Origin of the sequence: Roseateles hydrophilus (assembly GCF_026712245.1) — a bacterium.
GTDB classification, from domain to species: Bacteria; Pseudomonadota; Gammaproteobacteria; order Burkholderiales; family Burkholderiaceae_C; genus Pelomonas; species Pelomonas hydrophilus.
In genome coordinates this window covers 1,590,087-1,645,356 of record NZ_JAPPUY010000001.1, presented here as the reverse complement: position 1 = coordinate 1,645,356, position 55,270 = coordinate 1,590,087, and the positions used below count along the sequence as shown (strand labels likewise).

Sequence of the window (55,270 nt, the reverse complement as noted above, 5' to 3'; positions counted from 1 at the left end):
TGGCATCGACCCGGACAACCCGCTGTACCAGCCGGGTGGTTCGCCGCTGCTGCACGACGACGGCGGCCCGGAGCGCCCTGAGCCCATGAACGCCAGCACGCTGCCGCAAACCGCGCTGCCGAGCGGCGCGGCGATGGCGACCGCTGCAGCGGCCCACCTGGGCACCGATGCGATGGCACGCAGCGGCCCGGATACCGGCCCGGTGAGTGGTTTCGACCTTGCGCTGGATCTGGACCTCGACGCGCCCGAGCCGGTGTCGCCCAACGCGATGGCGGCTACGCAGGCCATGCCGGCGTCGGTGGAACACGCGCCGCTGACCATGGACTTCGACATCTCCAGTCGCGGCACGCGCACCGCGCCGCCGGCGCCGGATCTGAGCTTCGACCTCAGCGGTATGGGTGATCTGTCGGCCACGCCGTCGCCGGCGCCGGTGGTGTCGACGGACATCGACTTCGACCTGGGTGAGCCGACCCAGCCCGGCGGCGCCGAGCCGGATCATCTTGCTGACGCGCTGGATGCGCTGGGCGAGGACGAGGGCGATCCGCTGGTGCGGCAGCTGGAGCTGGCGGATGAATTCCGGCAGATTGGCGATACCGAAGGTGCTCGTGAAGTGCTGCAGGAGCTGATCCAGCGCGCCAGCGGCCCGCTGCGTGAGCGTGCGCAGGCCATGCTGAACGAGCTGCGCTGACGCGAAGCCGCGATACTCCAACGCCCGGCCTGGCCGGGCGTTTTTCATTCGAGGTTTGATGAGAGTTGCTCTTGGGGTGAGCTACCGGGGTGGTGGCTACCACGGCTGGCAAAGCCAGCCGAATGGCCGCACGGTGCAGGACGCGCTTGAAAAAGGCCTGTCCGCGTTCGCGGCCCAGCCCATTCGCACCATCTGCGCCGGGCGCACGGACACCGGCGTGCATGGCATCAACCAGGTCGTGCATTTCGACACCGAGGTCGAGCGCGAGCCGTTCTCGTGGGTGCGCGGCGTCAACCGCTACCTGCCGCCGGACATCGCCATCCAGTGGAGCCGCTTTCCTGGCGATGGCTTTCATGCGCGCAACTCGGCCCGTGGTCGCCGTTACGCCTATCTGCTGCTGGAGTCGGCCGTGCGGCCGGCCATCGAATCGGGGCAGTGCGGCTGGTTCTTCCGGCCGCTGGATCAGGCGGCGCTCGAAGCGGCTGCCGAGCGGCTCATCGGCGAGCACGACTTCTCGTCGTTCCGCTCGGCGGAGTGCCAGGCGGCATCGCCCGTCAAGACGCTGCGCGAGATCAGCGTGAGGCGCCGCGGCGCGTACTGGCGCTTCGAGTTCGAGGCCAGCGCCTTCCTGCACCACATGGTGCGCAACCTGATGGGCTGCCTGCTGGCTGTGGGCAGCGGCACGCGGTCCGTCGACTGGGTGTCCGACGTGCTGGCCGCCCGGGACCGCAAGGTCGCGGCGCCAACGTTCGCGCCCGACGGGCTCTACTTCCTCGGCCCGACCTACGACGCCGAGCTGGACATCCCGCGGCAGGTGGCCGCGCTGGATTGGCTTCCATGAGGGCGGGCCGAGCGCCGGGCCGCCGCCAGCCGGCCCGCATCGCCTCGGGGCATGGGCTGGCTTACTCGACAGCCGAGGGGCAAACATGACACGCATCAAGATCTGTGGCCTGACCCGCGAGGCCGACGTTGAAGCGGCCGTTGCGGCCGGTGCCGACGCCATCGGCTTTGTCTTCTACGCCAAGAGCCCGCGCGCTGTGACGCCGCAGCGGGCGAGGGCGCTGGCTGCTTTGCTGCCGCCGTTCGTGACGCCGGTGGGCTTGTTCGTCAACGCGACCGACGATGAACTGCAGGCCGCCTTGGAGGCGTTGCCGAACATGCTGGTGCAGTTCCACGGCGACGAGACGCCCGCGGACTGTGATCGCGTGAAGCGGCCTTACCTGCGCGCCGCGCGCATGGCGCCGGGCTTCGACTTGGTAGACTTCGGGTCCCAGTTTTCCAGTGCCCAGGCCCTGCTGCTCGACGCCCATGTCGACAGCTACGGCGGCGGCGGCAAGGTCTTCGATTGGTCACTCATTCCACCAAACGCAGCCTCTCACCTCGTTTTGTCTGGTGGGTTGAATGCAGCAAACGTCGGCGATGGCATCGCCCGGGTGCGGCCGTGGGCCGTTGATGTGAGTTCCGGCGTCGAGGTGTCCAAGGGCATCAAGAGCGCCGACCAGATGCATGAGTTCTGCCGCGCCGTGAAGCGCGCGGACGCAGGACTGACCTGAGGACATTCCATGTTTGAGTACGACCAGCCCGATGCCACCGGGCACTTCCGCCATGCCGGCAAGCCCACGTTTGGCGGCAGCTTTGTCTCCGAGACCCTCGTCCACGCGCTGGACCAGTTGAAGGACGCGTACGCGCACTACCGCAACGACCCGGAGTTCATTGCCGAGTTCAAGAAAGAGCTCAAGCACTTCGTCGGCCGGCCCAGCCCCATCTATCACGCCGAGCGCCTGAGCCGCGAGCTGGGTGGCGCGCAGATCTACCTCAAGCGCGAAGACCTGAACCACACCGGCGCGCACAAGATCAACAACGTCATTGGCCAGGCGCTGCTGGCCAAGCGCATGGGCAAGCCGCGCGTCATCGCCGAGACCGGCGCCGGCCAGCACGGCGTGGCCACGGCCACCATCTGCGCTCGGTACGGCCTGGAGTGCGTGGTCTACATGGGCAGCGAGGACGTCAAGCGCCAGTCGCCCAATGTCTATCGCATGAAGCTGCTGGGCGCGACGGTCGTGCCGGTGGAGTCCGGCAGCAAGACGCTGAAGGACGCGCTCAACGAAGCGATGCGTGACTGGGTCACGAATGTGGAGAACACCTTCTACATCATCGGCACCGTGGCCGGCCCGCACCCCTACCCGATGATGGTGCGCGACTTCCAGCGCATCATCGGCGACGAGTGCCTGGAGCAGATGCCCGACATGACCGGCCGCCAGCCGGATGCCGTCATCGCCTGCGTGGGCGGCGGCAGCAATGCCATCGGCATCTTCTACCCCTACATCCCGCACGACGGCACCCGCCTCATCGGCGTGGAGGCGGCCGGGGAGGGCATCGCCAGCGGCCGCCATGCGGCCACGCTGTCTGCCGGCAGCCCCGGCGTGCTGCATGGCAACCGCACCTACCTGCTGCAGGACGAGGACGGCCAGATCACCGAGACGCATTCCATCTCGGCCGGCCTGGACTACCCCGGCGTCGGCCCCGAGCATGCGCACCTGAAGGACATCGGCCGCGCCGAGTACGTCGGCGTCACCGACGCCGAGGCGCTCGCCGCCTTCCATCACCTGTGCCGCACCGAGGGCATCATCCCGGCGCTGGAATCCAGCCACGCCGTGGCGCATGCGATGAAGATCGCACCGACGATGGCCAAGGACCAGATCCTGCTCGTCAACCTCTCGGGCCGGGGCGACAAGGACATCGGCACCGTGGCCGATCTGTCCCAGGCCGATTTCTACTGTCGACCCTCCTGCCGCGGGCAGTCGGTCAAGGGCGGCGAGACCGTCGTCGCACTGCCGGGAGGCCGGGCATGAGTCGCATCACCACCACCTTCGCCGCGCTGAAGGCGCAAGGCCGCAAGGCGCTGATCCCCTTCGTCACCGCGGGTGATCCGCACCCGGCCGCCACCGTCGACCTGCTGCTGGCCATGGCCGAGGCGGGCGCTGACGTCATCGAACTGGGTGTGCCGTTCTCCGACCCGATGGCCGACGGTCCGGTCATCCAACGCGCCGGTGAGCGTGCGCTCAAGCACGGCATCGGCCTGCGCAAGGTGCTGGACTATGTCCGCGCCTTCCGCGCCCGCAACGACGCCACGCCACTCGTGCTGATGGGCTATGCCAACCCTGTGGAGCGCTACGGCCTGGACGCCTTCGTGGCCGATGCTGCCGCAGCGGGCGTGGACGGCGTGCTCATCGTCGACTACCCGCCCGAGGAGTGCGACGAGTTCGCCGCCAAGCTGCGTGCGGCGAACATGGATGCCATCTTCCTGCTCGCGCCCACGTCCACCGAGGCCCGCATGGCCCAGGTGGGTCAGTTGGCCAGCGGCTATGTGTACTACGTGTCGCTGAAGGGCGTGACCGGCGCCGGCCACCTGAACACCGCCGCCGTCGCCGAGGCGGTGCCGCGCATCCGCCGCCATGTCAGCACGCCGGTGGGCGTGGGCTTCGGCATCCGCGACGGCGCGACGGCACGCGCGGTGGCCGACGTTTCGGACGCGGTGGTCATCGGCTCCAAGCTGGTTGAACTGCTCGAACGCCAACCCGCCGATAATGTCGCTCCCACCGGCGCGGCTTTCATCCGCGAGATCCGCGCCGCACTCGACAAGAAGGACTGACCATGAGTTGGCTCGACAAACTGCTCCCGCCCAAGATCCAGCAAGGTGACCCGGCCGATCGCCGCACGGTCCCGGAAGGCCTGTGGATCAAGTGCCCGAGCTGCGAGACGGTGCTCTACAAGACCGACCTGGAGCAGAACATCAACGTCTGCCCCAAGTGCTCGCACCACCACCGCATCGGCGCGCGTCCGCGCCTGGATGCCTTCCTCGACGCGGAAGGCCGCTACGAGATCGGCCAGGAAGTCATTCCGGTCGACGCGCTGAAGTTCAAGGACAGCAAGAAGTACCCCGACCGCCTGAAGGAAGCGCTGGAGAACACCGGCGAGACCGATGCGCTGGTCGTCATGGGTGGTGCCGTCATGAGCGTGCCGGTCGTGGCAGCCTGCTTCGAGTTCGACTTCATGGGCGGCTCCATGGGCTCCGTCGTCGGTGAGCGCTTCGTGCGTGGCGTCGAGACGGCCATCGAGCAGAAGACGCCCTTCATCTGCTTCACCGCCACCGGCGGCGCGCGCATGCAGGAAGGCCTGCTGAGCCTGATGCAGATGGCCAAGACCAACGCGTCGCTGACGCGCCTGGCCAAGGCCAAGCTGCCCTACATCAGCGTGCTGACCGACCCCACCATGGGCGGCGTGTCCGCCTCGTTCGCGTTCGTGGGCGACATCGTGCTGGCCGAACCCAAGGCGCTGATCGGCTTTGCCGGCCCGCGCGTTATCGAGAACACCGTGCGCGAGAAGCTGCCCCCGGGCTTCCAGCGTGCCGAGTTCCTGATGGAGAAGGGCGCTGTCGACCAGATCGTGGATCGCCGCCAGTTGCGCGAGACCATCGCGCGCCAGCTCGCCATGCTGCAGCGCCAGAGCGCGGACGCCGTCGCCTGATCGCCGTTCGCAGACCTCCAAGCCAGGCCCCGCGCCTGGCTTTTGTTTTTCCGTGATTCGCCATGACGCTTGATGACTGGCTCGCCCACTGCGAGCGCCTGCACCCCAAGACCATCGACATGACGCTGGACCGCGTCAAGGCGGTGAAGGAGCGGCTGGGCATCGCCTTCGACTGCCCCACCGTCGTCGTCGCCGGCACCAACGGCAAGGGCTCGACCTGCGCGATGCTGGAGTCCATCGCCTTGCATGCGGGCTACCGTGTGGGCCTCTACATCAAGCCCCACCTCGTGCATTTCCAGGAGCGCTGCCGCGTCGGCGGCGAGCCGGTGAAGGCCGAATCGCTGGAGCCGCACTTCGAGGCCGTCGAGGCCGCGCGCGGCGACATCACGCTGACCTACTTCGAATTCACGACGCTGGCCATCATGCGGCGGCTGCAGCATGAGCCGCTGGATCTGGTCATCCTCGAAGTGGGCCTGGGCGGCCGGCTGGACGCAGTCAACGTCATCGACGCCGACTGCGCCGTCATCACCAGCATCGACCTGGATCACACCGAATTCCTCGGCCCCGACCGCGAGAGCGTGGGCCGCGAGAAGGCCGGCATCATGCGGACCGGTCGCCCGGTCGTTGTCAGCGACCCGATGCCGCCCGCCTCGCTGGCGGCCCGCGCGGCTGAACTGGGGGCAGAGCTGCGCCAGCTGGGCCAGGACTTCACCTTCAGCGGCGACCGCACGCAATGGCAATGGGCAGGTCGCGACAAGCGCTTCTCCGGCATGTCCTACCCGGCGCTGCGCGGCGTGAACCAGTTGCTGAATGCGTCCGGCGTGCTGGCTGCGTTCGAGGCGCTGGCCGACCGCCTGCCCATCAGCGCGCAGGCCGTGCGCACCGGCCTCGCGCTGGTCGAGCTGCCCGGGCGCTTCCAGGTGCTGGCGGGCCAGCCGGCTGTGGTGCTGGACGTGGCCCACAACCCGCACGCGGTCGCCGCGCTGGCACAGAACCTCGACCAGATGGGCTTCTTCCCACGCACGCACGCCGTCTTCGGCGCGATGGCGGACAAGGATCTCGGCGGCATCTTGGCGCGCATCGCGCCGCTGGTGGATGTCTGGCATTTCACGGATCTGCCGCTGCCGCGTGCCGCGAGCGCCGCGCAGCTGGAAACGGCCTTCCTCGCCGCCGGGCTTAAGACGCCGCCCGGCGTCGAGACGTACACGCACGCCGCGCCACTGGAGGCGCTGCAGGCTGCAGCGGCCGGCGCAACCACGACCGATAGAATCCTAGTCTTCGGTTCCTTCTACACCGTGGGTGGCGTGTTGCAGCAGGGCATCCCGCGCGTGACCGCTGGCGCCACGGCGCCGCAGCCTCCCACCCTTCACTGAGCCAAACGCCGCCGATGGGCCTGTTTTCCTTCCTCAAGCGCGATGACGCCGCCTCCACTGCGGCGGCGCCCAAGAAGTCCAAGTCGGGAGCCAAGGCCGGCGCGGCGGACGATGTGCAGGTGCTGCGCGTGCGCGCTCGACGCCGCCTGATCGGTGCGGCGGTGCTGGTGGCTGTCGGCGTGGTCGGCTTCCCGCTGATCTTCGAGACCCAACCGCGCCCGATTCCGGTCGATCTGCCCATCGAGATCCCTCGCAAGGAGGCGGCGCCACCGTTGGCCGTGCCCACGCGCGAGCCGTTGAGCGCGGCCGAACCGGCCGCCGTGGCCGCGTCAAGCCCGATCGTGGCCTTGCCCGTTGAGCCGAGGGGCGAGGAAAAGTCTGTCGACAGGCCCGCTGAGAAGCCGCTGGAGAAGCTCGCCGAGAAGCCGGTCGACAAGCCGCCCGTCGAGAAGCCTGTGGTCAAGGCCGCCGACAAGCCACCCGAGAAGCCGCTCGACAAGCCCAAGGCCGCCAGTGACGGCGCGCGCGCCCAGGCCTTGCTGGACGGCAAGGAGCCGGCGGCTGCGCGCTACATCGTGCAGGTCGGCGCTTACGGTGAGAACAAAGCCGCGCAGGAGGTGCGCGGCAAGGTCGAGAAGCTGGGCCTGAAGACATACGCGCAGGCTGTGGAGACGGCCGACGGCAAGCGCATCCGGGTGCGCCTGGGCCCGTTCGCGAGCCGAGATGAGGCCGAGCGTGCCTCTGCCAAGCTCAAAAGCGCCGGCCTGCCGGGCGCCATCCTGACGCTCTGACGGCACGCCTATGGACGTCGAACTGAGCTGGGTCGATCTCGCGCTGGCGGCATTGCTGCTGCTGTCGATAGGCATCGGCCTGTGGCGCGGTCTGGTGTTCGAGGTGATGTCGCTGGCTGGTTGGGTGGTCGCGTATTTCGCGGCGTCGCCGTTGTCGCCGGTTGTGGCGAGCTTGCTGCCCGAGGGCAAGTTCGGGCCGGCTGTGCTGCATGTCGTGTCCCTGGCGCTGGCGTTCTTCTTCGTGCTCATCGTCTGGAGCCTGGCCACCCGGCTGGTCAAGACGCTCATCCACGCGACGCCGCTCTCGGTGGTGGACCGCCTCGGTGGCGCCGGTTTCGGCGCGTTGCGAGGCGTCTTCATCGCGTTGCTGCTGGTGCTTGTCATCGGCGCCTCGCCGCTGGCTGAAACCAGCACCTGGCAGGCCTCGCGTGCTGCGCCCGTGCTCGCTGGCGTGCTGCGTGAGGCCACGCCCTTGCTGCCCGAACCTGTTGCCCGTTTTGTTTCCCGTTCGATGACTCCGCCTGGGGCGGCATCGACTGACTGATTAAGGACTCCTGCCATGTGCGGCATCGTCGGCACCCTCGCGGCCTCTCCCGTCAACCAGCTGCTCTACGACGCGCTGCTGCTGCTGCAGCACCGTGGACAGGATGCGGCCGGCATCGTCACCATGCAGGGCCACAAGTGCTTCATGCACAAGGCGCGTGGCATGGTGCGGGACGTGTTCCGCACCCGCAACATGCGCGCGCTGCCGGGCAACATCGGCCTGGGCCAGGTGCGCTACCCCACGGCCGGCAACGCCTACAGCGAGGAAGAGGCCCAGCCCTTCTACGTCAACGCGCCGTTCGGCATCGTGCTGGTGCACAACGGCAACCTGACCAACGCCCATGCGCTGAAGGACGAGCTGTTCGACATCGACCGCCGCCACATCAACACCGAGAGCGACACCGAGGTGCTGATCAACGTGCTGGCGCACGAATTGGAGCTGGCTGCGCGCGACCTGCCGCTGACGCCCAAGGAAATCTTCAACGCCGTGCGCGCCGTGCAGAAGCGCATCAAGGGCAGCTACGGCGTCATCGCGCTGATCGCCGGCCAGGGCTTGCTGGCTTTCCGCGACCCGTTCGGCATCCGTCCGCTGTGCTTCGGCCGCGGCGCCAACGGCGACTTCATGGTCGCCAGCGAGAGCGTGGCGCTGGAGGGCACGGGCCACCAGCTGGAGCGCGACCTGGCCCCCGGCGAGGCGCTGTTCATCGACCTCACCGGCAAGCTGCACACCGAGCAGTGCAACGACGCACCGTCGCTGAACCCGTGCATGTTCGAGTTCGTCTACCTGGCACGGCCCGACTCGGTGATGGACGGCATTTCGGTCTACCAGGCACGGCTCAACATGGGCGAGACGCTGGCGCAGCGCGTCATCTCCACGATGCCGCCCAACGAGATCGACGTCGTCATCCCCATCCCGGAGAGCAGCCGCCCGTCGGCTATGCAGCTGGCGCACCGCATCGGCAAGCCCTACCGCGAAGGCTTCGTGAAGAACCGCTACGTCGGCCGCACCTTCATCATGCCGGGGCAGGGCGCGCGCAAGAAGAGCGTGCGGCAGAAGCTCAACGCCATCGGCGTCGAGTTCAAGGGCCGCAACGTGCTGCTGGTGGATGACTCCATCGTGCGCGGCACCACCTCCAAGGAGATCGTGCAGATGGCCCGCGACGCCGGTGCCCGCAAGGTCTACCTGGCCTCTGCCGCGCCGCCGGTGCGCTTCCCCAACGTCTACGGCATCGACATGCCGACGCAGGAGGAACTCATCGCCCATGGCCGAAGCGTCGAGGAGATCCGTGAATACATCGGCGCCGACGCGCTGATCTACCAGGATGTGGACGCGATGAAGCGCGTCGTCGCCGCACTGCGCCCCGGTCTGGCCGGGTTTGAAGCCAGTTGCTTCGACGGTCGCTATGTCACCGGCGATGTGAGCCTGGCTGACTTTGCCGCCATCCGCGAGCAGCGCACCTCGCAGGGCGACGAGGAAGACGCCGCCGCTCGCAGCCGCCTCGCGCTGCAGAGCGGCAGCGAAGGCTGAGCACGCCCCTGAATCCATTGAGTTCCGAATGAGTTCCTTCGACAAGATCCGCACCCGCATCGCGCCGTCGCCGACCGGCTTTCTTCATCTGGGTACCGCCCGCACGGCGCTGTACTCCTGGGCCTATGCCCGCCACCACGGCGGCGAGTTCGTGCTTCGCATCGAAGACACCGACGTTGCCCGTTCCACCCAGGATTCGGTTGACCAGATCATCGCCGCGATGAACTGGCTGGGCCTGAGCTACGACGAGGGCCCGATCTATCAGATGCAGCGTCTGGACCGCTACCAGGCCGTCATCGACCAGCTCATCGCGCAAGGCAAGGCTTACCGTTGCTACGCGACGCCCGAGGAGCTGACCGAGATGCGCGAAGCCCAGAAGGTCCGCGGTGAGAAGACGCTGTACGACCGCCGCTGGCGCCCTGAACCCGGCAAGGTGCTGCCGACGCCGCCGGAGGGCGTGAAGCCGGTCGTCCGCTTCGCCAACCCGGTCGAGGGCGATGTGACCTGGGACGACGTCGTCAAAGGCCCGATCACCATCAACAACCGCGAGATCGATGACCTCATCATCGCCCGCACCGATGGCGTGCCGACCTACAACTTCGCCGTCGTCGTCGACGACTGGGACATGCGCATCAGCCATGTCTTCCGCGGCGACGAGCACGTCAACAACACGCCCTGGCAGATCAACATCTTCAACGCGCTGGGCGCGCCGCTGCCGTCCTTCGGCCACCTGCCCATCATCCTGGGCGATGACGGCTTGAAGCTGTCCAAGCGTCGTGGTGCGGTCAGCGTGATGGACTACGCGGCCAACGGCTATCTGCCCGAGGGCATGCTGAACTACCTGGCACGCCTCGGCTGGAGCCACGGCGATGACGAGCTTTTTTCGGCTGAGCAGATGGTCAGCTGGTTCGATGGCACGCACCTGTCCAAGAGCCCGGCCCAATGGGACCCGGCCAAGCTGGACTGGGTGAACGGCCACTACGTGAAGCAGATCGACGAAGGTCGGTTGGCGGCCCTGGTCGTCGAGCAACTGGCTGCCAAAGGCATTGCCGCCACGGCGGCGCAGGTACAGCCCAAGGTCGGTCTGTTCAAGGATCGGTGCGCAACGGTGGCCGCGCTCTCCGACTGGCTCTCGATGTACTTTGCGCCCGTCGCGCCGTCGGCGGACGAGGTGGCCATGCATGTGACAGAGGCGGTTCGTCCGGCGATCACCGCGCTGTCGTCGCGCCTGGGTGCTGTGACCGAGTGGAACAAGGTCAACATCCAGCAGGCATTGAAGGAAACGCTGTCGGCGGCCGGCTTGAAGATGCCGCAACTGGCGGTGCCGGTGCGTGTCCTGGTCTGCGGGCGTGCGCAGACACCGAGCTTGGATGCGGTGCTCGAACACTTCGATCAGAAAAAAGTTCTCGAACGCTTGCAATCCCTCTGAAATTCGTCATATACTCTTGGTCTCGCTTGAACAGCGCTGTTAACAACAAGTCGGCAACGACGACGTTGGAAACAACGGGGGTATAGCTCAGCTGGGAGAGCGCTTGCATGGCATGCAAGAGGTCAGCGGTTCGATCCCGCTTACCTCCACCAAACGAGCTTGCTCACGAGGTGGCGCGCAGTTCAAGTCATGAAGGATTCGTCCCCTTCGTCTAGAGGCCTAGGACACCACCCTTTCACGGTGATTACAGGGGTTCGAATCCCCTAGGGGACGCCAAGTTTGATGGAGCTTGGGTATTGTCGAAAGACGGTGCCAAATTCATCCCACGCGGAGTGGTAGTTCAGTTGGTTAGAATACCGGCCTGTCACGCCGGGGGTCGCGGGTTCGAGCCCCGTCCACTCCGCCAAGGTTTCTATCGGGTTCGCCCGATCAGCAAGCGGCCAGTTTTGGCCGCTTGTGTTTGAGTCACGCTCCACGGGGGTATAGCTCAGCTGGGAGAGCGCTTGCATGGCATGCAAGAGGTCAGCGGTTCGATCCCGCTTACCTCCACCAAGTCATTTTTGGCTGGTAGCGTGATTTGAATTGAAAGGTTTACGTCCCCTTCGTCTAGAGGCCTAGGACACCACCCTTTCACGGTGATTACAGGGGTTCGAATCCCCTAGGGGACGCCAAATTTAGTCGAAAGACAGAATTTGAATCTCTTGCCGAAAGGCAAGGGCGAGCCTGATGAAGCTTGGATATTGTGGAAAGACAATATCAAATTCATCCCACGCGGAGTGGTAGTTCAGTTGGTTAGAATACCGGCCTGTCACGCCGGGGGTCGCGGGTTCGAGCCCCGTCCACTCCGCCAAAAAATCTAATGCGCCGAAACCAGCATGGTTTCGGCGCATTTTCTTTTTCTGCGTTGAATCAGGACATGCCGCGAGTGGGTGCCGGTGCGGTGCCTGGGTCTTCGCCGCCACCGCCGCCGCCCTGCACTTGGTTGTTGCCAGGGCTTGTGCGTTGCTCGGGTTGTGCTGGGCGTGCGGGTTCATTGGCCGCGCGCTTGCCGCTCACCACCAGTCGAGCGAGTTTGACGACTTCACTGGCTTCGGCCGGCATCCCGCCGGCTAGCAAGCCCAGCGAGACGCTGAGCGCAATCCATCCCTTGCTTGATCGCATTTCCAACTCCGACCTCGCGATTGCGAGGCGTGAACAGCAGTGTTCAACAGGCGTCGCAGCCATTCCAGTCGGATGCGACGAATTGCGTATTTCTGCGCCTGAACTGCATCCATGTGCTTGGAGTAGTTCGGGCAGAAAGCAAAACGGGCCCTGGTGGGCCCGATCAAGCTCTTGGCGGAGAGGGCGGGATTCGAACCCGCGGTGGGCTATTAACCCACACACGCTTTCCAGGCGTGCGACTTAAACCGCTCATCCACCTCTCCTGCAAGCCCGCCATGATAACCCATTCTGGCGGCTTTGCGTGCATGTCGTGATGCGCGCGCGGCGTCGCGGGCTTGCGGGCCGAGATTCGGTGGGCGTTGCGCCGTCGTCTTGACGGTGTTGCCTTGTGGAGGTGGGATTGTTGTAGAGGCAGCTGTTGAGCGTCCGCCCATCGTCGATACACGTCGCGGCCCTACACTTCGCCGCTTCGATTTTTTGATGCCCGCCCACTGGAGCGCCGCGATGATCCGTTTCCACTTCCCCATCGTCATCATTGACGAGGACTACCGTTCAGAGAACACCTCAGGCCTGGGCATTCGCGCGCTGGCCGAGGCCATCCAGAAAGAGGGCATGGAGGTGCTGGGGGTGACGAGCTACGGCGATCTGTCGCAGTTCGCCCAGCAGCAAAGCCGCGCGTCGGCGTTCATCCTGTCCATCGACGACGAAGAGTTCACGCCCGGCCCGGATCTGGACCCGGCTGTGCTGAACCTGCGCAAGTTCATCGGCGAAATCCGCTTCCGCAATCCGGACATTCCGATCTACGTCTACGGCGAAACGCGCACCAGCCAGCACTTGCCCAACGATGTGCTGCGCGAACTGCACGGCTTCATCCACATGTTCGAGGACACCCCGGAGTTCGTGGCCCGCCACATCATCCGCGAGGCCAAGAGCTACCTCGATGGGCTGGCGCCGCCGTTCTTCAAGGCGTTGATGGACTACGCGGCCGACGGCTCGTACTCATGGCACTGCCCGGGCCACTCCGGCGGCGTGGCCTTCCTGAAGAGCCCTGTGGGCCAGATGTTCCACCAGTTCTTCGGCGAGAACATGCTGCGCGCCGACGTCTGCAACGCCGTGGAAGAGCTGGGTCAGTTGCTGGATCACACCGGTCCGGTGGCCGCCTCCGAGAAGAACGCCGCGCGCATCTTCAACGCCGACCATTGCTTCTTCGTCACCAACGGCACGTCCACTTCCAACAAGATGGTGTGGCACCACACCGTGGCGCCGGGCGACGTGGTGGTGATCGACCGCAACTGCCACAAGAGCAACCTGCACGCCATCATCATGTGCGGCGCGATCCCGGTGTTCTTGACGCCCACGCGCAACCACTACGGCATCATCGGCCCCATCCCGGAGAACGAGTTCAGCCCCGAGGCCATCCGCGCCAAGATCGCCGCGAACCCGCTGCTGGCCCACGTGGACCCGGACACGGTGAAGCCGTCCATCGTGACGCTGACGCAGAGCACCTACGACGGCGTGCTCTACAACACCGAAACCATCAAGAAGAAGCTCGACGGCTACATCCCGACGCTGCACTTCGACGAGGCCTGGCTGCCGCACGCGGCGTTCCACGACTTCTATGGCCAGTTCCATGCGATGGGCAAGAACCGCCCGCGCCCCAAGGAGGCCATGGTCTACGCGACGCAGTCCACGCACAAGCTGCTTGCTGGCATCTCGCAGGCCTCGCAGGTGCTGGTGCAGGACTCGCAGTCGGTGAAGCTGGACAAGCACCTCTTCAACGAGGCGTACCTGATGCACACGTCCACGTCGCCGCAGTACTCGATCATCGCGAGCTGCGACGTGGCCGCCGCCATGATGGAGCCCCCGGGTGGCACCGCGCTGGTGGAGGAGAGCATCAAGGAGTCGCTCGACTTCCGCCGCGCCATGCGCAAGGTGGAGGGCGACTACGGCGACGACTGGTGGTTCAAGGTCTGGGGGCCGGACTATCTGCGTTCGGAAGAGGGCAGTGAGCCGGTGTCGAGCGACTGGATGTTGCACGCCAACGAGGACTGGCATGGCTTCGGCGACATGGCCGAGGGCTTCAACATGCTGGACCCGATCAAGTCCACCATCATCACGCCCGGGCTGGACATGGAGGGCCGCTTCGCCGCCACCGGCATCCCGGCCTCCGTCGTCACGAAGTTCCTGGTGGAGCACGGCGTCGTCGTTGAGAAGACCGGGCTTTACTCGTTCTTCATCATGTTCACCATCGGCATCACCAAGGGCCGCTGGAACACGCTGCTGACGGCGCTGCAGCAGTTCAAGGACGACTACGACAAGAACGCGCCGCTGTGGCGCATCCTGCCGGAGTTCTGCGCCAAGTACCCGAAGTACGAGCGCATGGGCTTGCGCGACCTCTGCCAGAGCATCCACCAGGCCTATGCCGAGGGCGACATTGCGCGGCTGACGACGGACATGTATCTGTCCAACCTGCAGCCCGCCATGACGCCGACCGATGCGTATGCACACATCGCGCAGCGCAAGACGGAGCGTGTGACCATCGACGACCTCGAGGGGCGGATCACGACCTCGCTGCTCACGCCTTATCCGCCCGGCATCCCCCTGCTGATCCCGGGTGAGCGCTTCAACAAGAAGATCGTGGACTACCTGAAGTTCACGCGCAGCTTCAACGCCCGCTTCCCCGGCTTTGCTACAGATGTGCATGGCCTGGTTCACGAGGTGGATGAGGAAACCGGCCGCGGCCACTACTACGTGGACTGCGTGAAGCAGTGATGCAGCAGGCGAGGGTGGGGCGGATGCGAACCTGCGCGCAAGCCCGCTTGTCGCCATGAAAAAAGGGCCCCGATGGGGCCCTTTGCTTTGGGTGCCTTGAGCCTGTGTTCGTCACTCGCCGCCGGCCAGTGCCACATGGCTGAAGCCGCCGTCCACGTACATGATCTCGGCGCTGACGCCGCCGGCCAGGTCGGACAGCAGGAACGCCGCGGCGTTGCCCACATCTTCAATGGTCACGTTGCGGCGGATCGGCGCGGCGGATGCAAACTGGTTCAGCAGCTTGCCGAAGTCCTTGATGCCCGATGCGGCCAGCGTCTTGATGGGGCCGGCCGAAATGCCGTTCACGCGCACGCCCTTGGCGCCTAGGTCGTACGCGAGGTAGCGAACGCTGGCTTCCAGCGCGGCCTTGGCCAGGCCCATGGTGTTGTAGTTGGGCACGAAGCGCTCGGCGCCGAGGTAGCTCAGCGTCAGTAGCGAAGCGCCGGCACGCAGGCGCGGGGCGGCCAGCTTGGCCATGGCCGGGAAGCTGTAGGCGGAGATGTCGTGCGCGATGCGAAAGTTCTCGCGCGTCATGCCGTCCAGGAAGTTGCCTGCAATCGCGTCACGCGGCGCGAAGCCGATGGAATGCACGAAGCCGTCGAACTCAGGCCAGACCTCGCCCAGTTGCGAGAACAGGGCCTCCATCTGCTCGTCGCTGGTCACATCGCAGTCGTAGACCAGCTTGGAGCCGAATTCGGCGGCGAATTCGGTGATGCGGTCCTTGAAGCGCTCGCCCTGGTAGCTGAACGCCAGCTCGGCGCCTTCGCGGTGGCAGGCGCGCGCAATGCCGTAGGCGATGGAACGATTGGACAGCACGCCCGTGATCAGCAGCCGCTTGCCGGCGAGAAAGCCCATTCTGGTCTCCTGTGAGGTCTCAAACAGCCCTCGATTCTGGCATGCGCCGATGCGGCGGCTTGCCGGCATGGAGCTTGCACAGTACAATCCGAGCTTCACTGGAAATAACAAACCGCCTCGGACGATATCCCCCGGGGCTGGATCTGGTGAAAGAGGTGGGCGGATTCATCCAGCCCATTTTTTTTGCTTTTCGTTTTTCTTCGCTTCGGATCAGGGCTGCATTTCACGCATGAGTTGGCAAACCGCTGTTGAGACCACCGTCGCCGGCCTCGGCTACGAACTCGTGGACTGCGAACGCAGTGCCGGCGGCTTGCTGCGCGTGACGATCGACAAGCTGGCCGCCCAGGCGGATGCCGGTGAGCTGATCACGGTGGACGATTGCGAGAAGGTGACCCGCCAGTTGCAGTACGTGCTGGAGGTCGAGGCGTTCGATTACAGCCGGCTCGAGGTGTCCTCGCCGGGCTTGGACCGGCCGCTGCGCAATGCCGGGCATTACGCACGTTTTGCGGGTCAGGAAATCGACATCACGCTCAAGGCCCCTTTCCAGGGGCGCAAGAAGTACCGCGGCATCGTGAGTGCTCAGCCCGCTGCTCAGAGCGACCAGGCCTGGCGCTTGGTGTTTGATGTCGACGGTGCCGAGCACGCGCTTGACTTCACGCTCGATGAGGTGCGTGAGGCGCGTCTGGTGCCGATGTTCAGTTTCAAGGGGCGCGGCGGCGAGCCGGCGCCTGACAGAAAGCCCGGCCAGCGGGGCGTCATCAAGCCGAAGAAAGTACCGGCGAAGAAACAAGCGGGCGAGCCCACCGAGGCGGCGCCCGGCCAAGACAAGGTTGACGGAGGTCTCAAGCAATGAACCGCGAAATGTTGATGCTGGTGGATGCGATCTCGCGCGAAAAGAGCGTGGAGCGCGATGTCGTGTTCGGTGCGGTGGAAGCCGCGCTGGCCTCGGCCACCAAGAAGATTTACGGCGGTGAAGCCGACATCCGCGTGAGCGTGGATCGCGATTCGGGCGAGTACGAGACCTTCCGCCGCTGGCATGTCGTGCCCAACGAGGCCGGCCTGCAGAACCCGGACGCTGAGATCCTGCTGTTCGAAGCGCAGGAGCAGATCGCCGACATCGAGGTGGACGACCACATCGAGGAGCCTGTCGAGTCCGTGCCCATCGGCCGCATCGGCGCGCAGGCCGCCAAGCAGGTCATCCTGCAGAAGATCCGCGACGCGGAGCGCGAGCAGCTGCTGAACGACTTCATGTCGCGTGGCGAGAAGATCTTCGTCGGCACCGTCAAGCGTCTGGACAAGGGCGACATCATTGTCGAGAGCGGCCGCGTGGAGGGCCGACTCAAGCGCAGCGAGATGATCTCGAAAGAGAACCTGCGCACCGGTGACCGCGTGCGTGCCGTCATCCTGGGCGTGGACCCGACGCAGCGTGGCCCGCAGATCATGCTGTCGCGCTCGGCGCCCGAGTTCATGAAGGAACTCTTCGCCCAGGAAGTGCCGGAGATCGAGCAAGGCCTGCTGGAGATCAAGAGCTGCGCCCGCGACAGCGGCAGCCGCGCCAAGATCGCCGTCGTCAGCCATGACCGCCGTGTCGACCCCATCGGTACCTGCGTCGGCGTGCGCGGTTCGCGCGTCAACGGCGTCACGACCGAGCTGGCCGGTGAGCGCGTGGACATCGTGCTGTGGAGCGAGGACCCGGCCCAGTTCGTCATCGGTGCCCTGGCCCCGGCCAATGTGCAGTCCATCGTGGTCGATGAAGAGCGTCACGCGATGGACGTGGTCGTGGACGAGGAGAACCTCGCCATCGCCATCGGCCGCGGTGGTCAGAACGTGCGCCTGGCGTCTGAGCTGACGGGCTGGCGCATCAACATCATGTCCGCCGAGGAATCTGCCGCCAAGCAGGAGCAGGAGACCGAAAGCATCCGTGCGCTGTTCGTCGAGAAGCTCGACGTGGACGCGGAAGTCGCCGACATCCTGATCGCCGAAGGCTTCACCAGCCTGGAAGAAGTGGCCTACGTGCCCATGCAGGAAATGCTGGAGATCGAGGCCTTCGACGAAGACACCGTCACCGAGCTGCGCACCCGTGCCAAGGACGCGCTGCTGACGATGGAAATCGCCAAGGAAGAAAAGGTCGAGGAAGTCTCCCAGGACCTGCGCGACCTGGAAGGCGTGTCGCCCGAGTTGCTGGCCAAGTTGGCCGCTGGCGACATCAACACCCGCGACGACCTGGCCGACCTAGCCGTGGACGAGTTGGTCGACCTGTCCGGCATGGACGAGGCCGCTGCGCGCGCGCTGATCATGAAGGCCCGTGAACACTGGTTCAACGCCTGATCAACGACCTACCGCGCCGCACCGAAAGTAATTTGAAGGATCCCCACATGGCCGTGACTACCGTCGCCCAATTCGCTGCCGAGCTGAGCAAGCCGGCGAGCACGCTGCTGGAGCAGCTGCAAGCCGCGGGCGTCAAGAAGTCTTCCGTCGATGACTCGCTGAGCGAGTCCGACAAGGAACGCCTGCTCGACCACCTCCGCAACGCCCACGGCACCGCAGGTGCCGAGCGCAAGAAGATCACGCTGGTCAAGAAGTCGACCACCGAGATCAAGCAGGCCGATGCCTCCGGCAAGGCCCGCACCATCCAGGTCCAGGTCAAGAAGACGCGTACCTTCGTCAAGCGTGACGACGAGGCCACGGCGGGGCCGGACGATGCCGAGCTGCTGCGCCGCGAAGAAGAGGCCCAGGCCCAGGCAGCCGCGCTGCGTGCCCAGGAAGAGGAACTGGCAGCCAAGGTGAAGGCGCGTGAGGAGGCTGAGCGCGCTGCGCGCGAGGCCGCCGAAGCGCGCCGTGCTGCTGAACAAGCAGCTGCCGAGGCTGCTGCTGCGAAGGCTGCCGAGGAAGCTGCGGCGGCTGCGGCAGCTGCCGCTGCAGCCGCTGCGGCCAAGCCGGCCGGCAAGTCTGCCGACGAGCAGGCCGAGGCCCGCCAGCGCAGCGCTGCTGCGGCAGCTGCGGAGGCCGCTGCCATCAACCGAGCGGCCGCTGCCAAGCGCGCACCCAAGGCCGCGCCGGCGCCAGAGCCTGTCGTGGCTGCTGCACCGCCGGCTCCCGAGGCGGTGGCCGCACCGGTGGCGCCAGCCCCGGCTCCGGAAGTCGTCAAGCCCGCGCTGCGTGTGGTGAAGGCTGTCGACGCCGCTGCCGAAGAAAAGCAGAAGCAAGACGATCTCGCCCGCCGCCGCAAGGCCGCTGAGGAAGAGGCCGCCAAGATCCGCGCGATGATGAACGCGCCCAAGAAGGTGCTCATCGCGAAGAAGCCCGAGGAGCCCAAGCCTGCCGAAGGCGCTGGCATCAAGGGCACCATCCACAAGAAGGCAGGCGCTCCGGCACCGGCGACGGCGGCTCCCAGCGCAGGCGCTGGCAAGCCGGGCGACAAGAAGTCGGTCAAGTCCGAGAAGCTGTCGTCCAGCTGGGCAGACGATGCCGCCAAGAAGCGCGGCCTCAAGACCATCGGCGCCGGCCCCGCTGGCGCCGGCCGCCCGGGTGGCGGTGGCAACTGGCGCGCTCCGGCGCGCGGTGGCCGCGGTGGCCGCGGTGGCCGTGAGGACGGTCAGTCCAGCTTCACGCCGCCGGTTGAACAGCAGACCATTGAGGTCCATGTGCCGGAGACCATCTCGGTCGCCGACCTGGCCCACAAGATGTCCGTCAAGGCGGCCGAGGTCATCAAGCAGCTGATGAAGCTGGGCCAGATGGTCACCATCAACCAGCAGCTGGATCAGGAAACGGCCATGATCCTCGTCGAGGAAATGGGCCACAAGGCGTTTGCTGCCAAGCTGGACGATCCGGACGCCTTCCTGGAAGAAGAGGGCAGTGCTGCCGAGCAGCAGCACGAAGCGCTGCCGCGTGCGCCAGTCGTTACCGTCATGGGTCACGTCGACCACGGCAAGACCTCGCTGCTGGACTACATCCGCCGCAGCCGTGTGGCCGCGGGCGAAGCCGGCGGCATCACGCAGCACATCGGTGCGTACCACGTGGAAACCCCGCGCGGCATGATCACCTTCCTGGACACCCCGGGTCACGCGGCCTTCACGGCCATGCGGGCTCGTGGCGCCAAGGCGACCGACATCGTCATCCTGGTCTGTGCGGCCGATGACGGCGTCATGCCCCAGACCAAGGAAGCCATCCACCACGCGAAGGCCGCTGGCGTGCCCATCGTGGTGGCCATGACCAAGATCGACAAGCCCGATGCCAACGCCGAGCGCGTGAAGAGCGAGCTGGTGGCCGAGGAAGTGGTGCCCGAAGAGTTCGGCGGTGATTCGCCGTTCGTGGGCGTGTCGTCCAAGACCGGCCAGGGCATCGACGACCTGCTGGAGCAGGTGCTGCTGCAGGCCGAAGTGCTGGAACTGAAGGCGCCGGTGGAATCCATGGCCAAGGGCCTGGTCATCGAAGCCAAGCTGGACAAGGGCCGCGGCCCGGTGGCCACGGTGCTGGTGCAGAGCGGCACGCTCAAGCGCGGCGACGTCGTGCTGGCCGGTTCCACCTATGGCCGCGTGCGCGCCATGCTGGACGAGGACGGCAAGGCCACCACCGAGGCGGGCCCGTCCATCCCGGTGGAAATCCAGGGTCTGACGGAAGTGCCGCAGGCCGGCGACGAGTTCATGGTGCTGTCCGACGAGCGCCGCGCCCGCGAGGTCGCGACCTTCCGTCAGGGCAAGTACCGCGACGTCAAGCTGGCCAAGCAGCAGGCCGCCAAGCTCGAGAACATGTTCAACGAGATGGGCGAGGGCCAGGCCCAGGTGCTGCCCCTCATCGTCAAGGCCGACGTGCAGGGTTCGCAGGAAGCGCTGGCCGCCTCGCTGCTCAAGCTCAGCAACGCCGAGGTCAAGGTGCAGATCGTCCACGCGGCGGTCGGTGGCATCAGCGAGTCCGACGTCAACCTGGCCATCGCGTCCAAGGCGGTCATCATCGGCTTCAACGTGCGGGCCGATGCAGGTGCGCGCAAGCTGGCCGAAGGCAACGCCGTGGACCTGCGCTACTACAGCATCATCTACGACGCCGTGGACGATGTGACGAAGGCGATGTCCGGCATGCTGGCGCCCGAGCAGCGTGAAGAGGCGCTGGGCACGGCCGAGATCCGCGTCGTGTTCGTCGCGTCCAAGATCGGCACGGTGGCCGGCTCCATGGTCACCAGTGGCCTGGTGCGTCGCAACGCGCGCTTCCGCCTGCTGCGCGACAACACGGTCATCTACACCGGTGAGGTCGAGTCGGTTCGCCGCGAGAAGGACGACGTGCGCGAGGTCAAGGAAGGCTTCGAGTGCGGTATCAAGCTCAAGAACTACAACGACATCAAGGAAGGTGATCAGCTGGAGTTCTTCGAGATCAAGGAAGTGGCCCGCACCCTCTGATCCTCCGTACTGAGGGTGAACCCCGCCCCTCGGGGCGGGGTTCGTTCTTTCAGGAGACCGCACCATGAGACACAAACGCGCCATCCCCAACCGAGCTTTTCGCGTCGCCGACCAGATCCAGCGCGATCTGGCCGAGCTTGTCCGCGAGCTCAAGGACCCGCGCATCGGCATGGCGACCATCAGCGCCGTCGAGGTGACGCCCGACTACGCCCACGCCAAGGTGTTCTTCTCGGTGCTGATCGGCGACCCGAAGGAGACGCAGGAGGCGCTCAACGAGGCCGCCGGTTTCCTGCGCAACGGCCTGTTCAAGCGCTTGCAGATCCACACCGTGCCGACGCTGCACTTCCAGTTCGACCGCACCACCGAGCGTGCGGCCGAGATGAGTGCGCTGATCAGCAAGGCCAACGCGACGCGCGCGGCCGATGACGGCGAGGAAACGAATGACTGAGCCGGGCGTCAACGCCGAGCCCACCGCAGCGGCGCGCCCGCCCCGGGTGCGCGTGCAGCGCCGCCCGCTGCATGGCGTGTTGTTGCTCGACAAGCCGCTGGGCCTGTCGAGCAACGACGCGCTGCAGAAGGCCAAGTGGCTGCTGCGTGCCGAGAAGGCTGGGCACACCGGCACACTGGACCCGCTGGCCACCGGCCTGCTGCCGTTGTGCTTTGGCGGCGCCACCAAGTTCAGCCAGCTCAGCCTGGACGCCGACAAGCGCTACCTCGCCACGCTGGCGCTGGGCGTGCGCACGACCACCGGCGATGCTGAAGGCGAGGTGCTGGAGCGGCAGGACGCCGATCACATCACCCGCGATCAAGTCGAGGCGGCCAGCCGCGCCTTCGTCGGCGAGATCGATCAGATGCCGCCGATGTATTCGGCGCTCAAGCACGAGGGCAAGGCGCTGTACGAGTACGCGCGCCAGGGCATCGAGATCGAACGCAAGAGTCGTCGCGTGACGATTCATGCCATCGACATCGTTGCGATGCACCCTGGCACTGTGACGCTCGACGTTCGCTGCACCAAAGGCACCTACATCCGCACGCTGGCCGAAGACATCGGCGCGGCGCTGGGCGTGGGCGCGTCGCTGGCGGCGCTGCGCCGCACCGGCTCCGGCGGCCTGACGCTCGCGGGCGCCGTGACGCTGGCCCAGATCGAGGCGCTGCCCGACGAGCAACGCGCCGGCCTGCTGACCTCGCCCGACTGCCTGCTGGCCGACGCGCCCGAGCTGCGCCTGGACATGCCTGACGCCGTGCGTTTTCTGTCCGGCCTGCGCCGCCGCGTCGAGGCGCCGGACGCCGAACGCGTGCGCGTCTACGGCCCTGAGCCGCGCGCCTTCCTGGGCAGCGCCCACATCACTGCTGGCGAGCTGATCGCCGACCGCCTGTTGACCCCGCCGGAGGTCCAGGCTTTGCTGGAGAGGCCCGTCGGGGCTTCCGCCTGATCCGGTTTACTTAGAAGCATCACCATGACCACCCCGATCCGCAACATCGCCATCATTGCCCACGTTGACCATGGCAAGACCACCATGGTGGACCAGCTCCTGCGTCAGAGCGGCACCTTCGCCGACCACGAGAAGGTCGTCGACACCGTCATGGACAGCAACGCCATCGAGCGCGAGCGCGGCATCACCATCCTGGCCAAGAACTGCGCGGTCAGCTGGGGCGGCACGCACATCAACATCGTCGACACCCCCGGACACGCGGACTTCGGCGGTGAAGTCGAGCGTGCCCTGTCCATGGTGGACGGCGTGGTGCTGCTGATCGACGCCCAGGAAGGCCCGATGCCGCAGACCCGCTTCGTCACGAAGAAGGCACTGGCCCTGGGCCTGAAGCCCATCGTCGTGGTGAACAAGGTGGACAAGCCGGGCGCCAAGTGCGATGCCGTCATCAATGCAGCCTTCGACCTGTTCGCCAACCTCGGCGCCACCGACGAGCAGCTGGACTTCCCGGTCGTCTACGCCTCCGGCATCAACGGCTGGACCTCGCTGACCGAAGGCGCGCCTGGCGAGCAGTGGGGCCCCGACATGTCGGCCCTGTTCGACACCGTGCTGAAGCACGTGCCCGCCCAGTCGGGTGACGCGTCCGCCCCGTTGCAACTGCAGATCTCGGCGCTGGACTTCTCCACCTTCGTCGGCCGCATCGGCGTCGGCCGCATCAGCCAGGGCACCATCAAGCCCGGCATGCAGGTCACCGTGATGGAAGGCCCCGGCGGCAAGGCCGTCAACGGCCGCATCAACCAGGTGCTGACCTTCCACGGCCTGGACCGCGTGCAGGTCACCGAAGCCGGCCCGGGCAACATCGTGCTGATCAACGGCATCGAGGAGATCGGCATCGGCGTGACCGTGACCGACCCGGCCAACCCCACGCCGCTGCCCATGCTGAAGGTGGACGAGCCGACGCTGACGATGAACTTCTGCGTGAACACCAGCCCGCTGGCTGGCCGCGAAGGCAAGTACGTCACCAGCCGCCAGATCTGGGACCGCCTGCAGAAGGAGCTGCAGCACAACGTGGCGCTGCGCGTGTCCGAGACCGACGAAGACGGCATCTTCGAAGTCTGCGGCCGCGGTGAACTGCACCTGACCATCCTGCTGGAAAACATGCGCCGCGAAGGCTACGAGCTGGCCGTGTCCAAGCCGCGCGTGATGTTCAAGGACATCGACGGCGTGAAGAGCGAGCCGATGGAAATGGTCACGGCTGACGTCGAGGAAACCCACCAGGGCGGCGTCATGCAGGCTCTGGGCCTGCGCAAGGGCGAGATGATCAACATGGAGCCGGACGGCAACGGCCGCGTGCGCCTGGAGTACCGCATCCCCGCGCGTGGCCTGATCGGCTTCGCCAACGAGTTCATGAACCTGACGCGCGGCTCGGGCCTGATCTCGTCGATCTTCGACGGCTACGAAGCCCACAAGGGCGACATCGGCGGCCGCAAGAACGGCGTGCTCATCTCGATGGACGACGGCGAGATCTTCACCTATGCGCTGGGCAAGCTGGACGACCGTGGCCGCATGTTCGTGAAGCCCAACGATCCGGTCTACGAAGGCATGATCGTCGGCATCCACAACCGCGACAACGACCTCGTCGTCAACGCCACGCGCACCAAGCAGCTGACCAACTTCCGCGTGTCCGGCAAGGAAGACGCGATCAAGATCACGCCGCCCATCGACCTGACGCTGGAGTACGGCGTGGACTTCATCGATGACGACGAGCTGGTGGAAATCACGCCGAAGTCGGTGCGCCTGCGCAAGCGCCACCTGTCCGAGAACGAGCGCAAGCGCGCTGCACGCGGCGGTTGATCGTCCCCGTCGGTCCCCCGCATGGCGGGGGCCGCCTCCAAGCTGTCTCCGCGCCCCTTTTCAGGGGCGCTTGTTCATGAGTCACCGGTCTGCCGTCCTGTTGATGCTGCTGGTCACGCTGATGTGGAGTTCGGCGGGCGTTGTCACGCGGCTTCTGGAGGCCGCGCGGGGCTTCGAGATCACGTTCTGGCGCAGCGCCTTCAACGCGCTGGCGCTGCTGCTCATCCTGGGCGTGATGCGCGGCCGGGCGCTGCTGCCTGCGCTGCGGGGTGTGGCGGTGTGGGTGTCGGGCCTGTGCTGGGCCGTCATGTTCACGGCCTTCATGGTGGCGCTGTCGCTGACCACCGTCGCCAACGTGCTGGTGACCATGTCGCTGGGGCCGCTGCTCACCGCGCTGTTTGCGCGCGTCTTCCTGCGCCAACACATCCCGGCGCGTACCTGGGCGGCCATCGTCGTGGCGGGCATCGGCATCGCCTGGATGTTCGGCCACCAGGCCGGCGCCGGAGGCAGCCTCGTGGGCGTGCTGGTGGCGCTGGGCGTGCCACTGGCGGCCGCGGCCAACTGGTGCCTGCTGCAGAAGGTGGGCCAGCGCGGCAGTGGTACCGACATGCTGCCGGCTGTCCTCATCGGCGCCCTCGTGTCCATGGCCGCCACGCTGCCGCTGGCCTGGCCGCTGCAGGCCGGCGCACACGACCTGGGCCTGCTCGCCTTCCTCGGTGTTTTCCAACTCGCCATTCCCTGCCTGCTGGCCGTGCGCCTGGCGCGCGCGCTGCCCGGCCACGAGATCGCACTGCTGGGCCTGGCCGAGACGCTGCTGGGCGTGCTGTGGGCCTGGGCCTTCGCGGGCGAACACCCTGGCCGCGCAGCGCTGATCGGCGGTAGCCTCGTGGTGCTGGCGCTGATCGCCAACGAACTGCTGGCGCCGTCTTCCGAATCCTCTGTCACCAAGACCGCATGAACGACCTCATCCCGCCCCTCGTGTCCGATGGCCAGATCCTGGCCGAGGTCAATGGCTGCCTGGGCCTGATCACGCTCAACCGGCCGCAGGCGCTCAATGCGCTGTCGCTGGGCATGGTGCGCGACATGACGGCGCTGCTCACGCACTGGGCGTCCCGCCCCGAGATCCAGGCCGTCGCCGTGCTGGGCGCCGGCCGCGAGGGCAAGCCGCCGGCCTTCTGCGCCGGGGGCGACATCCGCTTCCTGCACCAGGCTGCGCTCGCCGGTGACGCGGCGCTGGACGCCTTCTTCACCGAGGAATACCGGCTCAATCACCTGATCCACACCTACGCCAAGCCCTACATCGCGCTGATGGACGGCATCGTGATGGGCGGCGGCATGGGCATCAGCCAGGGCGCGCGGCTGCGCGTGCTGTCCGAGGCCTCGCGGCTGGCCATGCCCGAGACCGGCATCGGCCTGTTCCCCGACGTCGGCGGCGGCTGGTTCCTGGCGCAGTGCCCGGGCCATGTCGGCGAATGGCTGGCACTGACGGGTGAGTCCATCACCGCTGGCGATGCCATCGAGTGGGGCTTGGGCGACGTCTTCGTGCGCACCGAGCACTGGCCGGCCCTGGTGGACGACCTTCGCCGCGGCGACCAGCCCAGCGCCGAGCACGTGGTGGCCACCATCATGGAGCGGGTCGAGCTCGCCCCCGAGCCGCGCGCCGCCGCGCCGGGCATCGACGCGCATTTCGGCCAGCCCAGCGTGGCCGCCATCCTCGCCTCGCTGGCCCAGGCCGATGATGACTGGGCCCGCCGCACGCACGACACGCTGCTCAAGCGCTCGCCGCTGATGATGGCCGTCACGTTGGAACTGGTGCGCCGCGGCCGCACCCTGAGCCTGGCCGAGGACCTGCGCCTGGAGCGCGACCTCGTGCACCACTGCTTCCACCTGCGCGGCGCCGCACGCAGCGAGACGGTGGAAGGCATCCGCGCGCTGGCGGTCGACAAGGACCACAGCCCGCGCTGGCAGCCTGCCGATGTGGCCGACGTCGATGCGGCCGAGGTGGCGGCGTTCTTTGCCAGCCCTTGGGCGGTTGGCGAGCATCCGCTGAGCGACCTGTTGTGACGTCGAGCCCGGCGTCCGCCACAAAGGCCTTGAATCCAGCGATTCAGGGCCTTCGTGGCGTCGCCATCCTGCTGGTCTTGTTGAACCACGCAGGGGTGCCTGGCTTTTCAGGAGGCTTCGTCGGCGTCGACATCTTCTTCGCCATTTCCGGCTACCTGATCGGAGGGCTGCTCACGCAGGAAGTCGCGCGTACCGGCACTGTCGACCTCCTGACGTTCTACGCGCGGCGCATGCGCCGTCTTGCACCCGCTGCGTTGGTGCTGCTCCTGTTTGTCATGGCTGCGGGCACCTGGCTGTATTCGCCGCTGGAGCATGGCGAGTTGTATTCGTCCGTCCGCGCTGCAGCCCTGTATCTGGCCAACTTCTGGTTCACCAGTCGGGCGACCGACTACTTTGCGGGGCACGCTGACGCGAATCCGCTGCTGCACCTGTGGTCCCTGGCGGTCGAGGAGCAGTTCTATCTGCTGCTGCCGGCGCTGATCTGGGCACTGGCGCGGAGCCGATGGCACTCGCCGATGGCACACGGCCGACTTGCTGTGTCGCTTGTCGTCGTCACGCTGGCGATGTGTGTCTGGACGACGGCGCGCAACCAGCCGTTGGCGTTCTTTGGCATGCCGTGGCGGATCTGGGAGTTCGCGCTGGGTTGGTTGATCTATTTGTCACGCGATCGCGTGACGACATGGGCTGCAGGCACGTTGTCCGGCGTCGGTTTGCTCGCCTGGGCAGCCCTCGTGCTGGTCGTGCTGCTCTTCAACGATAGGCTTTTGTACCCGGGTGCTTGGGCGCTGCTGCCCGTCCTGGGCAGCTTGGGCCTCCTCGTGGTGGCTGGTGATGCGAGACCGACGCTGGCCACCCGCCTGCTGAGCATCCGCAGCTTGCAGTGGCTGGGTAACTGCTCCTATTCGCTCTACTTGTGGCATTGGCCGCTGTTGCTGTTCGTGTTGCAGTTGTGGCCGCATTCCGGGGGCGCAGGCGTTGCCTTGGCGGTGGCGTTGTCGCTGTGCGTGGGTCATGCAAGCTATCGATGGATCGAACTGCCGGCCCGTCATCGATGGGCTCCGCATGTGGCGCCTGCCCGGGTCATCGTGCTGGGCTTGTCGGCATGCGTGCTGGTGGCGGTACTGGCGAGCTTCATGACCAAGGCGTTTTCGTCGCCCCACACCGCCTTGCTGCAGCAAGCACGCACCGAGCGTGCAATTGCGCAGCAGCAAGGCTGCCACGCCGACTTTCATGCGGTCGATCTGCCAGAGTGCCGTTTCGGCGACCCGCTGGGCCGGCGGCGCGTTGTGTTGTTCGGCGATTCGCACGCGTTGCAATGGTTTCCGGCGTTTGAGCAGATCGCGGCAGGGCGTGGCTGGCAGCTGATTTCTCTGACCAAGTCAGGCTGTTCAGCGCTCGATGTGCCCGTGTGGCTGCATCCATACCGACGCGACTACAGCGAATGCGTGGAGTGGCGGCAGCGCATGCTCGACCGCATCCGCGCGTTGGAACCCGATCTGATCGTGCTGGCCACCGCGACGGGGTTTGAGCATCCCGTGCAGACATGGACCGCCGCGCTGCAAGCCCGTTTGGAGGAGTGGCAAAGCCAGGGAAGGGCGGTGGTCGTGATGCGCGACACACCCAAGGTTGGGTTCGACGTGCCAGGGTGCCTGGCCCGGGCGCACTGGCGCGGTGTGGATGTTGACCAGGCATGCGACTACCCGCCGTCGGACGCGCGCATCTGGCGCCAAGATGTCGCCGATGCGGAAGCAGTCGTCTTGGCTCGCCTTGGCATCCTGCGGCTCGACATGTCGAAGACGGTCTGTGGCGGCGATCCCTGTGTCACGGAGCAGTATGGGCAGGCTGTCTTTTCTGACGACAGTCACCTGACAGTCCGTCACGCCCGCGGGTTGGCCGGCGCAGTGGAAGCCGCGCTGGGTTCGCTCGCTCGCGAACCAGGCGGCCAAGCGCTTCAGCACCTGTTTGAGACTCAACCCTGACCGCGCTGATCAGCGTCCCTGCCTCCCAAGCCTCCCGTTCGCCCGATGTCGTCCCCGATTGCTCACTCCCCCTGGCGCCTGTCCGTCGCCCCCATGATGGACTGGACAGACCGCCATTGCCGTTTCTTCCACCGCCTCATCACGCGTCACGCGCTGCTGTACACCGAGATGGTGACCACGGGCGCGCTCATCCACGGCGACCAGGGGCGGCATCTCGACTTCAATGGCGAGGAGCACCCGGTTGCGCTGCAGCTGGGCGGCAGCGAGCCGGAGGATCTGGCCGCGTGCGCGAAGCTGGCCGAGCGCTGGGGCTATGACGAGGTCAACCTGAACTGCGGCTGCCCCAGCGAGCGGGTGCAGAAGGGCGCGTTCGGGGCCTGCCTGATGAACGAGCCTCAGCTGGTGGCCGATGGCGTGAAGGCCATGCGCGATGCGACGACGCTGCCCGTGACCGTCAAGCACCGCATCGGCATCGACAGGAACGAAAGCTACGACTTCGTGCGCGACTTCGTCGGCACCGTCGCCGCGGCAGGCTGCGAGGTGTTCATCGTGCACGCCCGCAACGCCTGGCTGCAGGGCCTGTCGCCGAAGGAAAACCGCGAGATCCCGCCGCTGCGTTATGAGATCGTTGCCCAGCTCAAGCGCGACTTCCCGCAGCTCACCATCGCCATCAACGGCGGGCTGAAGACGCCTGACGAGATCGCCGCCCAGCTGGCCGTGGTGGATGGCGTCATGGTGGGGCGCGAGGCCTATCACGAGCCCTGGAGCATGGCGCAGTGGGACTCGCGCTTCTTCGGCCAGCCAGACCCGGCAGCCGATCGCGAGCAGGTGGAAGCGCAGTGGCTGGACTATCTGGATCGCCTGCATGCCGCCGCCCGTTCGTGGCCGCACGCGATGCGCCATGCGCTCGGCCTGTGGAACGGCACGCCCGGCGCCCGGCGCTGGCGCCAGGTGTGGAGCGATCACCGCCTCAAGGGCCTGCCGCCGCGCGAGGTGGCCGCGCAGGCCACGGCCGCCCGGCTGGGTGGCCTGCTGGCCGCGCAGGCGGCTTGACGGGTTTGCCTGAACTCGCCGAACTGCCCGCGCGCCCGGCCGATGAGCCGCTGGGCTGCACGCTGTTCGACACCGCGCTGGGCCCCTGCGGCCTGGTGTGGAGCGGGCAGGGCATCGTGGCCTGCCGTCTGCCGCCCGTGACGCTGGCGCAGCTGCAGCAGCGCTTCCCGCTGGCGCAGCCCTGTGCGGCCTGGCCGGCAGCGGTGGCCGAGGCCATCGCCGGGGTGCAGGCCCTGCTGGCCGGCCAGCCGGTGGACCTGGGCCACGTGCGGCTGGACGAGCGCGGCATCCCTGCCTTCCGCCGCCAGGTGCATGCACTGACACGCGCCATCCCGCCCGGCCAGACGCGCACCTACGGCGAGCTGGCCACGGCGCTGGGCCAGCCCGGTGCGGCGCGCGCGGTCGGCCGCGCCGAAGCAGAGAACCCGTTCGCGCCCATCGTGCCCTGCCACCGCGTGATCGGTGCTCCCAAGCCTGCCGCGCTGCGCCCGGCGGCCCGAGGCGGGCCGGGCGATGTACTCACCGGGTTCTCAGCGCCCGGCGGCATCGAGACCAAGCGGCGCCTGCTGCTCATCGAGGCGCGTGCCGCCGGCCAGCTGGCCGGTGATCAGCAGCCCTTGTTCTGACCCCGGCCGTCGCGCCGACAATCACCGCATGTCTTTTGCCACCCTGGGCCTGTCGCCCGCCCTGTTGCGTGCCGTGCGCGAGCAGGGCTACCACGCCCCCACCGCCGTCCAGGCGGCGGCGCTGCCCCCCATCCTGGCCGGTGCCGATGTGCTGGCCCTGGCCCAGACCGGCTCGGGCAAGACGGCCGCTTTCGTGTTGCCGCTGCTGCAGCGCCTGGTGGCGTCGCCACCCCGGCCCGGGCCGCGTGCGCTGGTGCTGGCGCCCACGCGCGAACTGGCCGTGCAGACGGCCGGCCTGCTGCGCGAGCTGGCGGCGCGCCTGCTGCACCGGCCGCGCATCGCGCTGGCATTCGGCGGCGTCTCCATCAACCCGCAGCTGATGGCGCTGCGCGGCGGCTGCGATGTGATGGTGGCCACGCCGGGCCGGCTGCTGGACCTGCTGGACCACAACGGCCTCACGCTGGCCGGCGTGGAATGCCTGGTGCTGGACGAGGCCGACCGTCTGCTCGGCCAGGGCTTCGCCGACGAGCTGCAGCGCGTGCTGGCGCAGCTGCCGGCGCGGCGCCAGGCGCTGCTGTTCTCGGCCACGTTTCCGCCCGCCGTCGAGGCCCTGGCCGGCCAGCTGCTGCGCGAGCCGGTGCGCATCCACATCGAGGAAGCCCCGCTGCAGATCACCCAGCGCGCCGTGCAGCTAGACCGCGCCCAGCGCCTGCCTGCCCTGCGCCAGCTGCTGCGCGACGAGGGCTGGGCCCGCACGCTGGTGTTCGTGGCCAGCCGCTACACGGCGGAGCTGGTGTCCGACAAGCTGTTCGCCCATGGCTTCAAGGCCGGCGTGCTGCATGGCGAGCTCAGCCAGGGCGCGCGGGCCGATGTGCTGGCCGCGCTGAAGGAGGGCAGCGTGACGGTGCTGGTGGCCACCGACGTGGCCGCGCGCGGCCTGCATGTGGACGCGCTGGAGGCCGTCGTCAACTACGAGCTGCCGCGCTCCGCGGCGGATTACACGCACCGCATCGGCCGCACCGGCCGCGCGGGCGCCCAGGGCGTGGCCATCAGCTTCATCTGCGCGGACAGCGCCGAGAACGCCGAGACCCATTTCCGCCTCATCGAGAAGCGCCAGGGCCAGCGCGTGCCGCGTGAACGGATGGCCGGCTTCGAGCCGCAGGCCGTGGCCACCGAGGTGCAGGCCACGGGCGGTATCAAGAGCACCACCCGCAAGAGCAAGAAGGACAAGCTACGCGAGGCCGCCGCCCGCGCTGCAGGGGACACCGATGGGCATTGAGATCGAACGCAAGTTCCTCGTCGCCGGTGACGGCTGGCGCCAGCAGGCGGCGAGCCAGACCCGCTTCAGCCAGGGCTACCTGAGCCGCGACCCGGCCCGCACGGTGCGCGTGCGCGTGGCGGGCGAGCGCGCCTTCCTGACCATCAAGGGCGCCACGACCGGGGCGACGCGCGCCGAGTTCGAGTACGAGGTGCCGGTGGCCGACGCGCAGCAGCTGCTGGCGCTGGCCGACGGGCCCGTCGTCGAGAAGATCCGCCACCTGTGCGCGATCGGCGGCATGACCTGGGAGGTGGATGAGTTCCTCGGCGCCAATGCCGGTTTGGTGCTGGCCGAGATCGAGCTGCAGTCCGAGGCGCAGGCTTTCACGCGGCCCGGCTGGCTGGGCGCAGAGGTCACGGGCGATGCCCGCTATGTCAACGCCAATCTGGCCGTGCAGCCCTTCGGCAGCTGGCCCGCCGCGCCGCGCTGAGCGCGGCCTGCGTGTTCCCCGCAGTTGTCGTGGCTGCCGCCTCGCGGCAGCATCGCCGGATGTTGATCACGCCGCTTGCTTATCGCAGACGCGTCCGTGGGCTGCTGGGCCTGTTGGGCTTGTGGGGCGCCGCGCTGCTGCCGGCCGGCGTGCGCGCATCGGCGCTGGCGCCTCTGCGCGTGGTCAGCGGTGATCTGCCGCCGTTCGCCGTCGATGGCCAGCCCGAGCGCCCCGGCGTGCTGGTCGAACTGGTGGAGCAGGTGCTCCGGCGCTGTGGTCAGCCGGTCAAGGTGGAGTTCTTTCCCTGGGCGCGCGCCCGAGCGACAGCGGCGGCTCTGCCGCGCGTGGCCATCCTGCCGCTCACCCGCACACCGGAGCGCGAGGGGGCTTTCCAGTGGCTGCTCAAGCTCTATGTGCAGCAGTTCGTGTTCATCAACCGCAGCGGGCGCCCGCCGGTGACCAGCCTCGAGCAAGCCCGGCAACTGCGCCTGGTGGTGCTGCGCGGCTCGCCCAACCTCGCACAGCTGCAGCGCCACGGGTTCACGCCCGGCCTGCTGATGCAGGCCAGCAGCGTGGACGACATGCTGCGCATGCTGGAGCGCGACGTCGTGGACGCGCTGTACGGTGGTGACCTGGTCTGCATGGACAAGGTGCGCAGCAGCGGCCGACAAGCTGCTGCGTTCCAGATCGGGTTGGCGCTGGACTCGGGCGATGTGTGGCTGGCCGCCAGCGGCGGCTTCAGCGAGGCCGAGCAGGCAGCGCTGCGGGAGGCCCACCAAGCGCTGCTGCGCGAGGGGGCCGTGGAGCAGTTGTTCCGTCACTACGGCCTGCGGCCGCGCGCGGAAGACCTGCGCTAGGCGCCGCGCCAGCGCCGGCCGCCGTTCACCAGGGCGGGGTCTCGTCGCTGACGGCTTCGGTGGGCTCGGGCAGTGATGCGGGCACCGGGGATGGCGCCGCGCCAGCCGCGAAGTCATGCTCGCCGCCCAGACCTTCGATGAGCGCCGGGATCAGCCCGCTCAGCTCGCCGGTGGCCAGCGCCATGTCGGCGTCGAAGGCCTCGTCGCCGCTGGCCTCCGGGCGGCCCTCGAAGGCCAGGTCCAGGAAGCTGATCTTCTTGATCGCAAAGCCTTCGGTCAGCGTGAAGGCCACGCGTTCCTTGTAGCTCAGCGCCAGGCGCGTGGGCATCTTGCCGCTGGTCAGGTGGGCGCGCACCTCGTCGATGTCGAGAGGATGGCGGGCGTAGCGCACCACGGGCTTCTCGTCGTCACTGCCCTTGAGCTCGCACTCGCGCTCGATGTTGAAGCCCTCGGGCGTCACGCCGTCCAGCAGCCACGCGGCCATGCAGGCGGCCGGGCTCTCGGCGGTCTGCACCAGTTGCAGCGACAGCCCCGGGCTGGCCTGGATCAGCAGCGTGATGACCTCGTCGGCGCGGCTGCTGGAGCCAGCATCCACGAACAGCAGGCCCTGGCCCGGCGCGATCCACACCTGCGTGGCCGAGGTCTTCGTGAACGCGCGCGGCAGCAGCTCGTGCTGGGCTTGTTCCTTCAGGTCCTTCTTGGCCTTCTTGCCGGGCTTGCGGCCGGTGGTTTCCTCGATGTGCTCGGCCAGTTCGTCCACGCGCTCCTGCACGACGGAGGAGGGCAACAGCCGGGCCTCGCGCTTGAGCTTGATGAGCCAGTGGCCGTCGATGACCTCGACGAGCGGCGCGTGCTCGACGCCGCGCGGCGGCGCCCAGCCCACGGCCAGCGGCTGGGTGGGGGCGCAAGCCAGGAAGGGTTCCTTGGCGAGTTGCTCGGCGAGCTGGGCGGCGTCGGTCTGCCAGCCTTCGCCGATGCGGTAGGTGATCAGGTTCTTGAACATGGCGCTTGAGAAACGAGAAGCCCGCCGGTGGCGGGCTTCGTGGAAAGGGCGAGGCATTGTCTCAGGAGTCGCCCTGCTGAAGGCCGGCTACCATCGCGCGGCTTCCTGGCGGGAGCGTCAGCGTCTATCCGGGCGCGAGCAGGAGAGGGCACGATGCTTGAGCTGTTGATGACAGTGTTGCTGGTCGCGATCCTTGGCGTCTGCCTGCGGGTGCTGCACAAGGTGCAGCACATGCACAAGATGACCTATGTGCTGGCGACCGAGTCGTCGGAGACGCATCGCGAAGTCTTGTCGTTGTACGCGCAGCTGCAGAGCCTGGCCGCGTTGGAGCGACGGCTCTCGCTGGCGGATCCGCTGCCACCGCTGCGAGGCTGGGCTGGGTCGCCTGACTTTCTGTTGCAAGTGGCGCTGGAAGTCGGGCGCTCGCGGCCGTACTGTGTGCTGGAGTGCAGCTCCGGCGTGTCGACACTGGTGGTCGCACGCTCGCTGCAGCAGGTGGGCCACGGGCATGTTTACAGCCTGGAGCATGAGCCTCGCTTCGCTGAGCAGACGCGTTCCCTGCTGCGCCAACACGGGCTCACCGACTGGGCCACCGTGATCGATGCACCGCTGGAGGTGGGCGAGGACGGGCGCACGTGGTATCGCGTCTCTGCCTTGCCGCAAACGGTGCGGGACGTGGCGCTGCTGGTGATTGACGGGCCGCCGGCCAGTGTCGGCCCATTGGCTCGTTACCCGGCCTTGCCCCGGCTGCGTGAACGCTTGGCGCCCGGCTTTGCGCTGCTGCTCGACGACGCAGGGCGCGAAGACGAGGGCGAGGTCGTCAGGCGCTGGTGTTCCGAATGGCCTGCGCTGCAGTTGCAGCAGTTGCCGGCCGAGAAAGGGCTGGTGCGCTTGGTGCGTGCGGGCTGACCGCCCTCAGGCTTGCGCCTGCACCTGTCGAAGCAGCCGCTCGAACACCTCGACCGACTGGCCGCCCTGGATGAGATGGCGCTGGTTCACGACGATGGCGGGCACCGAGTGGATGCCCTGGCGCTGCACCTCGGCCTCGGCGGCGGCGACCTCGGCGTCGTAGCGGCGGCTGGCCAGCAGCTCGCGCGCACCGGCTTCGGGCAGGCCGGCGGCCACGGCGACGTCCAGCAGCACGGCCGTGTCCGACACGTCCCGGCCCTCGCTGAAATAGGCCTTGAGCAGCGCGACCTTGAGCGTGCGCTGCGTGGCGCTGCCCAAGGCCTCCTCGGCCCAGTGCAGCAGGCGGTGCGCGTCGCGCGTGTTGACGATGCGGCTGCGCGCCTCCATCGCGAAGTGAAAGCCCAGCTCGGCGCCGCGCTCGCGGATGGCCTGGCGGGTGCCGGCCAGCTGCGCCGGGCTGGCGCCGTACTTCTCGGCCAGGTGTTCCTCGATGTCCTGGCCGTCGGGGCCCATGCCCGGGTTGAGCTCGAAGGGGTGGAAGTGCAGGTCCAGCGTCAGGCCCGGAATGCGGGCGGCAGCCGCCTCCAGCGAGTACAGGCCGATGGCGCACCAGGGGCAGACGACGTCGGAGATGAAATCAATGCGCATGAGCAGGGCGGTCAGCGTGGCGGGCGCCGCATTCTGCGGCCTGCGCGCAAGCCCATACAGTCCTGGGGGCCGGCCCGCCTCGCCTACCGTGCGGGCCTTGCCACGGAGAGCCCTGCATGTCTGACAACGCCGCCACCCCCGCCGCCACCGCCTATGTGCCGCCCCAGGTCTGGACCTGGGCCCAGCCGAGCGGCGGCCAGTTCGCCAACATCAACCGCCCGGTGGCCGGTGCTACGCACGAGCAGGCGTTGCCGGTGGGCCGGCATCCGCTGCAGCTCTATTCGCTGGGCACGCCCAATGGCCAGAAGGTCACGGTGATGCTGGAAGAGCTGCTGGCGCTGGGCCATGCCGGTGCCGAGTACGACGCCTGGCTGATCCGCATCAACGAGGGCCAGCAGTTCGGCAGCGGCTTCGTCGAGGCCAACCCCAATTCCAAGATCCCGGTGCTGGTGGACCGCAGCGCGGGCGCCGAGGCACCGCCGGTGCGGGTGTTCGAGTCCGGGGCCATCCTGGTCTACCTGGCCGAGAAGTTTGGCAACGCGCTGCTGCCTGCCGGCGGCGCGGCGCGGGCCGAGTGCCTGAGCTGGCTGTTCTGGCAGATGGGCAGCGCGCCCTTCCTGGGCGGCGGCTTCGGCCATTTCTATGCCTATGCGCCGACCAAGCAGCAGTACCCCATCGACCGCTACGCGATGGAGGTCAAGCGCCAGCTGGACGTGCTGAACCGTCTGCTGGCCGAGCGCCGCTACCTCGCGGGCGAGGCCTACACGGTGGCCGACATCGCCACCTGGCCCTGGTATGGCGCGCTGGTGAAGGGCCAGCTGTACGGCGCGGGCGAGTTCCTGTCGGTGCACGAGTACCCGCACGTCATCCGCTGGGCCGACGAGATCGCCGCGCGCCCGGCCGTGCAGCGTGGTCGCAAGGTCAACCGCACCTGGGGCGAGCCGCACAACCAGCTGCATGAGCGCCACGACGCCAGCGACTTTGCGCTCCGGACGCAGGACAAGCTGCAGCAAGGCGGTGCAGCGTGATCACGCTGTACGACTGCGCCACCGCGCCCAGCCCGCGCCGGGCGCGCATCCTGCTGGCCGAGAAGGGGGTGCCGCACGCGACGGTGCAGGTCGACCTGCGTAGTGGCGAGCAGCTGGGCGAGGCCTTCCGGCGCATCAACCCGCAGTGCACGGTGCCGGCGCTGGTGACCGAGGAAGGCCCGGTGCTGACGGACAACGCCGCCATCGCGGCCTACCTGGAGGCGCGCTTTCCCGAGCCGGCGTTGCTGGGCCGCACGCCGCTGGAGAAGGCCGAGATCGCCGGCTGGCAGGCCCGCATCGAGCAAGAGGGCCTGATGGCGATTGCCGAGGGCTTTCGCAACGGCAGCCCGGCCATGGCCGGCCGTGCGCTGACCGGGCCGGCCGACTACGCGCAGATCCCGGCGCTGGCCGAGCGCGGCGTGGCCCGCGCACGGGCCTTCTTTGCGGCGCTGGACGCGCATCTGGCCGGGCGCGAGTTCATCGCGACCGAGCGCTTCAGCCTGGCCGACATCACGGCCGTCGTCGTCGTGGACTTCGCGCGCGCCATCCGGCTCAAGCCGACGGAGGAACATGCCGAGCTGCGGCGCTGGCGCGAGGCGATGCAGGCGCGCGGCACCATGGGCTGAGCAGCAGCAGCCGGTCCAGCGCCGCACCCAGCGCCACGCCGGCCGTGTAGGCCAGCAAGTCCGGGGCGTGGAAGGTACTGCCCAGCACCAGATGGCCAGCCGTCGTGTGGCGCAGTGCGTTCAGCCAGCCGGGCTGCCAGAGTTGGCTGAACTCGACCGCAAACGAGGCCGCCAGCGCTGCGGCGGCCACCCGCGCCACGGCCCAGCCCGGCCGGGCCAGCGCGATCAGCAACAGCACCAGCAACGCCCACAGCGCGTCGCCCAGGTAGGGGCCGAGCGCGGCCGGCAGCAGGCCGGGGTGGGCGCGTGATGCGAGGCCGGCCGTGATGACCAGTGGCACCAGCAGGGCGTAGGGCAGTCGTCGCCTGCGCATCAGCGCCTCGCGGCCAGTTCCTGTGCGACAACGGCAGGCAGCAGGTAGGGCCGATCCTGCTCGAAGAAACTGCCGTCGATGTTGGTGTTGGGCAGGTGGATGAGGCGCAGCCGGCGGCTGGCCAGCAGCTTCAGGCTGTCGCCGAAGAAGCGCTGGAACAGCCGGTCCAGCTGGCCGTTTGCATAGGCCTTCTTCAGCCCATAGGCCAGGCGCTCGGCCAGCTGTGGCTGGTGTTTCGCCACGAAGAAGTACATGGGCATGTAGGTGAACACGGCGAAGTCGTCGACGACGAACAGGCCGGGGTGGCTGGCGGTGTGGGCCTGCAGCTCGGGCCCGACCTCGTAGATGCTGCGCATCAGCAACTGGAAGCGCCCGGCGTGCAGCATGGGGATCAGCGTCGCGTGCGCGCCGCCGTAGACGATCTTGAAGCCGCCCTGCTGCAGCAGCGTGGCGGTGGACCAGCCGGGCCCCTGGCCGATGCTCAGCGCGCGCAGGTCGTCGGCGGTGCGCACGGCCGCGTAGGCCTGGCGTTCACTCTCGCGGCCCATGAAGAAGCGGAAGCTGGCCAGCCCCCGCATGATGGGCACGCGCACCGGCAGCGCGCCATCCAGCCAGTCCCGCGTGGGCATGGCCACGGCCACCGACAGGTGGCCCTGCTGCAGCTCGGCAAGCTGGCGGCGGATGACGGTGTCCTCGCGCTGCTGCACCAGCTGGTAGGGGCCGTAGCGGTCGCTGGAGAGGCGCAGCGCCAGTGCCAGTAGCTGGTCGGCATAGGCGCGGTGCGGCGCCTCGCGCTCCATGTAGGGCAGCGTGACGACCAGCGGCGCCGGGGGCGCTGCCTGCGCCGCGATCGCAGCACCCGGCAGCGCGGCCAGCAGCGCCAGCCCGCCTGCCCATGCGCGCCGCCCGCGTTGCATCGATCAGGGGAGGCGGCGGTCGCTGGGGCGGGCCAGGTAGAACCACTCGGTGCCCGGCTGCGATTTGACGTTGGGGAACACGATGCGCCCCGCGCCCGGCGCCAGCACCGCCTCGCCGCTGGCGCGCGTGCCGATCAGCTGGCCAGCTTCGATGGCATCGAAGCTGGCCCACTCGCGGGCGAACTGGTCACCCATGTCCTCACGGTCGATGACGTCGTGCAGCTGCAGCACCTCGGGCGGCTGTGCGGGGCGGTGGGGTTCGACCGCGCTGGCGTCCAGCATGCCCAGGAACACCAGCGTGCGCAGGATGGCCAGGCGCGCCACCTCGGGGCCGTTCGGGTCCAGGTGCTGGCCGCATTCCAGCGTGATGGCCCAGCCGCCGGTGGAGCGCATGTATTCCGTGGTGCCAATGCCGTAATGCGGGTCGGAGATCAGCAACGCGCGGCGCGAGCCATCGTGGCTGCGCTGCTGGCGCCGCGCGATGCCGAGGGCGTAGGTCGACAGCCAGCCCTCGACGATGCGCGTCACGCCCAGCGCGGCGGCCAGCGCCGACTCGGTGGCTTCCTGCGCGAAGGGCTCCAGCTCGCCGCTGTTGTTGCGCGGGCCGATCATTGCGAAGGCCGGGCCGTTGCCCTGGAAGCTGTGCAAGTCCAGGATGCCGTCGTGCTGCGCGATCAGCGGGCACAGCACGCGGGCGATGCGGTCCTCGAAGTCCTGCGCGACGACCGGCGGGCGCAGGTTGCGGTTGAGGTTGCGGTCGCCCTCGCGGCGGTTCAGCTGGTGGGCCAGCGGGTTGACGATGGGCACCAGCGTCAGCGTGCCGCGCCGCAGCGTCAGCTCGCCCGCATCCAGCTGCCGCATGATCTCGGCCATCGCACGGGTGCCGTGGATCTCGTTGCCGTGCACGGCGCTGGTGACCAGCAGGCGCGGGCCGGGCTGCAGGCCGGCGTATTGATGGATGCGGAGGTGGGTGGGCGTGCTGGACATGGCAGTCGGGGCGTGAGCGGTGAGGAGCCGGGGCGGCATCCGGGAACGCCCGCCATCCTACCGAGGCGCCGCGCCTTCAGCCTTCGCAGGCCACGTGGCCAGCAGCACGCCCAGCAAGGCCAGGCCGTAGGCCAGCGCCTGCCGTGCCGACAGCGCCTCGCCCAGTGCCAGCCCCACCAGCGCCGTGCTGACCGGCAGGAACACGGTGAACACGCCGGCCTTGGCGGCAGGCAGGCCGCGCAGCCCGGCCATCCACAGCCACACCGTGAACACGCTGGCCGTGGCCGAGTAGTAGCCCAGCAGCCCCCAGTCCTGCAGGCGCGGCGCGCTGAAGTCGAAGCTCAGCGCCTGCCAGAGCGCCAGCGGCGTGACCAGCACCAGCCCCCACAGGTTGATCAGCGCGCTGATGCGCTTGGCGCTCAAGCCGGCGGTGAGTTGCTTGCCAATGACCACGTAACTGGCCTCGCACAGCACGGCGGCGATCAGCAGCAGCGCACCGAGCGCGCTGGTCTCGGCGCCGCCGTGCTTGCCGGTGGCCACCAGCGCGATGCCGCCCACGGCGCAGGCAATGCCGGCCAGCGTGCGCGGGCTGAGCTGCTCGCGCAGGAACACGCGGCTGAGCAGCGCGACCGCTGCCGGGATGCCCGCCATGACGACGCCAGCCACCACGGCCGAGCTGTGCCGCAGGCCGAACAGCATGCAGATGGAGAACAGGAAGTTGCCGAGGAAGGATTCGAGGAACAGCAGCACGCGCGAGCGCGCGTCCAGCGGCGCCTCGTCGGCCGGCTTGCGCAGCCAGGGCAGCATCAGCACCGCCGCAAAGCCGAAGCGCAGCCCCGCCAGCAGGAAGATGGGAAAGGCCGCGACCAGCAGCTTGGACAGCCCCACATAGCTGCCGACCAGGCTCATGCTGGTGGCCAGCAGCAGGTAGGAGCGCCAGGGAATTGTGTGCATGGTCTTGAAGTGTTGCGGGCCGAGCGCCGGGCCGCCCCAAGCCGGCTCGCCGGGCGATATGCGAGCGGCTCAATGCCGCGAGCATCGCCGTCCCTCGGGGGACCGACTGGACTCGTGCGCGTTCAGCAACACGAGGCTGGGCGAGGGGTCAATCCATAGTCAAAGCGATGAACTGCGTGAACTGGGCGGCGTTGAAGTTGTTGTCCGACAGCAGGATCAGCGTGCGCTTGCCCTGGTGCAGCGGGCCGAAGGTGATGCCCTCGATGTTGTCCAGCGCCAGCGTGCTGCCGTCGTCATGGCTCAGCGTGGACAGGTCCAGCAGCAGCGTGCGGCTGACGGGCACCACGTCACGGCCCTGGATGCTGGGCCAGCCCGACACGTCGGTGGCGCCGCGCGTGTCGACGCGGTAGAGGCGGATGGTGTTGCTGGTGGTCTTGCCGTTGAGCGCCGCGACGCCGGGCGTCTGGGCGCCCACCGCGTAGGCCCGTTCGATGACGATGAACTCGGTGGCCGACAGCGCCAGCATCTCCGGCACGCCGTTGGTGGCGAAGTCGCCAGCGCGGGTCGGCGCGAAGGGCACCGGGCCGACGTCGTACACGTACTCGGCACCCGGCTTGCCGCTGTCGATGTCGAAGGACAGCATGCGCGCCCGGCTGCCATGGTTCACGGTGGCGGGCAGGCTGTCCTGGGCGAGGCCGTTCTCGCTCATGGTCCACAGCGTGCGGCCATCGGGCGTCAAGGCCACGCTCTCGAAGGCGAGGTTGTTGTGCACGCCCGTGTCGCCCTCGGCCAGGCCGCCCACGCTGCCGGTCGGGTTGAAGTAGGCCGGCACCGCGAACTCGCCGGCCGGGCGCCCGTCCAGATGGGCGCGGCGCAGCGTCGGGTTCTGCATGCCGGCGTTGCTGCGCTGGCCTTCGTTGGCCCAGTAGAGCAGCTGGCGCTTGGCGTCCAGGCGCAGGCTTTCCGGGTCGACCGCGTTGTGGGCAAAGGGCTGGCCGTTGTTGTCCTGCAGCGTGGTCATGGCGATCCAGCGCACACCGGCATGGCCGGGGTCGGCGCTGCGGCGGAACTGGGTCAGGTCGAGGGCGAATTCGTAGAAGCGGGCCGGCGCGTGTGCGCTGCGGTCGTCGCTGATGGCCAGGTAGTGGCCGCTGGCGGGCACGCGGTCGATGCTGGACAGGCCGCCCAGCGGCACGCCACGGAATTGCGCCGACGAGGGCACGATCTGCTGGCCGAGGTAGCTGAGCTTCTGGGCCTGGGCGGGCAGGGCGCCCAGCAGGGCGAAAGCAAGGGGAAGGGCGTGACGGAGCAGGGACATTGAGAGGGACAAATTCCAGGCGGGCCGAAGCATAAGCGTGCCGCGGCGCGGCGCCTGGTTCGGCCCCCGCTCAGGCGGCGCGGCGCAGGGCGCCTCGCAGGGTGTCGATGATGCGCTCGATGTGGCTGCTCTCGATGATGAGCGGTGGCGACAGCGCGATGGTGTCACCCGTCGTGCGGATCAGCAGGCCCTGGTCCCAGCAGTCCAGGAAGATGTTGAAGGCGCGCTTGGCGGGCTGGCCGTCCAGGGGCTTCAACTCGATGCCGCCGACCAGGCCGATGTTGCGCACGTCGATGACGTTGGGCTCGTCGCGCAGCGAATGCAGCGCGGCGGCGAACTCGTCCTGCATGCGCGCAGCACGGGTCAGCAGATCGCCATCGGCGTAGGTGTCCAGCGTCGCGATGCCGGCCGCACAGGCCAGCGGGTGGGCCGAGTAGGTGTAGCCGTGGAAGAACTCGATCAGGTGCTCGGGCCCGGTCATGAAGGCGTCGTGGATCTTCTGCTGCGCGAACACCGCGCCCATGGGCACGCAGCCGTTGGTGATGCCCTTGGCCACTGTCATCAGGTCCGGCGTGACGCCGAAGGTCTGGGCGCCGAAGGGGTTGCCGGTGCGGCCGAAGCCGGTGATGACCTCGTCGAAGATCAGCAGGATGCCGTGCTTGTCGCAGGTGTCGCGCAGGCGTTGCAGGTAGCCGGCCGGCGGGATCAGCACGCCGGTGGAGCCGGCCACCGGCTCGACGATGACGGCCGCGATGGTGGACGCGTCGTGCAGTTGCACCAGGCGCTCCAGGTCGTCGGCGAACTCCGCGCCGTGCGGCGGGATGCCCACCGAGAACGCGTTGCGGGCCGGGTCGTGCGTGTGGCGGATGTGGTCCACGCCGGCCAGCAGGCTGCCGAACATCTTGCGGTTGGCCACCATGCCGCCCACCGAGATGCCGCCGAAGTTGACGCCGTGGTAGCCGCGCTCGCGGCCGATCAGCCGGGTGCGGCTGGCCTCGCCGCGCACGCGGTGGTAGGCGATGGCCATCTTCAGCGCTGTCTCGACGGACTCGGAGCCGGAGTTGGTGAAGAACACGCGGTTCAGCCCGGCCGGCGTCAGCGCAGCCAGCCGCTCGGCCAGCTCGAAGGCTTTGGGGTGGCCCATCTGGAAGGGCGGTGCGAAGTCCAGCTCGGCGGCCTGCTGCTGGATGGCCTGCACGATGCGCGGGCGGTTGTGGCCGGCATTGACGCACCACAGGCCGGCGATGCCGTCCAGCACCTCGCGGCCCTTGTCGTCGCGGAAGAACATGCCGTCGGCCTGCGTCAGCAGGCGGGGCGCCTGCTTGAACTGCCGGTTGGCCGTGAACGGCATCCAGTAGGCATCCAGCTTGGAAACGTCAGCGCTCATGCGGGGCTCCTGTGCAGCGCGGGGTGGACGGGATCGAGGCCGGACGAGTCTAAGAGCTAATTTGACGGGGCCGTCAGAATTTGCCGACGTCTCAGGGTTCCCACCAGCGGCAGCAGCTGCACCAGCAGGATGCAGGCCAGCATCAGGCCGCAGCCCAGCAGGCCGGCAGCGCCCAGGCGCTCGCCCAGCAGCACGAAGCCGAAGGCGGCGGCGAACAGCGTTTCGGACGACAGGATGATGGCGGCGTCGGCCGCATGGGCGTAGCGCTGCGCGACGACCTGCGCGGTGAAGGCCACGCCCACGGACAGCACGCCCGTGTACAGGATGGGCCCGGTGGCGGCCAGCACACCGTCCCAGCGCAGCGGCTCCATCACGGCCGCCGCGCCCAGCGACAGCAGGCCGCAGACGGCGAACTGCCCGCTGGCCACGAGGAAGGGCGCGCCCATGCGATCCGCCCAGCGGCCCACCATCAGCACATGCACGGCCCACGGGATAGCCGACGCGATCACCCACAGATCCCCCAGGCCGATGCTCAGCGTGTGCGCGCCCGACAGCAGGAAGGCGCCCGCCAGGCAGCCGAACGCGGCCGGCCACACCGACCAGTGCGCCACCTGGCGCAGCAGCAGCCAGGCCAGCACCGGCACCAGCGGCACGTACACCGCCGTCAGGAAACCGGCATTGGTGACACTGGTGTACTGGATGCCGATCTGCTGCATGACTGCCCCGAGCATCATCAGCAAGCCGAGGCCTGCGATGTGCCCACCATCCAGTCGGGTCAGCGGGCGGCCTTCGCGCCCGAGGCGCCGCCATTCCATGACGGCCAGCGGCAGCACGACCAGCGAGCCCACCAGGAAGCGCACGCCGGTGAACAGCAACGGGCCCACATGGGCCATGGCCTGGTTCTGTGCGACGAAGGCCGAGCCCCAGATCAGCGCGACCAGGGTGAGGAGCAGGTTGGCCTGGATGCGGCTCATGGGGCGGTCAGCGCGGCGAGTTCCGCGTCGTCGAAGCCGGCGGCGCGGCGCGCCTCCAGGTTGAAGGGCGCGCGCAGCCGGGGTGCCTGGTGGCGCGTGGCCAGCTCGGCGTAGGTGGCGATGGGGTCCAGCCCGCGCTGCTCGCACAGGAAGCGGTACCAGCGATTGCCCGCGGCCACGTGGCCGATCTCGTCGCGCAGGATGATGTCCAGGATGGCGCCGGCTGCGTGATCGCCCGCGCCGACGAGCTTGGCGCGCACCGCGGGCGAGGCATCCAGCCCGCGTGCTTCCAGCGTGCGCGGCACCAGCGCGATGCGGGCCAGCAGGTCGTGTTTCGTCCGCTCGGCCATGTCCCACAGCGCGTTGTGCGCGTCGAAGTCGCCGTAGTCGAAGCCCAGCGTCAGCAGGTGGTTGCGCAGCAGCGTGAAGTGCGTGGCCTCCTCCTGCGCGATGCGCAGCCAGTCGCGGTAGAAGGCCTCGGGCATGCCGGGGAAGCGCCAGCAGATGTCCAGCGCCAGGTCGATGGCATTGAGCTCGATGTGGGCGATGCTGTGCACCAGCGCGGCGATGCCGGCGGGCGTGCGCATGGACGGCGGCTTGAGGCGGATGTGCTCGACCAGTTGCGGCCGGGCCGGTCGGCCGGGAATGCCGTGCGGCGCTGGGATGACGGTGTCGGTGTCCACCGGCAGGTCGGTGGGCAGCGCCAGCGTGGCGGCAGCCTTGGCGGGCGCATCGGCGGTGAGCAGGGGGCCGAGCGTGGCCAGGCGGAGATCGGACATCGCCGCAATTTTAGAATCCGCCTTTTGATGGGAGGCCCGCGATGGCGATCTACCAGCTCGACGAGCACATCCCCGACGTGGCCGACACGGCCTTTGTGGCCGACAGCGCCGAGGTCATCGGCCGCGTGACGCTGGGCGAGGACGTGAGCGTGTGGTTCAACGCCGTGCTGCGCGGCGACACCGAGGCGCTCAGCGTCGGCGCCGGCAGCAACATCCAGGACGGCTCGGTGCTGCATGCCGACACCGGCTTCCCGCTGGTCATCGGCGAGCGTGTGACGGTGGGCCACCAGGTCATGCTGCATGGCTGCACGGTGGGCGACGAGAGCCTGATCGGCATCGGCGCCGTGGTGCTGAACGGCGCCCGCATCGGCCGTCACTGCATCGTCGGTGCCGGCGCTCTGGTGACCGAGGGCAAGGAGTTTCCCGACGGCTCGCTGATCGTCGGCGCGCCCGCCAAGGCGGTGCGCGAGCTGACCGAGGCGCAGATTGCCGGGCTCAAGGCCAGTGCCGCCCATTACGTCAACAACGGCCGCCGCTACGGCGCCGGCCTGAAAAGAATCCGATGAGTGAACTCCACAAATTCCTGTTCGACGGCCTGCCGGTGCGCGGCATGCTGGTGCGCCTGACCGACGCCTGGCGCGAGGTGCTGGCGCGGCGCGAGCCCGGCCAGGACTACCCGCCCGAGTTGCGCGACCTGCTGGGCCAGATGAGCGCGGCGGCCGTGCTGATGCAGGCCAACATCAAGTTCAACGGCGCCGTGGTGCTGCAGATCTTCGGCGACGGCCCGGTCAAGCTGGCCGTGGCCGAGGTGCAGCCCGACCTGGCCTTCCGCACCACGGCCAAGTGCGTGGGCACCGTGGAACCCGGCGCGACGCTGGAGGGCATGGTCAACGTCAACGGCCAGGGCCGCTGCGCCATCACGCTGGACCCCAAGGACCGGCTGCCCGGTCAGCAGCCCTACCAGGGTGTGGTGCCACTGCATGGCGACCAGCGCGAGCCGCTGCAGAAGGTCAGCGAGGTGCTGGAGCACTACATGCTGCAGTCCGAGCAGCTGGACACCAAGCTGGTGCTGGCGGCCAACGGCGACATTGCCGCCGGCCTGCTGATCCAGCGCTTGCCGGTGGAAGGCGAGGGCAACCTGGAGGGCCGCAAGAACGAGGACGACATCGGCCTGTCGGATGCCTTTAACCGCATCAGCATCCTGGCCGGCACGTTGACGTCGGAGGAGTTGCTGACGCTGGACGCCGACACCATCCTGCGCCGCCTGTTCTGGGAGGAGACGGTGACGCGCTTCGAACCCCAGGCGCCGCGCTTCGCCTGCACCTGCTCGCGCGAGCGCGTGTCGCAGATGCTGCGCGGCCTGGGCCGCGAGGAGGTGGACAGCGTGCTGGCCGAGCGCGGCGATGTGGAGATCGGCTGCGATTTCTGTGGGCGCCATTACCGCTTCGATGCGGTGGACGTGGGCGCCTTGTTCCTGCCGGCGGGCAACCAGCCCGACGCGGGGCGCGGCACGCTGCAGTGACGGCACGGGCGCTGGGGGCGGCCGCCCTCAGCGCGCTTATCGTTGCCGCTCGCGGATGGCCCGCAGCGCGGCATCCAGCCGGCAGTCTTCGGTGCCCTGCACGGACTGCCAGGGCAGCGCATGCTGGCTCAAGGTGTCACGCAGGCGTGTGTCGATGGCCGTGCGCACGCCCGGGCCGTCGCGCATGAAGCCGTCGGCTTGCCACGGCAGGTCGGGCGCGCAGAGCAGCGTCAGGTCGCAGCGGCGCTGGAAGTCCAGCGCCTGCGCCAGCAGGCTGTCGTCGCTGAAGTAGTGCTGGCTGAACAGTGCCGTCATCAGCGGTGTGGTGTCGGCGATCAGCAGTGCATGGTGTGCCGCGCCGTGTTCGATGCGGCGCGCCTGCTCGGCGGCGATGCTGGCCTGTTCGTGCGCCTGCGGCGTCGTGCCGCGCGCCTCGCACCATTCGCGCAGGTATTCCGTGACGAGCCCCGCCCCAAGCCGGGCGGCCAGCGCGCGTGCCAGCGTGGACTTGCCGGTGCACTCGGCACCCAGCAGCGCGACGATCATGCGCGCCTCCAGGCGCGCCAGCCCATCACGCTCATCGGGATGAAGCCGGCATACAGCGCGACGGTGAGCCAGTAGCCCTTCAGGCCGAACAGCACGACGCTGGCCGCGTTGACGACGATCCACACCGGCCAGTTCTCGATGTACTTGCGCGCCAGCAGCCATTGGCCCAGCAGACTGGCGACCGTGGGGAAGGCATCCCAGTAGGGCAGGGGGCTGTCGGTGGCGTGATCCAGGAACAGGCCCAGCAGCGGCCAGGCGGCAAGCGTCAGCAGCGCGGGCGTCAGCAGCCCCTGCAGGCCCAGGCTGCGCACGGTGAGCGCGCCGCCAGCCGGCGTGCGGCCGAAGCGCCATTGCCACCAGCCCCACACGGCCAGCGCGGCGAACACCAGTTGCAGCGCGGCCTCGCCGTAGAGCTTGCCGCTCCAGAACAGCGCGAAGTACAGCAGCGAACTGACGAAGGCCAGCGGCCAGGCCAGCAGCCGCACGCGCATGTTGCAGATCACCATCCACACCGCCAGCACGAAGGCCAGCAGTTCCAGCCAGGACGCCGGGCTGCCAAAGGCGGTGAAGGCCGGCGCGAGCAGCGCGGCCCAGAGCTCGGCGAGCATCAGCGTGCCGAGACGGCGGGTGCCACCGACGCGGCGCGCGTCGGGCTCAGCGGCACGAAGACCTCGTCCGCCTTGATCATGCCCAGCTCAAAGCGGGCCTTCTCCTCGACCATCTCCAGGCCTTCGCGCAGATCGCGCAGTTCGGCCTGTAGTTGGTCGTTGCGCGCGCGCGCCTTGTCGTTGTCGGCGCGCGCAGCCGCCACCTCCTCCCGGAGGTGGGCGACATAGGGAATGCTGCCCCGGCCCACCCAGAGCTGGGCTTGGATGGCGATCAGGAAGACCGCCAGAACCAGGGCAAGGACCTTCAAGGCTTACTTCAGGTTGTAGAACGCGGCGCGGCCGGGGTACACCGCCACATCGCCCAGGTCTTCCTCGATGCGCAGCAGCTGGTTGTACTTGGCCATGCGGTCCGAGCGCGACAGCGAACCCGTCTTGATCTGGCCGGCGTTCAGGCCGACGGCGATGTCGGAGATGGTGCTGTCCTCGGTCTCGCCCGAGCGGTGCGAGATGACGGCCGTGTAGCCGGCGCGCTTGGCCATCTCGATGGCGGCGAAGGTCTCGGTCAGCGTGCCGATCTGGTTGATCTTGATCAGGATGGAGTTGGCGATGCCCTTCTCGATGCCTTCCTTCAGGATCTTGGTGTTGGTGACGAACAGGTCGTCGCCGACGATCTGCACGTTCTTGCCCAGGCGCTCGGTCAGGATCTTCCAGCCATCCCAGTCGCCTTCGGCCATGCCGTCTTCGATGGAGATGATCGGGTACTTGTCGACCCAGGTGGCCAGCATGTCGGTCCACTGCTGCGATGTCAGCGAGATACCGCCTTCGCCTTCGAGCACGTACTTGCCGTCCTTGTAGAACTCGCTGGCGGCGCAGTCCAGGCCGATGGCGATCTGCTCGCCCGCCGTGTAGCCGGCCTTGGCGATGGCGTCCAGGATCAGCTGGATGGCCGCTTCGTGGCTTTCGACGCTGGGCGCGAAGCCGCCTTCGTCACCCACGGCCGTGGAGATGCCCTTGTCGTGCAGGATCTTCTTCAGCGCGTGGAAGACCTCGGCACCCCAGCGCAGCGCTTCGCGGAAGCTCGGTGCGCCCACGGGGATGATCATCAGCTCCTGCAGGTCCAGGCTGTTGTTGGCGTGCGCGCCGCCGTTGATGACGTTCATCATCGGCACGGGCAGTTGGTTGCCGTTCATGCCGCCGAAGTAGCGGTACAGCGGCAGGCCGGACTCTTCCGCAGCGGCGCGGGCCACGGCCATCGAGACAGCCAGCATCGCGTTGGCGCCCAGGCGGCTCTTGTTCTCGGTGCCGTCCAGGTCGATCAGCGTCTTGTCCAGGAAGGCCTGCTCGGCGGCGTCCAGGCCCAGCACGGCCTCAGAGATCTCGGTGTTGATGTGCTCGACGGCCTTCAGCACGCCCTTGCCCAGGTAGCGGGCCTTGTCGCCGTCACGCAGCTCGATGGCCTCGCGCGAACCGGTGGACGCGCCCGACGGCACGGCTGCACGGCCCATGACGCCGGACTCCAGCAGCACGTCGCATTCGACGGTGGGGTTGCCGCGGCTGTCGAGGATCTCTCGGCCGACGATGTCAACGATGGCGCTCATTCTTGGGTCTCCAGGAAAGTAAAAAAACGAAGGCGGCGACAGTCTGCCAAGCAGCCGTTACCGCGTCACAACATCAGGCGGGCACGGGTGCTGCTGCGGCTTCGCATCAGCAGGAGAAATCATTCTCCAAAAGCGGCTGCTGCTTGACCACGCGATCCAGCGCGACCAACTGCTCCAGCAGCGTGCGCATGTGCTTCAGCGGCACGGCGTTGGGGCCGTCGCTGAAGGCTTCGGCCGGGTTGGGGTGGGTCTCCATGAAGAGGCCTGCCACGCCCACGCCCACGCCGGCACGGGCCAGCACCGGCACCATCTCGCGCGCGCCGCCGCTGCTGCCGCCCAGGCCGCCAGGCTTCTGCACCGAGTGGGTCACGTCGAACACGACCGGCGCGCCGGAGTTGCGCATCTCGGCCAGGCTGGTCATGTCGGCAACGAGGTTGTTGTAGCCGAAGCTGACACCGCGTTCGCAGGCCAGGAAGCGGTCCTGGGACAGGCCCACTTCCGCTGCAGCGGCGCGCGCTTTGTCGATGACGTTCTTCATGTCCCAGGGCGCGAGGAACTGGCCCTTCTTGATGTTGACCGGCTTGCCGCTCTGCGCCACGGCGCGGATGAAGTCGGTCTGGCGGCACAGGAATGCGGGCGTCTGCAGCACGTCGACGACTGCGGCGACATCCGCCACCTGGGAGGCGTCATGCACGTCGGTCAGGATGGGCAGGCCGGTCTGGCGGCGCACTTCGTCCAGGATCTTCAGGCCGGCGTCCATGCCGACGCCGCGCTTGGACGTGCCCGACGAGCGGTTGGCCTTGTCGAACGAGCCCTTGTAGATCAGCGGGATGCCCAGCGCATCGCAGGCTTCCTTCAGCCGGCCGGCGACGTCCAGCGTGATCTGCAGACCTTCGATCGAGCAAGTGCCCGCGATCAGGAAGAAGGGGCGGTCGAGACCGACCTGGTAGCCGCAGAGTTGCATCAGGATGCCTTTTGCTTGTGGTCCAGCGCGGCCTTGATGAAGGCCGCGAACAGCGGGTGGCCGCCCCAGGGCGTGGACTTGAATTCGGGGTGGAACTGCACGCCCACGTACCAAGGGTGCACGGTGCGCGGCAGCTCCACCATCTCGGTCAGCTTCTCGCGCTGCGTGATGGCCGAGATGACGAGGCCGGCCTCCTGCAGGCGGTCGAGGTAGTGCTCGTTGGCCTCGTAGCGGTGGCGGTGGCGCTCGGTGACGACCGGGCCGTAGATGTCGTGCGCCAGCGTGCCGGCCTTCACGTCGGAGCTCTGCGCGCCCAGGCGCATGGTGCCGCCGAGGTCGCTGTTCGCATCGCGCTTCTGGATGCTGCCGTCGGCGTCCTGCCACTCGTCGATCAGCGCGATGACGGGGTGGGGCGTCTCGGGTTCGAACTCGGTGGAGTTGGCGCCTTCGAGGCCGGCCATGTGGCGGGCGTACTCGATGGTGGCGACCTGCATGCCCAGGCAGATGCCCAGGTAGGGCACCTTGTGTTCGCGGGCGTACTGGGCGGCCAGGATCTTGCCTTCCACACCGCGCTTGCCGAAGCCGCCCGGCACCAGGATGGCGTCGTACTGGCCCAGGCTGGCGACCGTTTCGGGCGTCAGCGTCTCGCTGTCGACGTATTCGATCTTCACGCCAGCGTGGTTGTGGATGCCGGCGTGGCGCAGCGCCTCGTTGAGCGACTTGTACGAGTCCGACAGGTCGGTGTACTTGCCGCACATGGCGATGGTGACCTGCGTCTTGGGGTTCTCGACCTCGTACACGAGGCTGTCCCAGCGCTTCAGGTCGGCGGCCTTGGTGTTGAGCTGCAGCTTGGTGCAGATCAGCTGGTCCAGGCCCTGCTCATGCAGCACGCGCGGCACCTTGTAGATGGTGTTCACGTCCCACATCGAGATCACGCCGTACTCGGGCACGTTCGTGAACAGCGAGATCTTCTCGCGTTCGTCATCGGGGATGCGGCGGTCCGCGCGGCACAGCAGTGCGTCGGGCTGGATGCCGATCTCGCGCAGCTTCTGCACGGTGTGCTGCGTGGGCTTGGTCTTCAACTCGCCGGCAGCGGCGATCCACGGCACGTACGTCAGGTGCACGAAGGCGACGTTGGTCGGGCCCATCTTCAGGCTCATCTGGCGTGCGGCTTCGAGGAAGGGCAGGGACTCGATGTCACCCACCGTGCCGCCGATCTCGACGATGGCCACATCCACCGCGTCGGGCGTGCCGTGACCGGCGCCGCGCTTGATGAACTCCTGCATCTCGCCGGTGATGTGCGGGATGACCTGCACGGTCTTGCCGAGGTAGTCGCCGCGGCGTTCCTTCTCCAGCACCGACATGTAGATCTGGCCGGTGGTGAAGTTGTTGGCCTTCTTCATCCGCGTCGTGATGAAGCGCTCGTAGTGGCCCAGGTCCAGGTCGGTCTCGGCGCCGTCATCGGTGACGAAGACCTCGCCGTGCTGGAACGGCGACATCGTGCCGGGGTCCACGTTGATGTACGGGTCCAGCTTGATCAGGGTGACTTTGAGGCCGCGCGATTCGAGGATGGCAGCCAGGGAGGCCGACGCGATGCCCTTGCCCAAGGAGGACACCACACCGCCGGTGACGAAGACGTATTTGGTCATGTCTTGCAGCAGGCCAGAACAGCCTGCTGTGGTGGGAAATTGCGATTGTACGAGAGGCCGATGCGGCCTCGCCGTCACCGAGCTGGCGCGGCCAGCAGTTCCAGCACCAGCGCGGCCGTGGCCTCGGGCTGCTCGAAAGGGTAGAGGTGGCTGCCGTCCATCCAGCGCCAGCGCTCCCCGGCCAGCGCGCGCGACGCCGCCATGCCGGCCTGGCGCAGCTCCACCGACTCGGTGCCGCCGATGAAACCCACCGGGCACCGCGGCGGGCGCAGGCGCAGCAGCTGCGGCAGGTGGTGGGGCAGCGTGCGGTAGATCTGCGCCTCGACCTCGCGATGAAAGCGCAGCCGCACCTGGCCCTCGGCGTCCTCGAAACCGGCGGCCACGTAATCATCCAGCACGCGCGGGTCCCAGCGGGCGAAGGCCTTCTTGGCGGCGAAGTGGGCCCGCACGGCCTCACGATCGGGCCAGGTCTGCCGCCGCTCCCGGGCGATGCGGGATGGCGGGTAGCGGTGCATGAGGCCGGTGGTCTTGGCCACGGCCACGCCGGCCGCACGCAGCCCGGCGATCAGCGGCGAGTCCAGCATCACCAGGCCGCTGACCAGCTCGGGCCGGCGGCACGCTGCCATCAGGCTCAGCATGCCGCCCAGCGAATGGCCCACCAGCGCGACCTGGCCGTCGGGCTTCACATCGTTGTCGATGAAATGCAGCAGCTGGTCGCGCAAGCGGCGCCAGTCGCCGGTGACGGGGAAGCGCGGGTCGTGGCCGAAGCGGTCCAGCGCCTCGACGCGCCAGCCGGCGGCGCGCCAGTGTTCGAACAGCACGCGGTAGCAGCCCGCCGGGAAGCTGTTGGCGTGGCTGAAGATCAGGGTCTTCATGGCTTGGCGAGGGCCTTGAGCTTGTAAAGCGCTTCCAGCGCTTCGCGCGGTGACAGCGTGTCCGGGTCCACCTGGTCCAGCGCCTGCACCAGTGCGCTGGGCTCGGGCAGCGGCGGCGGGGCGGGCGGCGCGGCGAAGAGGTCGAACTGGTCGTCGGCCGCGTTCTGCCGCGCCTCCAGCGCCTCCAGCGTCGCGCGCGCCTGGCGCACCAGGCTGGCAGGCATGCCGGCCAGCTTGGCCACCTGCACGCCGTAGCTGCGGCTGGCCGGGCCGGGCTGCAGTTCGTGCAGGAACACGATGTCCTCGCCGCTTTCCACAGCCGACACGTGCCAGTTCTGCGCCAGTGGGTGCTTGGCCGGGAACTCGGTCAGCTCGAAGTAGTGCGTCGCGAACAGCGTGAAGGCGCGCGTTTTGTCGTGCAGGTGCGTGGCGATGGCCGATGCCAGCGCGAGGCCGTCGAAGGTGGATGTGCCGCGGCCGATCTCGTCCATCAGCACCAGCGACTGGTCGGTCGCCGAATGCAGGATGGCCGCGCCCTCGGTCATCTCCAGCATGAAGGTGGACTGCGCGTTGGCGAGGTCGTCCGCCGCGCCGATGCGGGTGTGGATCGCGTCCATCGGGCCCAGCCGGCAGGCCGTGGCGGGCACATAGCTGCCGATGGCGGCCAGCAGCGCAATCAGCGCCACCTGGCGCATGAAGGTGCTCTTGCCGCCCATGTTGGGGCCGGTGATGACGAGCAGCCGCGTGCGCGCGTCCAGCCTGCAGTCGTTGGGCATGAACTCGGCCCCGCCGGTCTCGGCGAGGCGGGCCTGGACGACCGGGTGGCGGCCGGCCGTGATCTCCAGGCAGGGCTGCGCCACGAACTCGGGCCGGCACCAGTTCAGCGTCAATGCGCGCTCGGCCAGCGCGGCCAGCGCGTCCAGCCCGGCCAGCGTGCGGCCCAGCGCAGTCAGCGGTTCGAGGCGGGTCATGAGGGCGTCGATCACCTGCTCGTACAGCAGCTTCTCGCGCGCCAGCGCCCGCTCGTTGGCAGACAGCGCCTTGTCCTCGAAGGCCTTCAGTTCCGGCGTGATGTAGCGCTCGGCGTTCTTCAGCGTTTGGCGGCGCTGGTAGTCCATCGGCACTTTGTCGACCTGGCCCTGCGTGACCTCGATGTAGAAGCCGTGCACGCGGTTGTACTGGACGCGCAGATTGGCGATGCCCGTGCGGGTGCGCTCGCGCGTTTCCAGGTCCAGCAGGAAGGCGTCGCAGTTGTTCTGGATGCCGCGCAGCTCGTCCAGGTCCGCATCAAAGCCGTCGGCGATGACGCCGCCGTCGCGCGGCAGCAGGGCGGGCTCCAGCGCGATGGCGCGCTCCAGCAGTTCGAGGATGTCGGCCGGCGGGTTCAGGGCGAGCGCGTTGGCGTCGCGCAGCGCGGCCGGCGTCACGGCGCGCAGCTGCGGCAGCACCTGCAGCGTCGCGCGCAGGCCGGTCAGCTCGCGCGGGCGCACCTGGCGCAGCGCGATGCGGGCGGCGATGCGCTCCACGTCGCTGATGGACTTCAGCGCGTCGCGCAGCGGCTCAAAGCCCTCGGCCTGCAGCGCGGCGATGGCGTCGTGCCGCGCGATGGCCTCGGCGCGGTCGCGCCTGGGGTGCAGCAGCCACTGGCGCAGCATGCGGCTGCCCATGCCGCTCTTGCAGGTGTCCAGCAGCGAGAAGAGCGTGGGGCTGGATTCGCCGCGCAGCGTCTGCACCAGTTCCAGGTTGCGCTGCGTGGCGGGCGGCAGGTCCAGCAGCTCGCCGCTGCGCTGCACCCGCAGGCTGCGCACATGGGCCAGCGCGCGGCCCTGCGTGTGCTCGGCAAACGCCAGCAGCGCGCTGCCGGCCGCGTGAGCGAGCGTCAGCTCATGCGCGCTGAAACCTTGCAGGCTGGCCACGCCCAGCTGCTCGCACAGCTTGCGCTGGCCCAGCGCAGCGTCGAACTGCCAGCTGGGGCGGTTGGTGACCGGGAAGCGCGCCTTCATCACGCCTGCGGGCTGCGCCTCGCGGTTCACCAGCACTTCGGCCGGCGACAGCCGCGCCAGCCAGGCCGGCAGCTCCACGTCGCTGCACTCGGCCAGCACGATCTCGCCCTGCGTCAGAGACAGCCACGCGAGGCCGTGGCGCCGGCCGTGGCCGGACACGGCCAGCAGCACGGCGTCCTGTTTATCGGCCAGCAGCTCGGTGTCGGTGATGGTGCCCGGCGTGACGACGCGCACCACCTTGCGCTCCACCGGCCCCTTGCCAGCGCCGACCTCGCCCACCTGCTCGGCAATCGCCACGGCCTCGCCCAGCTTGATCAGCTTGGCGAGGTAGCTCTCCAGCGCATGCACCGGCACGCCAGCCATGACCACCGGCTGGCCGGCGCTCTGGCCGCGGGTGGTGATGGTGATGTCCAGCAGTGCATGGCACTTGCGGGCATCGTCGTAGAAGACCTCGTAGAAATCGCCCATCCGGTACAGCAGCAGCGTGTCCGGGAAGTCCGCCTTGAGCCCGAGGTACTGGGCCATCATGGGCGTGTGGGGGGCGAGGTCAGGTGCGGTGTCGGCTTTCATGGGGCCGCGCATTATCTGGCGCCCCAAAAGCACAAGGCCCGCGACTGCGGGCCTTGTTGCTGCGACTCATGCCAGCATCCTGCATGGCGCTGGCCGTCGCCAGGCGTCCAACGGGCCGCCGGGCCTGTGCTCGATGCGTGCTCAGTCCTCAGACTTGAAAACCAGCTTGACTTCGTGCGTCTGGGCGGCGCCCGTGCCTTCGAACTTCCACTGGCTCAGCGCTTCGATGGCGGCGCGGTCGAACACGCGCTTGGGTTCGGCTTCGACGACCTCCACGCTGGAGACCTTGCCGTCACCGGCGATGCTCATCTTGGCGCGCACGCTG

51 protein-coding genes and 7 tRNA genes (2 of these 58 only partly in view) are annotated in these 55,270 nt (G+C 68.2%); 37 read left to right on the top strand and 21 right to left on the bottom strand.

The annotated features are described in order from the left end of the window. The 17 genes from NYO99_RS07235 to NYO99_RS07155 form a co-directional block, all read left to right on the top strand. On the top strand, positions 1-688 hold part of the coding region annotated (locus NYO99_RS07235; RefSeq protein WP_268166428.1) for a FimV/HubP family polar landmark protein (this coding region is incomplete at its 5' end). The annotated region extends 1,283 nt beyond the left edge of the window; 688 of 1,971 annotated nt are visible. 58 nt (positions 689-746) lie between these two features. Further along, complete coding sequence (gene truA / locus NYO99_RS07230; protein WP_268166427.1) at positions 747-1,529, top strand: tRNA pseudouridine(38-40) synthase TruA; 783 nt, start codon at positions 747-749, stop codon at positions 1,527-1,529. Positions 1,530-1,614: 85 nt separating this feature from the next. After that, complete coding sequence (locus NYO99_RS07225) at positions 1,615-2,241, top strand: phosphoribosylanthranilate isomerase (protein WP_268166426.1); 627 nt, start codon at positions 1,615-1,617, stop codon at positions 2,239-2,241. 9 nt (positions 2,242-2,250) lie between these two features. Further along, positions 2,251-3,540, top strand: coding sequence for a tryptophan synthase subunit beta (trpB, locus tag NYO99_RS07220; protein ID WP_268166424.1), 1,290 nt, complete (start codon positions 2,251-2,253; stop codon positions 3,538-3,540). Continuing rightward, positions 3,537-4,340, top strand: a complete 804-nt coding sequence (trpA, locus tag NYO99_RS07215) for a tryptophan synthase subunit alpha (RefSeq protein WP_268166422.1) — start codon at positions 3,537-3,539, stop codon at positions 4,338-4,340. The genes trpB and trpA overlap by 4 nt, the downstream gene beginning before the upstream one ends. 2 nt (positions 4,341-4,342) lie before the next feature. After that, positions 4,343-5,215, top strand: a complete 873-nt coding sequence (accD, locus tag NYO99_RS07210; protein WP_268166421.1) for an acetyl-CoA carboxylase, carboxyltransferase subunit beta — start codon at positions 4,343-4,345, stop codon at positions 5,213-5,215. A 62-nt stretch (positions 5,216-5,277) separates the two neighbouring features. Next, positions 5,278-6,588 carry a bifunctional tetrahydrofolate synthase/dihydrofolate synthase gene (gene folC / locus NYO99_RS07205; RefSeq protein ID WP_268166420.1) on the top strand — a complete coding sequence of 437 codons (1,311 nt, stop codon included), beginning with the start codon at positions 5,278-5,280 and terminating at the stop codon, positions 6,586-6,588. Between the two features lie 14 nt (positions 6,589-6,602). Continuing rightward, entirely contained in the window at positions 6,603-7,379 is a 777-nt protein-coding gene (locus tag NYO99_RS07200; RefSeq protein ID WP_268166419.1) for an SPOR domain-containing protein, read from the top strand. Positions 7,380-7,389: 10 nt separating this feature from the next. Next, positions 7,390-7,923 (top strand): CvpA family protein, encoded by a 534-nt coding sequence (locus tag NYO99_RS07195; protein WP_268166418.1) that lies wholly within the window; start codon positions 7,390-7,392, stop codon positions 7,921-7,923. Positions 7,924-7,938: 15 nt separating this feature from the next. Continuing rightward, positions 7,939-9,450 carry an amidophosphoribosyltransferase gene (purF, locus tag NYO99_RS07190; protein ID WP_268166417.1) on the top strand — a complete coding sequence of 504 codons (1,512 nt, stop codon included), beginning with the start codon at positions 7,939-7,941 and terminating at the stop codon, positions 9,448-9,450. Between the two features lie 28 nt (positions 9,451-9,478). After that, positions 9,479-10,879 (top strand): glutamate--tRNA ligase, encoded by a 1,401-nt coding sequence (gene gltX / locus NYO99_RS07185; RefSeq protein ID WP_268166415.1) that lies wholly within the window; start codon positions 9,479-9,481, stop codon positions 10,877-10,879. A gap of 76 nt (positions 10,880-10,955) precedes the next feature. Further along, positions 10,956-11,031 (top strand) — tRNA-Ala (locus NYO99_RS07180). Positions 11,032-11,079: 48 nt separating this feature from the next. Next, positions 11,080-11,155, top strand: a tRNA-Glu gene (locus NYO99_RS07175). Positions 11,156-11,208: 53 nt separating this feature from the next. Next, a tRNA-Asp gene (locus NYO99_RS07170) sits at positions 11,209-11,285 on the top strand. A gap of 70 nt (positions 11,286-11,355) precedes the next feature. Next, positions 11,356-11,431: transfer RNA gene (locus NYO99_RS07165), tRNA-Ala, on the top strand. 43 nt (positions 11,432-11,474) lie between these two features. Further along, positions 11,475-11,550, top strand: a tRNA-Glu gene (locus NYO99_RS07160). 102 nt (positions 11,551-11,652) lie between these two features. Continuing rightward, a tRNA-Asp gene (locus tag NYO99_RS07155) sits at positions 11,653-11,729 on the top strand. A 483-nt stretch (positions 11,730-12,212) separates the two neighbouring features. Here NYO99_RS07155 and NYO99_RS07150 read toward each other — a convergent pair. Further along, positions 12,213-12,303: transfer RNA gene (locus NYO99_RS07150), tRNA-Ser, on the bottom strand. 241 nt (positions 12,304-12,544) lie between these two features. On the opposite strand from NYO99_RS07150, the gene NYO99_RS07145 reads away from it, so the two are divergent. Then, positions 12,545-14,812: an arginine/lysine/ornithine decarboxylase gene (locus tag NYO99_RS07145; protein ID WP_268166414.1), complete on the top strand. Its 2,268-nt coding sequence runs from the start codon at positions 12,545-12,547 to the stop codon at positions 14,810-14,812. A gap of 111 nt (positions 14,813-14,923) precedes the next feature. On the opposite strand, the gene fabI is transcribed toward NYO99_RS07145, so the two are convergent. After that, complete coding sequence (gene fabI, locus NYO99_RS07140; RefSeq protein ID WP_268166413.1) at positions 14,924-15,706, bottom strand: enoyl-ACP reductase FabI; 783 nt, start codon at positions 15,704-15,706, stop codon at positions 14,924-14,926. Positions 15,707-15,935: 229 nt separating this feature from the next. On the opposite strand from fabI, the gene rimP reads away from it, so the two are divergent. The 14 genes from rimP to NYO99_RS07070 all read left to right on the top strand — a co-directional run bounded on the left by rimP (position 15,936) and on the right by NYO99_RS07070 (position 32,707). After that, positions 15,936-16,559, top strand: a complete 624-nt coding sequence (gene rimP / locus NYO99_RS07135) for a ribosome maturation factor RimP (RefSeq protein ID WP_268166412.1) — start codon at positions 15,936-15,938, stop codon at positions 16,557-16,559. Next, the gene (nusA, locus tag NYO99_RS07130) at positions 16,556-18,034 is read left to right on the top strand and encodes a transcription termination factor NusA (protein ID WP_268166410.1); all 1,479 of its coding nucleotides are present in this window, start codon (positions 16,556-16,558) and stop codon (positions 18,032-18,034) included. The genes rimP and nusA overlap by 4 nt, the downstream gene beginning before the upstream one ends. 47 nt (positions 18,035-18,081) lie before the next feature. Continuing rightward, a complete protein-coding gene (gene infB, locus NYO99_RS07125; protein WP_268166409.1) occupies positions 18,082-21,096 on the top strand; it encodes a translation initiation factor IF-2 in 3,015 nt (1,004 codons plus the stop codon). Positions 21,097-21,160: 64 nt separating this feature from the next. Continuing rightward, positions 21,161-21,544: a 30S ribosome-binding factor RbfA gene (rbfA, locus tag NYO99_RS07120; protein ID WP_268166408.1), complete on the top strand. Its 384-nt coding sequence runs from the start codon at positions 21,161-21,163 to the stop codon at positions 21,542-21,544. Next, the gene (gene truB / locus NYO99_RS07115) at positions 21,537-22,529 is read left to right on the top strand and encodes a tRNA pseudouridine(55) synthase TruB (RefSeq protein WP_268166407.1); all 993 of its coding nucleotides are present in this window, start codon (positions 21,537-21,539) and stop codon (positions 22,527-22,529) included. The genes rbfA and truB overlap by 8 nt, the downstream gene beginning before the upstream one ends. 24 nt (positions 22,530-22,553) lie before the next feature. Beyond that, a complete protein-coding gene (gene typA / locus NYO99_RS07110; RefSeq protein ID WP_268166406.1) occupies positions 22,554-24,380 on the top strand; it encodes a translational GTPase TypA in 1,827 nt (608 codons plus the stop codon). Positions 24,381-24,456: 76 nt separating this feature from the next. Further along, positions 24,457-25,338 carry a DMT family transporter gene (locus NYO99_RS07105; RefSeq protein ID WP_268166405.1) on the top strand — a complete coding sequence of 294 codons (882 nt, stop codon included), beginning with the start codon at positions 24,457-24,459 and terminating at the stop codon, positions 25,336-25,338. Then, the gene (locus NYO99_RS07100; RefSeq protein ID WP_268166403.1) at positions 25,335-26,444 is read left to right on the top strand and encodes an enoyl-CoA hydratase/isomerase family protein; all 1,110 of its coding nucleotides are present in this window, start codon (positions 25,335-25,337) and stop codon (positions 26,442-26,444) included. Before NYO99_RS07105 ends, NYO99_RS07100 begins: the two co-directional genes overlap by 4 nt. A gap of 29 nt (positions 26,445-26,473) precedes the next feature. After that, a complete protein-coding gene (locus tag NYO99_RS07095) occupies positions 26,474-28,423 on the top strand; it encodes an acyltransferase family protein (RefSeq protein WP_268166402.1) in 1,950 nt (649 codons plus the stop codon). 45 nt (positions 28,424-28,468) lie between these two features. Continuing rightward, positions 28,469-29,476: a tRNA dihydrouridine(20/20a) synthase DusA gene (dusA, locus tag NYO99_RS07090; RefSeq protein ID WP_268166401.1), complete on the top strand. Its 1,008-nt coding sequence runs from the start codon at positions 28,469-28,471 to the stop codon at positions 29,474-29,476. Then, positions 29,473-30,102: a methylated-DNA--[protein]-cysteine S-methyltransferase gene (locus NYO99_RS07085; protein WP_326494824.1), complete on the top strand. Its 630-nt coding sequence runs from the start codon at positions 29,473-29,475 to the stop codon at positions 30,100-30,102. Before dusA ends, NYO99_RS07085 begins: the two co-directional genes overlap by 4 nt. Before the next feature lie 28 nt (positions 30,103-30,130). After that, positions 30,131-31,381: a DEAD/DEAH box helicase gene (locus NYO99_RS07080; protein WP_268166400.1), complete on the top strand. Its 1,251-nt coding sequence runs from the start codon at positions 30,131-30,133 to the stop codon at positions 31,379-31,381. Further along, positions 31,371-31,850 (top strand): CYTH domain-containing protein, encoded by a 480-nt coding sequence (locus NYO99_RS07075; RefSeq protein WP_268166399.1) that lies wholly within the window; start codon positions 31,371-31,373, stop codon positions 31,848-31,850. The genes NYO99_RS07080 and NYO99_RS07075 overlap by 11 nt, the downstream gene beginning before the upstream one ends. A 59-nt stretch (positions 31,851-31,909) precedes the next feature. Continuing rightward, positions 31,910-32,707, top strand: a complete 798-nt coding sequence (locus NYO99_RS07070; protein ID WP_268166398.1) for a substrate-binding periplasmic protein — start codon at positions 31,910-31,912, stop codon at positions 32,705-32,707. A gap of 25 nt (positions 32,708-32,732) precedes the next feature. On the opposite strand, the gene NYO99_RS07065 is transcribed toward NYO99_RS07070, so the two are convergent. Beyond that, on the bottom strand, positions 32,733-33,710 hold the full coding sequence (locus NYO99_RS07065) for a recombination-associated protein RdgC (RefSeq protein ID WP_268166397.1): 978 nt from the start codon (positions 33,708-33,710) through the stop codon (positions 32,733-32,735). A gap of 153 nt (positions 33,711-33,863) precedes the next feature. Here NYO99_RS07065 and NYO99_RS07060 point away from each other — a divergent pair, with 153 nt between their 5' ends. Next, positions 33,864-34,619 (top strand): class I SAM-dependent methyltransferase, encoded by a 756-nt coding sequence (locus NYO99_RS07060; protein WP_268166396.1) that lies wholly within the window; start codon positions 33,864-33,866, stop codon positions 34,617-34,619. Positions 34,620-34,625: 6 nt separating this feature from the next. Here NYO99_RS07060 and NYO99_RS07055 read toward each other — a convergent pair whose 3' ends face one another. Further along, entirely contained in the window at positions 34,626-35,267 is a 642-nt protein-coding gene (locus NYO99_RS07055) for a DsbA family oxidoreductase (protein ID WP_268166395.1), read from the bottom strand. A 116-nt stretch (positions 35,268-35,383) separates the two neighbouring features. Here NYO99_RS07055 and yghU point away from each other — a divergent pair, with 116 nt between their 5' ends. Then, positions 35,384-36,295 (top strand): glutathione-dependent disulfide-bond oxidoreductase, encoded by a 912-nt coding sequence (gene yghU / locus NYO99_RS07050; RefSeq protein ID WP_268166394.1) that lies wholly within the window; start codon positions 35,384-35,386, stop codon positions 36,293-36,295. Beyond that, complete coding sequence (locus tag NYO99_RS07045) at positions 36,292-36,921, top strand: glutathione S-transferase family protein (RefSeq protein ID WP_268166393.1); 630 nt, start codon at positions 36,292-36,294, stop codon at positions 36,919-36,921. Before yghU ends, NYO99_RS07045 begins: the two co-directional genes overlap by 4 nt. Here the strand turns inward: NYO99_RS07045 and NYO99_RS07040 are convergent. The 8 genes from NYO99_RS07040 to NYO99_RS07005 form a co-directional block, all read right to left on the bottom strand. Beyond that, positions 36,848-37,294: a ribosomal maturation YjgA family protein gene (locus NYO99_RS07040; RefSeq protein ID WP_268166392.1), complete on the bottom strand. Its 447-nt coding sequence runs from the start codon at positions 37,292-37,294 to the stop codon at positions 36,848-36,850. The two genes, NYO99_RS07045 and NYO99_RS07040, sit on opposite strands and share 74 nt — an antisense overlap. Further along, positions 37,294-38,211 (bottom strand): substrate-binding periplasmic protein, encoded by a 918-nt coding sequence (locus NYO99_RS07035; protein ID WP_268166391.1) that lies wholly within the window; start codon positions 38,209-38,211, stop codon positions 37,294-37,296. Before NYO99_RS07035 ends, NYO99_RS07040 begins: the two co-directional genes overlap by 1 nt. Before the next feature lie 3 nt (positions 38,212-38,214). Next, positions 38,215-39,198 (bottom strand): succinylglutamate desuccinylase/aspartoacylase family protein, encoded by a 984-nt coding sequence (locus tag NYO99_RS07030; RefSeq protein ID WP_268166390.1) that lies wholly within the window; start codon positions 39,196-39,198, stop codon positions 38,215-38,217. Positions 39,199-39,255: 57 nt separating this feature from the next. After that, positions 39,256-40,152 (bottom strand): DMT family transporter, encoded by an 897-nt coding sequence (locus NYO99_RS07025; protein ID WP_268166389.1) that lies wholly within the window; start codon positions 40,150-40,152, stop codon positions 39,256-39,258. Between the two features lie 148 nt (positions 40,153-40,300). Continuing rightward, a complete protein-coding gene (locus tag NYO99_RS07020; protein WP_268166388.1) occupies positions 40,301-41,470 on the bottom strand; it encodes an esterase-like activity of phytase family protein in 1,170 nt (389 codons plus the stop codon). A 70-nt stretch (positions 41,471-41,540) separates the two neighbouring features. After that, positions 41,541-42,857 (bottom strand): omega-aminotransferase AptA, encoded by a 1,317-nt coding sequence (gene aptA, locus NYO99_RS07015; RefSeq protein WP_268166387.1) that lies wholly within the window; start codon positions 42,855-42,857, stop codon positions 41,541-41,543. Between the two features lie 56 nt (positions 42,858-42,913). Further along, on the bottom strand, positions 42,914-43,831 hold the full coding sequence (locus tag NYO99_RS07010; protein ID WP_268166386.1) for a DMT family transporter: 918 nt from the start codon (positions 43,829-43,831) through the stop codon (positions 42,914-42,916). Continuing rightward, positions 43,828-44,610: a ferritin-like domain-containing protein gene (locus tag NYO99_RS07005; protein WP_268166385.1), complete on the bottom strand. Its 783-nt coding sequence runs from the start codon at positions 44,608-44,610 to the stop codon at positions 43,828-43,830. The genes NYO99_RS07010 and NYO99_RS07005 overlap by 4 nt, the downstream gene beginning before the upstream one ends. Positions 44,611-44,651: 41 nt before the next feature. Between NYO99_RS07005 and NYO99_RS07000 the strand changes: the two genes are divergently transcribed. Together NYO99_RS07000 and hslO are read left to right on the top strand one after the other, a co-directional pair. Further along, positions 44,652-45,176: a gamma carbonic anhydrase family protein gene (locus NYO99_RS07000; RefSeq protein WP_268166384.1), complete on the top strand. Its 525-nt coding sequence runs from the start codon at positions 44,652-44,654 to the stop codon at positions 45,174-45,176. Then, positions 45,173-46,132, top strand: a complete 960-nt coding sequence (gene hslO, locus NYO99_RS06995; RefSeq protein ID WP_268166383.1) for an Hsp33 family molecular chaperone HslO — start codon at positions 45,173-45,175, stop codon at positions 46,130-46,132. The genes NYO99_RS07000 and hslO overlap by 4 nt, the downstream gene beginning before the upstream one ends. A 36-nt stretch (positions 46,133-46,168) precedes the next feature. Here the strand turns inward: hslO and NYO99_RS06990 are convergent, their stop codons facing one another. From NYO99_RS06990 to NYO99_RS06950, 9 genes are all read right to left on the bottom strand, one after another. Further along, positions 46,169-46,678 carry an ATP-binding protein gene (locus tag NYO99_RS06990; RefSeq protein WP_268166382.1) on the bottom strand — a complete coding sequence of 170 codons (510 nt, stop codon included), beginning with the start codon at positions 46,676-46,678 and terminating at the stop codon, positions 46,169-46,171. Next, the gene (gene pnuC / locus NYO99_RS06985) at positions 46,675-47,286 is read right to left on the bottom strand and encodes a nicotinamide riboside transporter PnuC (RefSeq protein WP_268166381.1); all 612 of its coding nucleotides are present in this window, start codon (positions 47,284-47,286) and stop codon (positions 46,675-46,677) included. The genes NYO99_RS06990 and pnuC overlap by 4 nt, the downstream gene beginning before the upstream one ends. Then, positions 47,286-47,594 carry a septum formation initiator family protein gene (locus NYO99_RS06980; RefSeq protein WP_268166380.1) on the bottom strand — a complete coding sequence of 103 codons (309 nt, stop codon included), beginning with the start codon at positions 47,592-47,594 and terminating at the stop codon, positions 47,286-47,288. The genes pnuC and NYO99_RS06980 overlap by 1 nt, the downstream gene beginning before the upstream one ends. Before the next feature lie 3 nt (positions 47,595-47,597). After that, a complete protein-coding gene (eno, locus tag NYO99_RS06975) occupies positions 47,598-48,884 on the bottom strand; it encodes a phosphopyruvate hydratase (protein WP_268166379.1) in 1,287 nt (428 codons plus the stop codon). Positions 48,885-48,990: 106 nt separating this feature from the next. Next, a complete protein-coding gene (gene kdsA / locus NYO99_RS06970) occupies positions 48,991-49,848 on the bottom strand; it encodes a 3-deoxy-8-phosphooctulonate synthase (protein WP_268166378.1) in 858 nt (285 codons plus the stop codon). After that, positions 49,848-51,497: a CTP synthase gene (locus tag NYO99_RS06965; protein ID WP_268166376.1), complete on the bottom strand. Its 1,650-nt coding sequence runs from the start codon at positions 51,495-51,497 to the stop codon at positions 49,848-49,850. The genes kdsA and NYO99_RS06965 overlap by 1 nt, the downstream gene beginning before the upstream one ends. A gap of 74 nt (positions 51,498-51,571) precedes the next feature. After that, the gene (locus NYO99_RS06960) at positions 51,572-52,372 is read right to left on the bottom strand and encodes an alpha/beta fold hydrolase (RefSeq protein WP_268166375.1); all 801 of its coding nucleotides are present in this window, start codon (positions 52,370-52,372) and stop codon (positions 51,572-51,574) included. After that, a complete protein-coding gene (mutS, locus tag NYO99_RS06955; RefSeq protein ID WP_268166374.1) occupies positions 52,369-54,945 on the bottom strand; it encodes a DNA mismatch repair protein MutS in 2,577 nt (858 codons plus the stop codon). Before mutS ends, NYO99_RS06960 begins: the two co-directional genes overlap by 4 nt. 141 nt (positions 54,946-55,086) lie before the next feature. Beyond that, positions 55,087-55,270, bottom strand: partial view of an energy transducer TonB gene (locus tag NYO99_RS06950; RefSeq protein WP_268166373.1) — the 3' portion only. 131 nt of this gene lie beyond the right edge of the window; only the last 184 of its 315 coding nucleotides appear in the window; the start codon falls outside the window, past its right edge; the stop codon is at positions 55,087-55,089.

What these genes read in the sequence shown, in the direction of transcription:
- NYO99_RS07195 (WP_268166418.1), top strand. Translation starts at nt 7,390, where the DNA reads ATGGACGTCGAACTGAGCTGGGTCGATCTCGCGCTGGCGGCATTGCTG.
- mutS (WP_268166374.1), bottom strand. Translation starts at nt 54,945, where the DNA reads ATGAAAGCCGACACCGCACCTGACCTCGCCCCCCACACGCCCATGATG.
- NYO99_RS07025 (WP_268166389.1), bottom strand. Translation starts at nt 40,152, where the DNA reads ATGCACACAATTCCCTGGCGCTCCTACCTGCTGCTGGCCACCAGCATG.
- NYO99_RS07010 (WP_268166386.1), bottom strand. Translation starts at nt 43,831, where the DNA reads ATGAGCCGCATCCAGGCCAACCTGCTCCTCACCCTGGTCGCGCTGATC.
- NYO99_RS07065 (WP_268166397.1), bottom strand. Translation starts at nt 33,710, where the DNA reads ATGTTCAAGAACCTGATCACCTACCGCATCGGCGAAGGCTGGCAGACC.
- NYO99_RS07105 (WP_268166405.1), top strand. Translation starts at nt 24,457, where the DNA reads ATGAGTCACCGGTCTGCCGTCCTGTTGATGCTGCTGGTCACGCTGATG.
- kdsA (WP_268166378.1), bottom strand. Translation starts at nt 49,848, where the DNA reads ATGCAACTCTGCGGCTACCAGGTCGGTCTCGACCGCCCCTTCTTCCTG.
- NYO99_RS07030 (WP_268166390.1), bottom strand. Translation starts at nt 39,198, where the DNA reads ATGTCCAGCACGCCCACCCACCTCCGCATCCATCAATACGCCGGCCTG.
- gltX (WP_268166415.1), top strand. Translation starts at nt 9,479, where the DNA reads ATGAGTTCCTTCGACAAGATCCGCACCCGCATCGCGCCGTCGCCGACC.
- rimP (WP_268166412.1), top strand. Translation starts at nt 15,936, where the DNA reads ATGAGTTGGCAAACCGCTGTTGAGACCACCGTCGCCGGCCTCGGCTAC.
- NYO99_RS06965 (WP_268166376.1), bottom strand. Translation starts at nt 51,497, where the DNA reads ATGACCAAATACGTCTTCGTCACCGGCGGTGTGGTGTCCTCCTTGGGC.
- infB (WP_268166409.1), top strand. Translation starts at nt 18,082, where the DNA reads ATGGCCGTGACTACCGTCGCCCAATTCGCTGCCGAGCTGAGCAAGCCG.
- NYO99_RS07225 (WP_268166426.1), top strand. Translation starts at nt 1,615, where the DNA reads ATGACACGCATCAAGATCTGTGGCCTGACCCGCGAGGCCGACGTTGAA.
- dusA (WP_268166401.1), top strand. Translation starts at nt 28,469, where the DNA reads ATGTCGTCCCCGATTGCTCACTCCCCCTGGCGCCTGTCCGTCGCCCCC.
- aptA (WP_268166387.1), bottom strand. Translation starts at nt 42,857, where the DNA reads ATGAGCGCTGACGTTTCCAAGCTGGATGCCTACTGGATGCCGTTCACG.
- NYO99_RS07040 (WP_268166392.1), bottom strand. Translation starts at nt 37,294, where the DNA reads ATGCGCAGGCGACGACTGCCCTACGCCCTGCTGGTGCCACTGGTCATC.
- NYO99_RS07005 (WP_268166385.1), bottom strand. Translation starts at nt 44,610, where the DNA reads ATGTCCGATCTCCGCCTGGCCACGCTCGGCCCCCTGCTCACCGCCGAT.
- yghU (WP_268166394.1), top strand. Translation starts at nt 35,384, where the DNA reads ATGTCTGACAACGCCGCCACCCCCGCCGCCACCGCCTATGTGCCGCCC.
- truB (WP_268166407.1), top strand. Translation starts at nt 21,537, where the DNA reads ATGACTGAGCCGGGCGTCAACGCCGAGCCCACCGCAGCGGCGCGCCCG.
- NYO99_RS07145 (WP_268166414.1), top strand. Translation starts at nt 12,545, where the DNA reads ATGATCCGTTTCCACTTCCCCATCGTCATCATTGACGAGGACTACCGT.
- NYO99_RS07020 (WP_268166388.1), bottom strand. Translation starts at nt 41,470, where the DNA reads ATGTCCCTGCTCCGTCACGCCCTTCCCCTTGCTTTCGCCCTGCTGGGC.
- NYO99_RS07070 (WP_268166398.1), top strand. Translation starts at nt 31,910, where the DNA reads ATGTTGATCACGCCGCTTGCTTATCGCAGACGCGTCCGTGGGCTGCTG.
- NYO99_RS06990 (WP_268166382.1), bottom strand. Translation starts at nt 46,678, where the DNA reads ATGATCGTCGCGCTGCTGGGTGCCGAGTGCACCGGCAAGTCCACGCTG.
- NYO99_RS07075 (WP_268166399.1), top strand. Translation starts at nt 31,371, where the DNA reads ATGGGCATTGAGATCGAACGCAAGTTCCTCGTCGCCGGTGACGGCTGG.
- truA (WP_268166427.1), top strand. Translation starts at nt 747, where the DNA reads ATGAGAGTTGCTCTTGGGGTGAGCTACCGGGGTGGTGGCTACCACGGC.
- folC (WP_268166420.1), top strand. Translation starts at nt 5,278, where the DNA reads ATGACGCTTGATGACTGGCTCGCCCACTGCGAGCGCCTGCACCCCAAG.
- fabI (WP_268166413.1), bottom strand. Translation starts at nt 15,706, where the DNA reads ATGGGCTTTCTCGCCGGCAAGCGGCTGCTGATCACGGGCGTGCTGTCC.
- eno (WP_268166379.1), bottom strand. Translation starts at nt 48,884, where the DNA reads ATGAGCGCCATCGTTGACATCGTCGGCCGAGAGATCCTCGACAGCCGC.
- trpA (WP_268166422.1), top strand. Translation starts at nt 3,537, where the DNA reads ATGAGTCGCATCACCACCACCTTCGCCGCGCTGAAGGCGCAAGGCCGC.
- purF (WP_268166417.1), top strand. Translation starts at nt 7,939, where the DNA reads ATGTGCGGCATCGTCGGCACCCTCGCGGCCTCTCCCGTCAACCAGCTG.
- accD (WP_268166421.1), top strand. Translation starts at nt 4,343, where the DNA reads ATGAGTTGGCTCGACAAACTGCTCCCGCCCAAGATCCAGCAAGGTGAC.
- NYO99_RS07055 (WP_268166395.1), bottom strand. Translation starts at nt 35,267, where the DNA reads ATGCGCATTGATTTCATCTCCGACGTCGTCTGCCCCTGGTGCGCCATC.
- hslO (WP_268166383.1), top strand. Translation starts at nt 45,173, where the DNA reads ATGAGTGAACTCCACAAATTCCTGTTCGACGGCCTGCCGGTGCGCGGC.
- NYO99_RS07080 (WP_268166400.1), top strand. Translation starts at nt 30,131, where the DNA reads ATGTCTTTTGCCACCCTGGGCCTGTCGCCCGCCCTGTTGCGTGCCGTG.
- pnuC (WP_268166381.1), bottom strand. Translation starts at nt 47,286, where the DNA reads ATGCTCGCCGAGCTCTGGGCCGCGCTGCTCGCGCCGGCCTTCACCGCC.
- rbfA (WP_268166408.1), top strand. Translation starts at nt 21,161, where the DNA reads ATGAGACACAAACGCGCCATCCCCAACCGAGCTTTTCGCGTCGCCGAC.
- NYO99_RS07035 (WP_268166391.1), bottom strand. Translation starts at nt 38,211, where the DNA reads ATGCAACGCGGGCGGCGCGCATGGGCAGGCGGGCTGGCGCTGCTGGCC.
- NYO99_RS07200 (WP_268166419.1), top strand. Translation starts at nt 6,603, where the DNA reads ATGGGCCTGTTTTCCTTCCTCAAGCGCGATGACGCCGCCTCCACTGCG.
- NYO99_RS06960 (WP_268166375.1), bottom strand. Translation starts at nt 52,372, where the DNA reads ATGAAGACCCTGATCTTCAGCCACGCCAACAGCTTCCCGGCGGGCTGC.
- trpB (WP_268166424.1), top strand. Translation starts at nt 2,251, where the DNA reads ATGTTTGAGTACGACCAGCCCGATGCCACCGGGCACTTCCGCCATGCC.
- NYO99_RS07000 (WP_268166384.1), top strand. Translation starts at nt 44,652, where the DNA reads ATGGCGATCTACCAGCTCGACGAGCACATCCCCGACGTGGCCGACACG.
- NYO99_RS07060 (WP_268166396.1), top strand. Translation starts at nt 33,864, where the DNA reads ATGCTTGAGCTGTTGATGACAGTGTTGCTGGTCGCGATCCTTGGCGTC.
- typA (WP_268166406.1), top strand. Translation starts at nt 22,554, where the DNA reads ATGACCACCCCGATCCGCAACATCGCCATCATTGCCCACGTTGACCAT.
- NYO99_RS07100 (WP_268166403.1), top strand. Translation starts at nt 25,335, where the DNA reads ATGAACGACCTCATCCCGCCCCTCGTGTCCGATGGCCAGATCCTGGCC.
- nusA (WP_268166410.1), top strand. Translation starts at nt 16,556, where the DNA reads ATGAACCGCGAAATGTTGATGCTGGTGGATGCGATCTCGCGCGAAAAG.